The 57,495-nt window shown below is 72.6% G+C and carries 50 protein-coding genes (1 of these 50 only partly in view); 29 read left to right on the forward strand and 21 right to left on the reverse strand.

Translation table 11 applies throughout. The annotated features are described in order from the left end of the window. Window positions 1-459 (forward strand): hypothetical protein (locus tag ACN27G_RS00080; protein ID WP_421490722.1); only part of this gene is annotated, 459 nt, incomplete at its 5' end. 569 nt (window positions 460-1,028) lie between these two features. On the opposite strand, the gene ACN27G_RS00085 is transcribed toward ACN27G_RS00080, so the two are convergent. From ACN27G_RS00085 to ACN27G_RS00100, 4 genes are all read right to left on the reverse strand, one after another. Continuing rightward, window positions 1,029-1,208: a DUF6104 family protein gene (locus ACN27G_RS00085; RefSeq protein WP_421490723.1), complete on the reverse strand. Its 180-nt coding sequence runs from the start codon at window positions 1,206-1,208 to the stop codon at window positions 1,029-1,031. A gap of 74 nt (window positions 1,209-1,282) precedes the next feature. Further along, on the reverse strand, window positions 1,283-5,149 hold the full coding sequence (locus tag ACN27G_RS00090; protein WP_421497182.1) for a multifunctional oxoglutarate decarboxylase/oxoglutarate dehydrogenase thiamine pyrophosphate-binding subunit/dihydrolipoyllysine-residue succinyltransferase subunit: 3,867 nt from the start codon (window positions 5,147-5,149) through the stop codon (window positions 1,283-1,285). Window positions 5,150-5,448: 299 nt separating this feature from the next. After that, a complete protein-coding gene (locus ACN27G_RS00095) occupies window positions 5,449-6,279 on the reverse strand; it encodes an ABC transporter permease (protein WP_421490724.1) in 831 nt (276 codons plus the stop codon). After that, window positions 6,276-7,214 carry an ABC transporter ATP-binding protein gene (locus ACN27G_RS00100; protein WP_421490725.1) on the reverse strand — a complete coding sequence of 313 codons (939 nt, stop codon included), beginning with the start codon at window positions 7,212-7,214 and terminating at the stop codon, window positions 6,276-6,278. The genes ACN27G_RS00095 and ACN27G_RS00100 overlap by 4 nt, the downstream gene beginning before the upstream one ends. 311 nt (window positions 7,215-7,525) lie before the next feature. Between ACN27G_RS00100 and ACN27G_RS00105 the strand changes: the two genes are divergently transcribed. From ACN27G_RS00105 to ACN27G_RS00160, 12 genes are all read left to right on the forward strand, one after another. After that, window positions 7,526-8,341: a GNAT family N-acetyltransferase gene (locus tag ACN27G_RS00105; RefSeq protein WP_421490726.1), complete on the forward strand. Its 816-nt coding sequence runs from the start codon at window positions 7,526-7,528 to the stop codon at window positions 8,339-8,341. A gap of 140 nt (window positions 8,342-8,481) precedes the next feature. Beyond that, the gene (locus tag ACN27G_RS00110) at window positions 8,482-9,474 is read left to right on the forward strand and encodes a lysophospholipid acyltransferase family protein (protein WP_421497183.1); all 993 of its coding nucleotides are present in this window, start codon (window positions 8,482-8,484) and stop codon (window positions 9,472-9,474) included. 219 nt (window positions 9,475-9,693) lie between these two features. Then, window positions 9,694-10,482, forward strand: coding sequence for a PadR family transcriptional regulator (locus tag ACN27G_RS00115; protein WP_421490727.1), 789 nt, complete (start codon window positions 9,694-9,696; stop codon window positions 10,480-10,482). A gap of 85 nt (window positions 10,483-10,567) precedes the next feature. Beyond that, on the forward strand, window positions 10,568-11,272 hold the full coding sequence (locus ACN27G_RS00120) for a response regulator transcription factor (RefSeq protein WP_421490728.1): 705 nt from the start codon (window positions 10,568-10,570) through the stop codon (window positions 11,270-11,272). Next, window positions 11,269-12,930 carry an ATP-binding protein gene (locus ACN27G_RS00125; protein ID WP_421490729.1) on the forward strand — a complete coding sequence of 554 codons (1,662 nt, stop codon included), beginning with the start codon at window positions 11,269-11,271 and terminating at the stop codon, window positions 12,928-12,930. Before ACN27G_RS00120 ends, ACN27G_RS00125 begins: the two co-directional genes overlap by 4 nt. A gap of 67 nt (window positions 12,931-12,997) precedes the next feature. Next, complete coding sequence (locus tag ACN27G_RS00130) at window positions 12,998-14,695, forward strand: trypsin-like peptidase domain-containing protein (protein ID WP_421490730.1); 1,698 nt, start codon at window positions 12,998-13,000, stop codon at window positions 14,693-14,695. 267 nt (window positions 14,696-14,962) lie between these two features. Then, window positions 14,963-15,640 (forward strand): BON domain-containing protein, encoded by a 678-nt coding sequence (locus ACN27G_RS00135; protein ID WP_421490731.1) that lies wholly within the window; start codon window positions 14,963-14,965, stop codon window positions 15,638-15,640. 167 nt (window positions 15,641-15,807) lie between these two features. After that, window positions 15,808-16,923: a glycosyltransferase family 4 protein gene (locus ACN27G_RS00140; RefSeq protein ID WP_421490732.1), complete on the forward strand. Its 1,116-nt coding sequence runs from the start codon at window positions 15,808-15,810 to the stop codon at window positions 16,921-16,923. A gap of 154 nt (window positions 16,924-17,077) precedes the next feature. Further along, complete coding sequence (locus tag ACN27G_RS00145; RefSeq protein WP_421490733.1) at window positions 17,078-20,503, forward strand: cyclic nucleotide-binding protein; 3,426 nt, start codon at window positions 17,078-17,080, stop codon at window positions 20,501-20,503. 10 nt (window positions 20,504-20,513) lie between these two features. After that, on the forward strand, window positions 20,514-20,729 hold the full coding sequence (locus tag ACN27G_RS00150; RefSeq protein WP_331212251.1) for a hypothetical protein: 216 nt from the start codon (window positions 20,514-20,516) through the stop codon (window positions 20,727-20,729). Between the two features lie 83 nt (window positions 20,730-20,812). Beyond that, entirely contained in the window at window positions 20,813-21,820 is a 1,008-nt protein-coding gene (locus ACN27G_RS00155) for a hypothetical protein (RefSeq protein WP_421490734.1), read from the forward strand. Window positions 21,821-22,013: 193 nt separating this feature from the next. Next, complete coding sequence (locus ACN27G_RS00160; protein WP_421490735.1) at window positions 22,014-23,345, forward strand: ABC transporter ATP-binding protein; 1,332 nt, start codon at window positions 22,014-22,016, stop codon at window positions 23,343-23,345. Between the two features lie 59 nt (window positions 23,346-23,404). On the opposite strand, the gene ACN27G_RS00165 is transcribed toward ACN27G_RS00160, so the two are convergent. After that, window positions 23,405-25,033, reverse strand: a complete 1,629-nt coding sequence (locus tag ACN27G_RS00165) for a protein kinase domain-containing protein (protein ID WP_421490736.1) — start codon at window positions 25,031-25,033, stop codon at window positions 23,405-23,407. Window positions 25,034-25,342: 309 nt separating this feature from the next. On the opposite strand from ACN27G_RS00165, the gene ACN27G_RS00170 reads away from it, so the two are divergent. From ACN27G_RS00170 to ACN27G_RS00190, 5 genes are all read left to right on the forward strand, one after another. Further along, window positions 25,343-26,179 (forward strand): patatin-like phospholipase family protein, encoded by an 837-nt coding sequence (locus ACN27G_RS00170; RefSeq protein ID WP_421497184.1) that lies wholly within the window; start codon window positions 25,343-25,345, stop codon window positions 26,177-26,179. Then, entirely contained in the window at window positions 26,179-27,240 is a 1,062-nt protein-coding gene (locus ACN27G_RS00175; protein ID WP_421490737.1) for a 1-acyl-sn-glycerol-3-phosphate acyltransferase, read from the forward strand. Before ACN27G_RS00170 ends, ACN27G_RS00175 begins: the two co-directional genes overlap by 1 nt. Before the next feature lie 10 nt (window positions 27,241-27,250). Continuing rightward, complete coding sequence (gene cutA, locus ACN27G_RS00180; protein ID WP_421490738.1) at window positions 27,251-27,571, forward strand: divalent-cation tolerance protein CutA; 321 nt, start codon at window positions 27,251-27,253, stop codon at window positions 27,569-27,571. 97 nt (window positions 27,572-27,668) lie between these two features. Beyond that, window positions 27,669-31,469: an SCO7613 C-terminal domain-containing membrane protein gene (locus tag ACN27G_RS00185; protein WP_421490739.1), complete on the forward strand. Its 3,801-nt coding sequence runs from the start codon at window positions 27,669-27,671 to the stop codon at window positions 31,467-31,469. Between the two features lie 208 nt (window positions 31,470-31,677). Next, entirely contained in the window at window positions 31,678-32,730 is a 1,053-nt protein-coding gene (locus tag ACN27G_RS00190; RefSeq protein WP_421490740.1) for a fatty acid desaturase family protein, read from the forward strand. Between the two features lie 22 nt (window positions 32,731-32,752). Here the strand turns inward: ACN27G_RS00190 and ACN27G_RS00195 are convergent, their stop codons facing one another. Beyond that, window positions 32,753-32,983 (reverse strand): hypothetical protein, encoded by a 231-nt coding sequence (locus tag ACN27G_RS00195; protein WP_421490741.1) that lies wholly within the window; start codon window positions 32,981-32,983, stop codon window positions 32,753-32,755. Window positions 32,984-33,168: 185 nt separating this feature from the next. Between ACN27G_RS00195 and ACN27G_RS00200 the strand changes: the two genes are divergently transcribed. Both ACN27G_RS00200 and ACN27G_RS00205 read left to right on the forward strand, forming a co-directional pair. Then, the gene (locus ACN27G_RS00200) at window positions 33,169-33,462 is read left to right on the forward strand and encodes a 4a-hydroxytetrahydrobiopterin dehydratase (RefSeq protein ID WP_421490742.1); all 294 of its coding nucleotides are present in this window, start codon (window positions 33,169-33,171) and stop codon (window positions 33,460-33,462) included. Beyond that, window positions 33,459-34,613 carry an FHA domain-containing protein gene (locus ACN27G_RS00205; protein ID WP_421490743.1) on the forward strand — a complete coding sequence of 385 codons (1,155 nt, stop codon included), beginning with the start codon at window positions 33,459-33,461 and terminating at the stop codon, window positions 34,611-34,613. The genes ACN27G_RS00200 and ACN27G_RS00205 overlap by 4 nt, the downstream gene beginning before the upstream one ends. 54 nt (window positions 34,614-34,667) lie before the next feature. Here ACN27G_RS00205 and rocD read toward each other — a convergent pair whose 3' ends face one another. From rocD to ACN27G_RS00225, 4 genes are all read right to left on the reverse strand, one after another. Further along, on the reverse strand, window positions 34,668-35,879 hold the full coding sequence (gene rocD, locus ACN27G_RS00210) for an ornithine--oxo-acid transaminase (protein WP_421497185.1): 1,212 nt from the start codon (window positions 35,877-35,879) through the stop codon (window positions 34,668-34,670). Beyond that, window positions 35,879-36,742, reverse strand: coding sequence for a dimethylargininase (gene ddaH, locus ACN27G_RS00215; protein ID WP_421490744.1), 864 nt, complete (start codon window positions 36,740-36,742; stop codon window positions 35,879-35,881). The genes rocD and ddaH overlap by 1 nt, the downstream gene beginning before the upstream one ends. Window positions 36,743-37,112: 370 nt before the next feature. After that, on the reverse strand, window positions 37,113-37,850 hold the full coding sequence (locus ACN27G_RS00220; RefSeq protein WP_421490745.1) for a thrombospondin: 738 nt from the start codon (window positions 37,848-37,850) through the stop codon (window positions 37,113-37,115). A gap of 214 nt (window positions 37,851-38,064) precedes the next feature. Further along, a complete protein-coding gene (locus tag ACN27G_RS00225) occupies window positions 38,065-38,718 on the reverse strand; it encodes a TetR/AcrR family transcriptional regulator (protein WP_421490746.1) in 654 nt (217 codons plus the stop codon). A gap of 150 nt (window positions 38,719-38,868) precedes the next feature. Here ACN27G_RS00225 and ACN27G_RS00230 point away from each other — a divergent pair, with 150 nt between their 5' ends. Next, window positions 38,869-39,357: a cupin domain-containing protein gene (locus tag ACN27G_RS00230; protein ID WP_421490747.1), complete on the forward strand. Its 489-nt coding sequence runs from the start codon at window positions 38,869-38,871 to the stop codon at window positions 39,355-39,357. Between the two features lie 555 nt (window positions 39,358-39,912). On the opposite strand, the gene ACN27G_RS00235 is transcribed toward ACN27G_RS00230, so the two are convergent. Next, window positions 39,913-40,344 (reverse strand): hypothetical protein, encoded by a 432-nt coding sequence (locus tag ACN27G_RS00235; RefSeq protein WP_421490748.1) that lies wholly within the window; start codon window positions 40,342-40,344, stop codon window positions 39,913-39,915. Between the two features lie 165 nt (window positions 40,345-40,509). Here ACN27G_RS00235 and ACN27G_RS00240 point away from each other — a divergent pair, with 165 nt between their 5' ends. The 3 genes from ACN27G_RS00240 to ACN27G_RS00250 all read left to right on the forward strand — a co-directional run bounded on the left by ACN27G_RS00240 (window position 40,510) and on the right by ACN27G_RS00250 (window position 42,954). After that, window positions 40,510-41,397 carry a helix-turn-helix domain-containing protein gene (locus ACN27G_RS00240; RefSeq protein WP_421490749.1) on the forward strand — a complete coding sequence of 296 codons (888 nt, stop codon included), beginning with the start codon at window positions 40,510-40,512 and terminating at the stop codon, window positions 41,395-41,397. A 460-nt stretch (window positions 41,398-41,857) separates the two neighbouring features. Then, the gene (locus ACN27G_RS00245) at window positions 41,858-42,745 is read left to right on the forward strand and encodes a helix-turn-helix domain-containing protein (RefSeq protein ID WP_421490750.1); all 888 of its coding nucleotides are present in this window, start codon (window positions 41,858-41,860) and stop codon (window positions 42,743-42,745) included. Further along, window positions 42,745-42,954 (forward strand): DUF397 domain-containing protein, encoded by a 210-nt coding sequence (locus ACN27G_RS00250; protein WP_421497186.1) that lies wholly within the window; start codon window positions 42,745-42,747, stop codon window positions 42,952-42,954. The genes ACN27G_RS00245 and ACN27G_RS00250 overlap by 1 nt, the downstream gene beginning before the upstream one ends. Window positions 42,955-43,046: 92 nt before the next feature. Here ACN27G_RS00250 and ACN27G_RS00255 read toward each other — a convergent pair whose 3' ends face one another. Both ACN27G_RS00255 and ACN27G_RS00260 read right to left on the reverse strand, forming a co-directional pair. Then, window positions 43,047-43,703, reverse strand: a complete 657-nt coding sequence (locus ACN27G_RS00255) for a hypothetical protein (RefSeq protein WP_421490751.1) — start codon at window positions 43,701-43,703, stop codon at window positions 43,047-43,049. A 222-nt stretch (window positions 43,704-43,925) separates the two neighbouring features. Beyond that, window positions 43,926-44,864 carry an NADP-dependent oxidoreductase gene (locus tag ACN27G_RS00260; RefSeq protein WP_421490752.1) on the reverse strand — a complete coding sequence of 313 codons (939 nt, stop codon included), beginning with the start codon at window positions 44,862-44,864 and terminating at the stop codon, window positions 43,926-43,928. Between the two features lie 104 nt (window positions 44,865-44,968). On the opposite strand from ACN27G_RS00260, the gene ACN27G_RS00265 reads away from it, so the two are divergent. Next, the gene (locus tag ACN27G_RS00265; RefSeq protein ID WP_421490753.1) at window positions 44,969-46,102 is read left to right on the forward strand and encodes a cupin domain-containing protein; all 1,134 of its coding nucleotides are present in this window, start codon (window positions 44,969-44,971) and stop codon (window positions 46,100-46,102) included. 268 nt (window positions 46,103-46,370) lie between these two features. On the opposite strand, the gene ACN27G_RS00270 is transcribed toward ACN27G_RS00265, so the two are convergent. After that, on the reverse strand, window positions 46,371-46,772 hold the full coding sequence (locus ACN27G_RS00270) for a VOC family protein (RefSeq protein WP_421490754.1): 402 nt from the start codon (window positions 46,770-46,772) through the stop codon (window positions 46,371-46,373). Window positions 46,773-47,000: 228 nt separating this feature from the next. On the opposite strand from ACN27G_RS00270, the gene ACN27G_RS00275 reads away from it, so the two are divergent. Both ACN27G_RS00275 and ACN27G_RS00280 read left to right on the forward strand, forming a co-directional pair. Continuing rightward, window positions 47,001-48,695, forward strand: a complete 1,695-nt coding sequence (locus ACN27G_RS00275) for an ABC transporter transmembrane domain-containing protein (protein ID WP_421497187.1) — start codon at window positions 47,001-47,003, stop codon at window positions 48,693-48,695. Then, on the forward strand, window positions 48,692-50,422 hold the full coding sequence (locus ACN27G_RS00280; protein WP_421490755.1) for an ABC transporter ATP-binding protein: 1,731 nt from the start codon (window positions 48,692-48,694) through the stop codon (window positions 50,420-50,422). Before ACN27G_RS00275 ends, ACN27G_RS00280 begins: the two co-directional genes overlap by 4 nt. Before the next feature lie 169 nt (window positions 50,423-50,591). Here the strand turns inward: ACN27G_RS00280 and ACN27G_RS00285 are convergent, their stop codons facing one another. After that, on the reverse strand, window positions 50,592-51,920 hold the full coding sequence (locus tag ACN27G_RS00285; protein ID WP_421490756.1) for a TIR domain-containing protein: 1,329 nt from the start codon (window positions 51,918-51,920) through the stop codon (window positions 50,592-50,594). 282 nt (window positions 51,921-52,202) lie between these two features. Here ACN27G_RS00285 and ACN27G_RS00290 point away from each other — a divergent pair, with 282 nt between their 5' ends. Then, a complete protein-coding gene (locus ACN27G_RS00290; RefSeq protein ID WP_421490757.1) occupies window positions 52,203-52,613 on the forward strand; it encodes a VOC family protein in 411 nt (136 codons plus the stop codon). A gap of 42 nt (window positions 52,614-52,655) precedes the next feature. Further along, on the forward strand, window positions 52,656-53,480 hold the full coding sequence (locus ACN27G_RS00295; protein ID WP_421490758.1) for an Fpg/Nei family DNA glycosylase: 825 nt from the start codon (window positions 52,656-52,658) through the stop codon (window positions 53,478-53,480). A gap of 79 nt (window positions 53,481-53,559) precedes the next feature. On the opposite strand, the gene ACN27G_RS00300 is transcribed toward ACN27G_RS00295, so the two are convergent. The 6 genes from ACN27G_RS00300 to ACN27G_RS00325 all read right to left on the reverse strand — a co-directional run. Continuing rightward, the gene (locus ACN27G_RS00300) at window positions 53,560-54,252 is read right to left on the reverse strand and encodes an ABC transporter permease (RefSeq protein ID WP_421490759.1); all 693 of its coding nucleotides are present in this window, start codon (window positions 54,250-54,252) and stop codon (window positions 53,560-53,562) included. Beyond that, window positions 54,249-55,166, reverse strand: coding sequence for an ABC transporter ATP-binding protein (locus ACN27G_RS00305; RefSeq protein WP_421490760.1), 918 nt, complete (start codon window positions 55,164-55,166; stop codon window positions 54,249-54,251). Before ACN27G_RS00305 ends, ACN27G_RS00300 begins: the two co-directional genes overlap by 4 nt. Further along, window positions 55,163-55,522 carry a GntR family transcriptional regulator gene (locus ACN27G_RS00310; protein WP_421490761.1) on the reverse strand — a complete coding sequence of 120 codons (360 nt, stop codon included), beginning with the start codon at window positions 55,520-55,522 and terminating at the stop codon, window positions 55,163-55,165. Before ACN27G_RS00310 ends, ACN27G_RS00305 begins: the two co-directional genes overlap by 4 nt. A gap of 81 nt (window positions 55,523-55,603) precedes the next feature. Continuing rightward, entirely contained in the window at window positions 55,604-55,984 is a 381-nt protein-coding gene (locus ACN27G_RS00315; protein ID WP_421490762.1) for a hypothetical protein, read from the reverse strand. Window positions 55,985-56,224: 240 nt separating this feature from the next. Next, entirely contained in the window at window positions 56,225-56,818 is a 594-nt protein-coding gene (locus ACN27G_RS00320) for a DUF1707 SHOCT-like domain-containing protein (protein ID WP_421490763.1), read from the reverse strand. Between the two features lie 103 nt (window positions 56,819-56,921). Then, window positions 56,922-57,495, reverse strand: partial view of a class I SAM-dependent methyltransferase gene (locus ACN27G_RS00325; RefSeq protein ID WP_421490764.1) — the 3' portion only. Its footprint extends 251 nt past the window's final position; only the last 574 of its 825 coding nucleotides appear in the window; its start codon lies off the right edge, out of view; its stop codon occupies window positions 56,922-56,924.

A 57,495-nucleotide genomic window follows, 5' to 3' on the forward strand; every position in this document is an offset into this window, starting at 1 on the left:
GAAGCGTTCGCGTTGGCGCAGGTCAAGGATAGAAGCGCGTTGAACAGGTTGGACAATGCCGAGGCCCGCCTCTCTCGCGCAGCGGCCGACGAACCTGTGTGGCCGTGGATCTTCCGCTTCGATGAACGAAAGCTGGCCGGATTTCGAGCGCAGGTCGCCGGCAGCCTGGGGCGGGTGGGGGTCGCAGAGAACGCACTGCGGATCGCGATCGACCCATATCAGGCGCCGAAGCCCCGTGCGGTGATGGATCTGCTCCGTGCCGACGTGCTCGTTCAATCGGGCAACGTGGATGAGGCATGCCGGGTCGCTACTGAGGCGTTCGACGTGGGAAAGACCTACGGCTCGGAGCGCGTCACCCGCGCCGTAGCCACATTCCGGAACAAGCTTGGCAAACGGCCTGGTCAGGCAGTTGCCGCCCTTGACGAACGCTTGTACTCCACATACAGGGAGGAACCTTGACGCGAGTGGCCGTAAGCGGTCATAGAGGGCTGTCATCCGACGTTGCGGAGCTGGTGGCCGGTGGGATTGACAGGTTGCTGGCGCAGCTTGCCCCTGCCGGTTCACCACTTATCGGAATGTCCTGCCTGGCGGACGGTGCGGACCAGATCTTCGCTACTGCTGTTCTCGGCCGAGGCGGAAGCCTTGAGGTAGTGGTCCCCGCCGAAGAATACCGTGACAGTCTTCCCGAGGCTGCGCGGTCCGGGTACGACGAACTGTTCGGTCGCGCGGGTGTCGTACACAGTTGTGTGCATCGCGCATCAACGGCCGAAGCGCACATGGACGCGAGTCGACTGATGGTCGATCGTGCCGACCATCTCGTGGCGGTGTGGGACGGCGAACCGGCGCGTGCATACGGCGGAACAGCAGACGTTGTGCAATATGCGCGAGAAAGAGGCGTTCCCGTTTTCGTGGTCTGGCCTACCGGGGCGTACCGCGACTGACGTGGCCCGGCCGGTGCGCGGGCGCCGGGTCCTCGGTGCGGAGCGTGTGGAGCGAGAACAGGCCCGCCGTTGCCGCTCAGCCGGCCGTCAGAGGTCGTCCTCGTCGTCCAGCCGGGAGAGCCAGGTGGCGAAGCGCTCCACCGGCGTCTCGAACTCCGGATTCAGGTCGACGAAGTCGCGCAGCCGCGCACCCAGCCACTCCAGGGTGACCGTCTCGGTGCCCCGGCGTTCGACAAGCTCCTCGATGCCTCGGTCGGTGAAGTACACAGCTTCCTCTCCAATGAAAGGAAGGGCCCCTTCATATCGCTTTCTGTATATGAAGGGGCCCTTCCTAACGCCTCTCAGGGGCGGGGCAGGGACGCCTCGATCAGCGCCGTCTGCTCGCCGTCGTGCGTCTTCGCCGAGCCGACCGCCGGGGCCGCCGCCGCCGGCCGGGAGATCCGGCGCAGCCGTACGCCTTCCAGGTGCTCCAGCAGGTTGAGCGCGACGAACGACCAGGCGCCCTGGTTTGCCGGCTCCTCCTGGACCCAGGCGACGTCCTCGGCGTTCGGGTACTGCGCGAGGGCGGCCCGGACCTCCTCCACCGGCAGCGGGTAGAGCTGCTCCATCCGGAGGATCGCGGTGTCGGTGATGCCGCGATCCCCGCGCGCCTGGAGCAGGTCGTAGTAGACCTTGCCGGAGCAGAGCAGCACCCGCTTGACCGACTCGGGCGCCGCCCCGGCGTTGTCGACCAGCACCGGCTGGAAGGTGCCGGTGGTGAAGTCTTCCACGCTGGAGACGCAGAGCTTGTGCCGGAGCAGCGACTTCGGGGTGAAGACCACCAGCGGCTTGCGCTTCGGCGAGAGCGCCTGCCGGCGCAGCAGGTGGAAGTAGTTCGCCGGGGTGCTCGGGATGGCGATCCGCATGTTGTCCTCGGCGCAGAGCTGGAGGAACCGCTCCGGCCGGCCGGAGGTGTGGTCCGGCCCCTGGCCCTCGTGCCCGTGCGGCAGCAGCAGGGTCAGCGCCGACTGCTGGGCCCACTTCACCTCGCCGGAGGAGATGAACTCGTCGACCACCGTCTGCGCGCCGTTGGCGAAGTCGCCGAACTGCGCCTCCCAGAGCACCAGCGCCTCGGGGTTCTCCACCGAGTAGCCGTACTCGAAGCCCATCGCCGCGTACTCGCTGAGCAGCGAGTCGTGCACGAAGAACCGGGCCCGGTCGCCGCCCAGGGTGCTCAGCGGGGCGTGCTCGGCGCCGGTCCGGGAGTCGACGATGACGGCGTGCCGCTGCACGAAGGTGCCGCGCCGGGAGTCCTGGCCGGCGAGCCGGACGGTCACGCCGTCCTGGAGCAGCGCCCCGAAGGCGATGATCTCGCCGAAGCCCCAGTCGATGTTGCCGGACTCGGCCATCCTGGCCCGCCGGTCCAGCAACTGCTGGATCCGCCTGTGCGGGCTGAAGCCGTCGGGCAGGTCGGTGTGCGCCGTACCGACCGCGCGGAGCGCGTCGACGGAGGTGGCGGTCTCCACCTCCGGCTCCGGCTCGGGCTGCCGTCGGGGCCGGCTCGCGGGGCGGGCCGACGAGGCGGCGTCGCGGGTGGCCTTGAAGACCCGCTCCAACTGGGACTGGAAGTCGCGCAGCAGCTCCTCGGCGTCCTCCAGGGTGATGTCGCCGCGCCCGATCAGCTCCTCGGTGTAGAGCTTCCGGACCGACCGCTTGGAGTCGATGATCTTGTACATCAAAGGGTTGGACATGGCCGGGTCGTCGCCCTCGTTGTGCCCGCGCCGCCGGTAGCAGACCATGTCGATCACGACGTCCTTGTTGAACGCCTGGCGGTATTCGAAGGCGAGCCGGGCCACCCGGACCACGGCCTCCGGGTCGTCGCCGTTGACGTGGAAGATCGGTGCCTGGATCATCCGGGCCACGTCGGTGCTGTAGAGGCTCGACCGCGAGTATTCCGGTGCGGTGGTGAAGCCGACCTGGTTGTTCACCACCACGTGCACGGTGCCGCCGGTGCGGTAGCCGCGCAACTGCGACAGGTTGAGCGTCTCGGCGACCACGCCCTGGCCGGCGAAGGCGGCGTCGCCGTGCACCGCCACCGGCAGCACGGTGTAGCCCTCCAGCTTGAGGTCGATCCGGTCCTGCTTGGCCCGGACGATCCCCTCCAGCACCGGGTCGACCGCCTCCAGGTGGGACGGGTTGGCGGTCACCGACACCTTGATCGAGTGCTCGCCGTCCGGCGTGGTGAACTTGCCGGCCTGGCCGAGGTGGTACTTGACGTCGCCGGAGCCCTGCGTCGAGCGCGGGTCGAGGTGTCCCTCGAACTCGGAGAAGATCTTCTCGTACGGCTTGCCGACGATGTTGGCCAGCACGTTGAGCCGGCCCCGGTGGGCCATCCCGATCACGACCTCGTCCAGGTCGTTCTCGGCGGCCGACTCCAGCACCTCGCCGAGGAGCGGGATCAACGACTCGCCGCCCTCCAGCGAGAAGCGCTTCTGGCCGACGTACTTGGTCTGTAGGAAGGTCTCGAACGCCTCGGCCGCGTTGAGCCGGTTGAGCACGTGCTTCTGCTCGTCCGGCGCCGGCTTGGTGTATTTCCGCTCGATCCGCTCCTGGATCCAGCGCCGCTCCTCCGGGTCCTGGATGTGCATGTACTCGATGCCGACCCGGCGGCAGTAGGAGTCCCGGAGCACTCCGAGGACCTCGCGCAGCTTCATCTTCTGCTTGCCGGCGAAGCCGCCGACCGGGAAGGTCCGGTCCAGGTCCCAGAGCGTGAGCCCGTGCTGGAGTACGTCGAGGTCCGGGTGCTTCCGGATCTTGAACTCCAGCGGGTCGGTGTCCGCCATCAGGTGCCCACGGACCCGGTAGGCGTGGACGATCTCGATCACCCGGGCGGTCTTGTTGATCTGCCCCTCGGAGCTGACCGCCACGTCCCGCATCCAGCGCACCGGCTCGTAGGGGATCCGCAGCGAGGTGAAGATCTGGTCGTAGAAGCCGTGCCCGCCGAGGACCAGCTCATGGATGGTCTTGAGGAACTCACCCGACTGCGCGCCCTGGATGATCCGGTGGTCATACGTGCTGGTCAGCGTGATGATCTTGCTGACGGCCAGCTCGGCGAGGGTCTCCTCGGACATCCCCTGGTACGGCGCCGGATACTCCATCGCGCCGACCCCGATGATCGTGCCCTGCCCGACCATCAGCCTCGGCTGCGAGTGCACCGTGCCGATCCCGCCCGGGTTGGTCAGCGAGATCGTCGTGCCGCCGTAGTCCTCCATGGTCAACTCGTTGCGCCGGGCCCGCCGGACGATGTCCTCGTACGCCTGCCAGAACTGCCGGAAGTCCATCTGCTCGCCGGCCTTGATGGACGGCACCACCAGGGTGCGGGAGCCGTCCGGCTTGGCCAGGTCGATCGCGATGCCGAGGTTGACGTGCTCCGGCCTGACCAGCGCCGGCCTGCCGTCGACCTCGGCGAAGGAGTTGTTCATCTCCGGGTGCTCGGCGAGCGCCTTGATCAGGGCCCAGCCGATCAGGTGGGTGAAGCTGACCTTGCCGCCGCGCCCCCGGGCCAGGTGGTTGTTGATGACGATGCGGTTGTCCACCAGCAGCTTGGCCGGGATCGCGCGCACGCTGGTCGCGGTCGGCACCGCCAGCGAGGCGTCCATGTTCTGCACGATCCGGGCGGCGACGCCGCGCAGCGGGGTGGTCTGCGGGCCGGCGGCAGCCGCGCCGTCCGGTGCGGCGGCGGCCTTCGACGTACCCGTGCCCTTCGGTGCGCCCGTACCCTTCGTCGTCGCGCCGGCCTTCGGCGTCTCGGCGGTCTTCGTCGTCTCGGCGGCCTTCGACGCGTCGGCGCTCTTCGGCGTCGCGGCGGTGGTCTTCGCGGCGGTCGTGGTCTTCGGGCTCGCGCTCGGCTTGGCCCCGGCGGAAGCCCTGCCGTCCGGCTTCGGCCGGGTCGTGGCGGTGGCCTCCGGCGTCGGGGTGCCAGACCTGGCCGGCGTGGCGTCGGCCTTCGCCGGGCGGGCGGGCGCCGGCTGCTCGGCGGTCGCGGCGGAGCCACCGGCACCGGTCACCGTGCTGTCACCGGCACCGCCGCCGTCCGGGCCGGCCTGCCCGGCGTTCGGTCGGTAGTCGGCGAAGAAGTCGTGCCATGCTGGATCGACGCTGGCGGGGTCGGCGAGGTAACGCTGGTACATTTCCTCGACGATCCACTCGTTGGGGCCGAACCCCGCCAGTGGATTGTCCTGCGAAGTCTGCTGGGTCGACACGGCCGGTAATCGCCTCTTTCACGCGGGTCGTATGTCACGCGGTCTCCTGCCACCCGGGCCGGGGGGCTGCGTCGAAAGACGCGTCCAAGGCTACGCCGTGCGGTAACCGACAGCATTGTCGCATCGGACCCGTGTCGTGTTTCACAGGTTTTGCGAGTTGTCGGCTGATCGGTAACAAGGAACCCGGCCGGGCCGGTAACGAGGAACCCGACCGGGATCGATGACCCCGGCCGGGTTCCGGTGAACTGTCTAGCCCTGCCCGAGGGTCAGGAGACGTCGCGCTTCCGCATGATCAGCGTGCCGATGGTGCCGGTCACCACCGCGTAGGCGATCATGACGGCGGCACCCGCCCAGCGGGGCGGGCTGCCCGGCAGGTCGGTGCCGGTGGCCATCAACTGGGAGGCCAGCGACGGCACGATCAACTGAAGGTTGTTGATCCAGTCGCCGAACCGGTCGGCCAGGATCGACAGCACGATGATCGCCCCGATGTAGCCGGCGAGGTAGACCAGCAGCGCCGTGACGGTGGCGCCGATCTGGCTGCGGATCAACACCCCGAACCCGATGCCGAAGACGGCCCAGAGCAGGTAGGCGAGCCCGTTGAGCCCGATCGCCTGCCACACCGCGCCGACGCCGAGCTGGCTCGACACGTCCAGGCTGCCCAGGATGAGTGGGGTGAACACCAGGTTGAGACCGGTGGTGACGACCCAGAAGAGCAGCCCCAGGATGCCGGCGGCGACCAGCTTCGCCAGCACCACGGCGGTCCGGTGCGGCGTGGTCAGGAACGTCGTGGTGGCGGTCTGGTGCTGGAACTCGTTGGTGACCACGAGCACACCGAGCAGCATCACGATCAGCACGCCGAAGAACTGGCCGTTGGTGTAGAGATTCGCCGCCACGTTGACGTGCTCCCCGGCCGCCTGGAACTGCGGGTTCTGCGCGTCCGCCTCGGGCACGCCGACGCCGGCCGGATCGAGCAGGGCCTGGGACTGGAAATAGTTGATCAGCAGGGTCAGCCCCCAGAGGGGCAGCGTGATCAGGGCAAAGACCCACCAGGTGTTCGTGGTGCGGATCTTCAGCAGCTCGGAGCGGACCAGGTTCATCGGATCCCCGCCTTTCCGGCCGTCAGCTCCAGGAAGACGCCCTCCAGGTCCGGGCGCTCGGTGGTCAGCTCGTGCAGCTCGACCTTTGCCGCCAGCGCGGCCCGGCCCACCGTCGGGGCGTCCGCCCCCTCGACCAGCAGCAGGCCGTCGTCACTCCGGGTCACCGTGGCGCCGTTGCCGGTCAGCGCGGCGGCCAGCTCGTCGCCCTGCGGGGTCCGGACCCGGACCCGGCCCGTCTGGGCCATCGAGCCGACCACCTCGTCGATGCGGCCCTGCCGGACCAGCTTGCCGGCAGCGATGATCACCACGTCGTCGGCGAGCAACTGCATCTCGGAGAGCAGGTGGCTGGAGACCAGCACCGTACGCCCCTCGGCGGCGAGCGCCTTGAGGAAGCCGCGCATCCAGCGGATGCCCTCCGGGTCGAGCCCGTTCGCCGGCTCGTCCAGGATCAGCACCCGGGGATCACCGAGCATGGCGGCGGCGATGCCGAGCCGCTGCCTCATCCCCAGCGAGTAGCCCTTGAACTTCCGCTTGGCGGCCGGGGTGAGCCCGACCAGGGCGAGCGCCTCGTCGGCCCGCTGCTTCGGCAGCCCGGCGGCGGCACAGGTCACCCGCAGGTGGTTGACCCCGGTGCGGCCCTTGTGCGCACTCGACGCCTCCAGCACCGCCCCGACGTGCCGGATCGGTTGCGACAGGTCCGCGTACCGGGCGCCGCCGATGGTCGCGCTGCCCGCCGTCGGCGTGACAAGGTTGAGCAGCATCCGCAGCGTGGTCGTCTTGCCGGCACCGTTCGGGCCCAGGAAGCCGGTGACCCGGCCCGGCTCGACGCTGAACGACAGGTTGTCGACCGCGCGGACATTGCGATAGACCTTCGTAAGACCGGAGACCACTATCTGGCCGCTTCCGGCTGTTGGGCTCAGTCGCCCGTCGGACATGTCTCTCCCTCCGTGAGGCGTCGCCGTGCCGGCCACGCCGTCACCCAGCGTCGACAATCTGAGCCGCGCGGTCAATCGGGATCATTGCGTACCCGGTCCTCATCCCTGGGCAGGAGCCCGTCCTCCTCGAGCACGAGCCGCGCGGTGTGCGGAGGAGGGGCGAAATTTACCAGCTCGGACGCCCCCTGCGGGGGAGGTCGCGATTCTTGCCCGCCGGCCGGGCGCCGCGACCACATCCCGTTCACCGTTTCGACACGCCACCGGCCGTCAGCCGACACGTCCAGGGCAGGCCGGGGGCCTACACAGAGACCATGGCCGTTCTGCTCACCGCCCCGGCACAAACCGGGACCAGCGGATACACCCTGCTGATCGCCGAGGGCGCATCGCAGGTAGCCGCCGCACAACGACTCCGGCACGCCGTGTTCGTCGACGAGTTCGGCGCAAACCTCCGCTCGCCGACCCCCGGACTCGATGTCGACGATCTCGACAGGTACTGCGAGCACCTCATCGTCCGGGAGGACCGGTCCGGGGCGGTGGTCGGCACGTACCGGATGCTCCTGCCGGACCGGGCGGCCCGCGCCGGCCGGCGGTACGCCGAGGGCGAGTTCGACCTCTCCCCGCTCGCGCCGCTCCGCGACGAGGTGGTCGAGATCGGCCGATCCTGCGTCGACCCGGCGCACCGGTCCGGCGCCGTGATCAACCTGATGTGGGCCGGTATCGCGCGTTACCTGCAACTGCGCGGCCTCCGCTGGCTCGCCGGCTGCGCCTCGGTGCCGCTGCACGACGGTGGCGCGACCGCGCTCGGGGTCTGGGCGGAGGTGCGGCGGCGTCACCTCTCGCCGCCGCCGATGCGGGTCCGGCCGCACCGACCCTGGCTCGCCGAGCCGGCCGCCGCGGCCGCGCTGGCCTCCGCCGAGGCGGCCGCCGCCACCGGCGCGGCTCCGGCCGCCACCGGCGGCCGGGTGGCGATGCCGCCGCTGCTCCGCGGCTATCTGCGGCTGGGCGCCTGGGTCTGCGGAGAGCCGGCGTACGACCCCGAGTTCGACGTGGCCGACCTCTACGTCCTGCTCTCGATGGACCGGATGCCCGACCGGTACCGCCGGCACTTCCTCGGCCCGGACCGATGAGCACCCGGATCGCGCCGGCCCCGACCCGACCGGACCCGAGCGCCGCCCCGACACCCGACCGACCGCAGCCCGGCCCCGGTCCTGCCTCTGCCGTTCCGGTCTCTGCCGTTCCGGTCTCTGCCGTTCCGGCCACTTCCGCTCTGGCCTCCTCCGGGACCGCGCGCCAGCGCAGGTCGCTGTGGCGGCCGCAGTCCACCTGCGGGCCGGCCTGCCTGCCGGCGCCGGGGGAGACGCCGAGGGTCTCCGGAGCGCGCCAACTGGTCCGGCTGGTGGCGCTCGTCGGTGCCCTGCTCTTCGGCGCGCTGTTGCTGCCGGTGCTTCCGGTCCTGTCCCGGGCCGGCCGGCAGGTCGCCGGGCGGAGGTGGGCCCGCATGGTGTTGCGGGCCGGCGGCATCCGCCTCGACGTGCGGGGTCGGCCGCCGCAGCGACGGGCGCTGCTGGTGGCCAACCACGTCTCCTGGCTGGACGTCCTCGCCATCCTCGCCGTCACCCCGGCCCGGTTGCTGGCCAAGCACGAGGTGCGCCGCTGGCCGCTGATCGGGCCGCTGGCGGCGCTCGGCGGGACGGTCTTCATCGACCGGACCCGGCCGCGGACGCTGCCGGAGACGGTGGCACAGGTGGCGGAGGTGCTCCGGGTCGACGGCGTGGTCGCGGTCTTCCCGGAGGGTACGACCTGGTGCGGCCTGCCCCGGCGGGCGATCGGTTGCGGCGGGGCGGTCCCGTTCCGCCCGGCGCTCTTCCAGGCCGCGATCGACGCGGCGGCACCGGTGGTGCCGGTACGCCTCACCTACCGCCTCGCGCCGGTCGGGTCGGCCGGGGCGCTCGCCACCGGCTCCGGGGCGGCCGGGGCGGGGGCCGGGGACACCACGGCACCGGCCTTCCTGGCCGAGGAGAGCCTCTACACCTCGGTACGCCGGACGCTGGCGCTGCGCGGCCTGGTGGTGACCCTCACGGTCGTCGACGAGCCGTGGGCCGACGGCACCGTGGACCGGCGCCGACTCGCCGCGGCGGCACAATCGGCGGTACGCGGCACCGCCGTACCCGCCGGTGCTGCCGGGGGACCCGCAGTGCCCGCCGGTGCCGCCGTCGCCGAGCCTCCGGGGGATACGGTGCCGCTGGAACTGGCGGCCTGAGCCCCGAGGTCGCTGCCCGCCGAAGGTCGACGTCGCTCCCCACCGAAGGCCGACGTCGCTCCCCGCCGAGCTGGCGACCTGGCGCCGCTGCTCGCTCTGCGGACGCGTGGGCGTTCTTTTCGGCAACGCGATGTATCGCGTTATCGTGGTGGGACGCACGTCCGCCGTCCGTGCCCGCGCCCTGCCGGCCGGATCGGCCAGCAACCGGAGCGAGGCGATATGACGACCGTGTTCGGCCACGGCCGGCTCCGGCTCTATCTGCTGAAGCTGCTCGACGGTGGGCCTCGGCACGGCTACGAGCTGATCCGGCTGCTCGAGGAGCGCTTTCTCGGGCTGTACGCGCCGAGCGCCGGCACGATCTATCCCCGCCTCGCCCGCCTGGAGGCCGAGGGGCTTGTCACACACGACGCGGTCGGCGGCCGGAAGGTCTACCGGATCACCGAGGAGGGTCGGGCCGAGCTGCTGCGGCGGGCCGACGAGCTGGCCAGGCTGGAGTTTGAGATCCGCGCCTCGGTCTCGGACCTGACGCGGCTGGCGGGTGCGATCCGGTCCGAGGTACGCGGCTCGGTCCGCGATCTCAAGCAGGAGCTGCGGGCCGCCCTCCGACAGACCCGCCGGGGCGCCGGGGCGTGGGATCCGGGCGCGACGCGCCAGGACGCGCCGACGGGTGCCGGCGCGGAAACCGGAGCGGGACCAGGGGCCGGCACGGGAACGGGCGGCGGCGCGGCAACGGCTGCCGGTCCGGCAACAGGCGGCGGAGCGGGAAGAGGTGCCGGTGCGGCCGGAGACTGTCCGCCGGGACCGCACGCCGAGGAGTGGGCGGCCGGCGACCGGGCGAACCGGGCACAGGGGGACGATCCCGGCGACGAGTTCGACCGGGAGCTGCTGGCCTTCGTCGCCGAGGTACGCGCGCTGGCCCGCAGCGGCCACTTCACGGAGAACCAGCTGCGTACGGCGGCCCGGGTGCTCAACGGGGCCCTGGACGGGCTGCGCCGGCTGCTGCGCTGACCGCGGGAACGGCACGGTGCCGACTCTCAGAAAACTTTCAGGGGTTGCTCAGCCGAGCCGCAGCGGAAACACGGATGATGGCCAGATGGCAGCGACAACCCAGTGCGAGGCCCGGCTACTCGTCGTGGAGGACGACCCGAACATCCTCGAGCTGCTCTCCGCCAGTCTGAGGTTCGCCGGCTTCGACGTGGCCACCGCCACCAGCGGGAGCGCGGCGGTCAGCGCGGCGAAGGAGCGGCGCCCCGACCTGGTCGTCCTCGACGTCATGCTGCCCGACCTCGACGGTTTCGAAGTGATCCGGCTGCTCCGGGAGGGTGGCACCCGTACCCCGGTGGTCTTCCTCACCGCCCGGGACGCGACCGACGACAAGATCCGCGGGTTGACCCTCGGCGGCGACGACTACGTCACCAAGCCGTTCAGCCTGGAGGAGCTGACCGCCCGGATCCGGGCGGTGCTGCGGCGGACCGCGACCGGTGAGCACGCCCCGTCCCGGCTCACCTTCGCCGACCTGGAGCTGGACGAGGAGACCCACGAGGTGCACCGGGCCGGCAAGCGGGTGCAGCTCTCGCCGACCGAGTTCAAGCTGCTGCGCTACCTGATGCTCAACGCCAACCGGGTGCTCTCCAAGGCGCAGATCCTGGACCACGTCTGGAACTACGACTTCCGGGGCGACGACAACATCGTGGAGTCCTACATCTCCTACCTACGGCGCAAGGTCGACACCACCCAGCCCCGGCTGATCCACACCCTGCGTGGGGTCGGCTACGTGCTCCGCAAGCCGGCGGCGTGAATGCCGCTCTGCCGCTGAAGGGGCGGCTGCGGGCCACCCCGCTGCGGATCAAGCTGGTCGCCGCCGTCCTCGTCCTGGTCGCCGCCGCGCTGGTGGTGATCAGCGTGATGACGGCCTTCTTCCTGCGCAGTTACCTGGTCGGCCGGATCGACGACCAGCTCCAGGACTTCACCCGCCAGTCGAACGGAGAGCTGTTCGACCGGCTCCAGCGCGACCCGGAGACCGGGCGGCCGACGCTGCCCACCGACTATCTGGTGGTGCTGGTCAGCCAGCGGGACCGCAACTACATCCCGCTCTACGACGATCATGCGCTGGACGTGCCGAACCTGCCCGGCACGCTCAGCGACGCCGCCTGGTACAACCGGCACGCCGACCGGAAGATCTTCACCGTCGCGTCGAGCGACCGGCAGTACCGCTGGCGGATGATGATCGTGCGCGGTACGGACGGCAGCTTCCTCGCCGTCGGGCAGCACCTCACCGAGGTCGACCTGGCGGTCAAGGAGCTGATCTGGATCGACGTGCTGGTCGGCGGATCTGTGCTGATCACCCTCGCGGCGGCGGGGGCGGCGATCGTGCGTACCAGTCTGAGACCGCTGGTGGAGATCGAGCGGACCGCGGCGGCCATCGCCGGCGGCGACCTGTCCCGCCGGGTGCCCGATCCGGAGCCGGGCGAGATCGAGGCGAAGACCGAGCTCGGCCGGCTCTCCCGGACCCTGAACACCATGCTCAGCCAGATCGAGATGGCCTTCACCGCCCGGGCCGCCTCCGAGGCGGCGGCCCGGGCGGCCGAGTCGAACGCGCGCGGCGCGGAGGCGGCGGCCCGCAACGCCGCACTGGCCGCCCAGGCGTCGGAGTCGCGGTCCCGGCGCTCCGAGGAGCGGATGCGGCAGTTCATCGCCGACGCCTCGCACGAACTGCGTACCCCGCTGACCACCATCCGGGGTTTCGCCGAGCTGCACCGCCAGGGTGCCGCGGCCTCGCCCGAGGAGACGGCCCGGCTGCTCCGCCGGATCGAGGACGAGGCGGCCCGGATGGGGCTGCTCGTCGAGGACCTGCTGCTGCTGGCCAGGCTCGACCGGGAACGACCGCTCACCCTGGCCCCGGTCGAGTTGCCGGTGCTGGCCAGCGACGCGGTGCAGGCGGCCAAGGTGATCGCGCCGGAGCGGTCGATCAGCCTGGAGATCGAGCAGGGTGCCGGCTCGCTCGTGGTGTACGGCGACGACGCCCGGCTGCGCCAGGTGCTCGGCAACCTGATGACCAACGCCCTCACCCACACCCCGCCGGAGGCGGCGGTGACGCTGCGCCTGCGGGCCGAGCGGGACGCGCGGGCCGAGCGGGACGAGGCGGTCATCGAGGTCGCCGACACCGGCCCCGGGCTGAGCCCGGAGCAGGCCGAGCGGGTCTTCGAGCGGTTCTACCGGGCGGACGCCGCGCGGACCCGCCGGGCCGGCGGCGGGGTGAGCACCGGACTCGGGCTGGCCATCGTCAGCGCACTGGTGGCGGGGCATGACGGCAGCGTCGCGGTGGTTGACACCCCCGGCGGCGGGGCGACCTTCCAGGTGCGGCTGCCACGCGCACCGGAGGTCTCCGAGGAGCTGGAGATCGCCGACGGACCGGAAGTCTCCGGGCACCCGGAAACGCCGGATCAATCGACGTAGAGTAATTCTCAGGGAATCTCCAGGCGGGTTCAAGGTACGTCGCAGAGCGAGGGGGCAAGGTAAGGGCATGAGCGACTTCGAGACCGACCCGCAGCGGCGGCCGGCCAACGCCGACCGCGAGCACTCGCACCCCACCGCGGAGCTGCCGCGCGACGACCGCGGGCCGTCCGATTCCGGCGCGACCGGCGCCGACGCGGCCCCGACGGCCGCCCACCCCTCCCGCGCCGAGGCCGCCCCGACGGGCGGCTACTCCCCCGGCGCCGACGCGACCGCGTCGACCACCGGCCCGGCAGCCTCCAGCGGTGCCCCGTACGGCACCCCGCCCGCCTCCGGGCAGCCGTACGGCCCGACGCCGGCCTCGGGCCAGCCGTACGGCGCCAACCCGTACGCCGCAGCGCCGGCCTCGGGCCAGCCGTACGGCGCCAACCCGTACGCCGCGGCGCCCGCCTCCGGGCAGCCGTACAGCCTGCCGCCGGCCGGCCGCACCGGTGCTTCTCCGGTGGCGTCCGGCCCGACCGGCACCGGCCAGTGGCAGGCGCCGCCCGCCGGTCAGCACCCGCACTCGCCGTGGGCGGCACCCGGCCAGGGCGGCCACACCGGGCCGTACGCTCCGGCCTCCGGGGCACCGCCGCAGCCGCCGCACTCCGGCGGACCGGTGCCGCCGCCCTGGGCCACCCCCGGCACTCCCGGGCGTCCGTCCGGTCCCGGCCGCGTCGGCAGGGTCCTGGCGATCGGGGTGGCGGCGCTGGCCCTGATGGTCGGCTCCGGCCTGGCGGGTGGCGCCATCGCCACCGCGCTCGACGACGACGCTCCGGGGGTCACCAACCGCACCTACTCGGCGGCCCCCGTCATCAACCCGGCCGACCTGCCGAAGATCGCCGCCCAGGTCCAGGACAGCGTGGTCTCGATCAGCACCGGCAGTGCCGAGGGGTCGGGCGTGGTGATGAGCGCCGACGGTTTCGTGCTGACCAACAACCACGTGGTGGCCAGCGCCAACGGCGGCGAGGTCAAGGTCTTCTTCGCGGACGGCCGGAACGCGGCCGCCAAGGTCGTCGGCACCGATCCGAAGACCGACCTGGCCGTGGTGAAGGCCGAGGGGGTCGCCGACCTGACCACCGCGAAGTTCGGTGACAGCGACGCGATGCAGGTCGGCGACCAGGTTCTCGCGCTCGGCAGCCCGCTCGGCCTGCAGGGTTCGGTGACCGCCGGGATCATCAGCGCCCGGGACCGGACCATCCGGGCCGGTGGCGGGGGCGAGCAGAACCCGTTCGAGAACCCGCAGGAGGGTGCCACCTCGATCTCCGGCCTGCTGCAGACCGACGCCCCGATCAACCCGGGCAACTCCGGTGGTGCGCTGGTCAACACCAAGGCGGAGGTCATCGGCATCAACACCGCCATCCTGACCGCCGGCGGTGGCAACGGAAACATCGGCGTCGGTTTCGCGATCCCGAGCAACAAGGCCATGACGGTCGCCCAGGCGCTCCAGCGGGGTGAGGAGGTCAGCCACCCGTCGCTCGGGGTCCAGGTGACCCCGGCCGAGGACGGCGGGGCGCTGATCGCCGGGGTGGTGCCGGGCAGCCCGGCCGAGCAGGCCGGCCTCCAGCAGGGCGACGTGGTGACCCAGTTCGGCGACAAGAAGATCGCCGACGCCGATGATCTGGTCGGCGCCGTGCAGGCGGGCAAGGTCGGTGACCAGGTGCGGGTGACCTACTCCCGAAATGGAGTGGAAAAGACGGCAACCGTGACGCTCGCCGAAACGTCGTAAGGAGAGAACCCTCCGTACGCTTCGGGGTAGACCTTCCGTACGGGCGGAAGTAAGCCTCCTCCCCAGGGCGGCGGGCGACATGACCAAGGGGGTTGGTCAGGTCGCCCGCCGCTCCTCTCTTTCCTTCCGCACCGATCCGCTTCACCTGCTCCGGGTGAGCACGGCTCACCCGGGCGGGGGCGAGTATCGGGAGTGGTCCGGCCTCGACGGCGGACCGGTCCCCGGCGGGTCGGCCGGGGGCGGAGCGGGACCCGGGGAGGAACGGCGATGAGTACCGCGACGATGGCGCGCAGTGACGCCGATATTCAGGGCGACGTGCTGGCCGAACTGGCCTGGGACGCCCGATTGCGGGCCAGCGAGGTGGGCGTCTCGGTCACCAGCGGCATCGTGACCCTGACCGGGCAGGTGGACAGCTACGCCCGGAAATGGGCCGCGGAACGCGCCGCGCACCGCGTCCGCGGCAACCGCGCGGTCGCCAACGACATCGAGGTACGGCTCCCCGGGGCGGCCGAGCGTACCGACACCGACATCGCCACGGCGGCGAGCCGTGCCCTGGAGTGGGACGCCTTCGTCCCGGTCGACCGGATCGAGACGACCGCCGCCAACGGCTGGCTGACGCTCCGCGGCGAGGTGGAGTGGGGCTTCCAGAAGCGTGCCGCCGAGCGGGCGCTCCGCCGGCTGACCGGGGTACGCGGGGTCACCAACCTGATCACCGTCCAGCCGACCGGCGACCTCGGCGAGGAGGAGATCGAACGGGACATCCGGATCGCGCTCGCCCGGCGCGTCGACCTCGACGCGGGCACGATCGAGATCGATGTCGACGGCGGGACCGTCGTGCTCGCCGGCGAGGTACGGTCGTGGCTGGAGCGCGAGGAGGCGGATCGGATCGCCTGGGCCGCTCCCGGCGTCACCGACGTCGAGATCCGGCTCAGCATCGCGTGCTGACCCGTGCCCACAGCCTCGTCCGCGACGGTGTCCGCGGCAGCCGTGTCCGCGGCAGCCGTGTCCGCGGCAGCCGTGTCCGCAGTCGTGCCCGCGGCAGCCGTGTCCGCCGATTCCAGGTCTCACGGAACCAGCAGCCACCCGGCCGGCACCGGAGGGAGGACCCCTTCGTGAGCAGCAACTCGTCGGAACGCGCCACCCCGGAGCGCCGGCTCCGGATCGCCATGGTCGTCCCGCCGTGGTACGAGCTTCCACCGCCCGGCTACGGCGGACTGGAACAGGTCTGCTCGGCCCTGGTCGACGCGCTGGTCGCCAGGGGGCACGAGGTGACCCTCTTCGGCGCCGGGACCGGCACCGGGACCTCCGCGCACTTCGTCGGGACCGTCCCGGAGCTGCAGCACCACCGGCTGGGCCAGATCCTGCCGGAGCTGGCCCACCTGACCCGGGCCAACCGGATGATCTCCCCGGACTCGTTCGACGTGGTCCACGACCACACCACCGCCGGCCCGTACGGCGCCGCCGAGCGTCCGGTGCCGACCGTCACCACCGTGCACGGCAGGCCGACCGGCGAGCTGCGGGAGGTGCTCGGCGACGTCGACCCCACGGTGGGCCTGGTGGCCATCTCGCACACCCAGCGACGGCTGGCCCCCGAACTGCCCTGGATCGCCACCGTGCACAACGGAATCTCGACGGCCAACCTGGTGACCAAGTCGTCGCCGGGGATGGGCCCGGTGCTCTGGCTCGCCCGGTTCAGCGCGGACAAGGGACCGGATCTGGCGATCGAGGCGTGCCGGGCCGCCGGCCTGCCGCTGGTGCTGGCCGGCAAGTGCGACGAGCGCTCCGAACGCCGCTATCTGGAACAGGTCGTGGAGCCGATGCTCGGCCCGGACGTGACCGTGCTGCGCAACCCCGACCGGGACGCCACGGTGCGGCTGATGCTCGCGGCCCGCTGTCTCATCATGCCGATCCGCTGGGAGGAGCCGTTCGGCATGGTGATGGTCGAGGCGATGGCCACCGGCACCCCGGTGGTGGCGCTGCGCCGGGGGGCCGTGCCGGAACTCGTCCGGCCGGGCGAGACCGGGTTCATCTGCGACGAGCCGGCCGAGCTGGCCGCGGCCCTGCTCCAGACGTCCCGACTGGATCCGGCCGCCTGCGCCGCGCACGTCCGCCGCGACTTCTCCGCCGAACGGATGGCGCAGGAGTACGAGCGGGTCTACCTGGCCGTCGCCGGGGCGGACCTCGAACCGTCCGTCCGGCCGGCGTCGGCGCCCACCGTCGCCTGGTGACGCCGCCACCCCGCCCGCCGTCGGGCGCGGCCTCCGCTTGCTTTTCGGGTACGACGTCAGCCACGCTCCCTGTCGGGTAGTGGACGCGAGCGCGTCAGGGTGGGATTGACGCCTTACTCTGCGAGCCGCAGCAGGACGCGGGAGGCAGGGTTCGGTGGCCGTCGTCGAGAGTCGGGTGAGCGTCTGGGAGGCGCTGGCCGGCCGTGCCCCGGGCAGTCCGGTGGGACCGGCCGATCCGGGGCTGTGGAGTGCCGTCGTCGAGCGGCTGAACCCGGCCCGGGCCCGTCCGGTGCTGCGGCCCGGCATCGAGTGCGCCGAACTGGTCTCGGTACGCGACGTGCCGTACGTGATGCTCCGCTCGCCGGACTCCGGTGGTGGCGCCTGCTACCTGCGGCTCTCGCCCGAGGAGTGGCAGCTCGCCCAGCTGATGGACGGCTCCCGCACGGTGGCCCGGCTGGTCGCGGAGTTCGCCCGGATAGCCGGCCGGCTCGCCCCGGACCAGGTCACCCGGGTCGTCGCCGACCTGGCCGGCAACCGGATGCTGGCCGAGCTGCCGGTGGACGCGTTCCGGCCGCTGGACCGGGTGCAGCGCCGGCCCTGGCCGCTGCGGCTCGGCCGGGGCCTGCTCGCCGCGGCCAGGGGCCAGCGCACGGTGGTGGCCGATGTCGACCCGCTGGTCGACCTCGTCTACCGGGCCGGTGGCCGGCTGCTCTTCACCCGGGTCGCCGCCGGGCTGCTCGGTGTGGTGGCGGTCGCCGGGCTGCTGATCTTCGGCTGGACCTGGTGGGCCGGCAGCCAGTCCCTCTTCCTGACCGACGGCTCGTACGCGGCCGGCGCGGCGGTGCTGCTCGGGCTGAACATTCTCGCGCTCGCCTCGCACGAGTTCGGGCACGCGCTGGCGACGAAGCACGCCGGACGGCGGGTGCCGGCCGCCGGCTTCCTGGTCTACTTCGGCATCCCGTCGGTCTTCGTCGACACCACCGACGTCTGGATGGCCGGCCGCCGGGCCCGGATGCTCACCACGGCGGCGGGTCCGGCGGCCGGACTGGTCCTGGCCGGTCTCGCCCAGCTCGTCGGCGTACTGGTGCCGGAGGCGGCACCGTGGACGTTCAAGCTCGCCTTCGCCTGGTATCTGAACGCGCTGTTCAACCTCAACCCGTTCCTCGCGCTCGACGGCTACTACCTGCTGATGGACTGGTTGGAGATCCCCAACCTGCGCGCACGCGGGCTCTCGTACGTGCTGGCCCGGCTGCGCCGCCGGCCACCGCGCTGGGCGCAGCTCGACCGGGAGGGGCGGATCGTCGCCCTCTACGGCACCCTCGCCGTGCTCTGGGTGGTCATCGCGGTCAATGTCGGCTGGCGGATCTGGACCGACCGGGTCGCCGGGCTGGTGCTCGGGCTCTGGCGGTCCGGCTGGCCGGCCCGACTGCTGCTGGTCGCCGTGATCGCCGGCCTGGCCGCCCCGCTGGTCTACCTCGCCGCCGGCTGGCTCGCCCGGTCCGTACGCCGGGCCCGCGCCCGCTGGGCGGAGCGGCGGCACCGGCTCGACCTGCCCCGCCGGCTGGCCGCGCTGCGGAACTCGCCGCTGGGCCGGCTGCCCGGTGCGACCCTTGCCGAGCTGGCCGAGCGGTCCGCCTGGATACGCCCGCGCACCGGCACGCACCTGGTCTTCGCCGGTGCCGCCCAGTCGACCGTCTTCCTGGTGGTGGAGGGCGCGATGGAGGGCCGGCGGCCCGGTGACCCGGGCGGGCTGGTCCGGCAGCGGGTCGGGCCGGGCGGGGTGATCGGGCTGGCGAGCGCGCTCGGCGGGGCGCCGGCGGCGCTGGACTGGCACACCGCCGGGACCCTCCTGCTGGGACTGCCGGCCCCGTCGGTGGTCGCCGGGGTGGGACCGCTGCCCGGCCCGCCGCCCACCGACCGGGCCGTGGCCGAGGCGCTCTTCAGCGAGGCGCCGGCGCTGCGCGGGCTCAGCGCCGAGGACCGGCTGGGCCTGGTCTCCGGCGCCCGGGTCGCGGCGCTCGCCGCCGGGGAGCCGATCGTACTCACCGGCGCGAACGACGCGGTGGTGGTGGAATCCGGGGTGATCGAGCTGCCGGACGGCACCCAACTGCGCCGGGGCACCCTGATCGGCCCCGCCGGGGAGGGCGAGCCGGGCACGGTGGCCACCGCCCGTACCCCGGTCCGGGTCTGGGCGCTGCCGGCGGTCACCGGCCTTCCGCTGGCCCTCGGCCCGGCCGACCCGGCGCCGCCGCCGGTCGAGCGCGGTACGCCCGGCAGCGCACCCCGGGCCGGCGTCCACCCCGACGCGGGCTATCCACCGCTGGCGGCACCGCCCGGTCCGCCACCGGCCGGCGCGGACCCGGAGGTCGACCGCCGGTTCGAGCGGCGGCTGTGGTGGCTGGTCCTGCTCTTCCTGCTGCTGGCGCTCCTCACCACGGCGAGCAACCTGATCCCCGGCCCGGCCTGGGCGGAGATGCCCGACGACCATGCCCTGCTGCGCGCCGACTCCGGCCGGGTCGACGCGGTCGTGCACGGCCGGGCCGTGCGGCTGGCCGAGGGCGAGCGGATCTACGTCTCGCAGGGCGACCAGATCCGGGTCCCGGTACGCTCCCGTGCCCTGCTGACCTATCGGGGCGGCGCGACGAGCGTCTTCTGCGCCGGCTCCCGGGCCGTGCTCGGTCCACTCTGGAGCGACGGCACCCGGACCCTCACCCCGCACGGCCGGCTGACCCTGGACACCGGCCGGATGCTCGCCGACACCGAGAGCCCGAGCGACGCCTTCGCCCCCCTGGTGCTGCTGGTGGACCGGACCGGCGGCGGGATCAGCAACCGGGGAGCGGCCCGGTACGCGGCCTGGGTCCGGGGCATCGAGGTCGCCACCGGCGAGGTACGCGTCGCCGGGGTACGCCAGCCGGAGCACCGCCGCGAGCTGGGCTGCGGCGGCGGGACACCGCCGGGCGGCGGTGGATCCCCGACACCGGGCGACCCGGAGACGGGCACGCCCGGCCTGCCGTTCCCGACACCGTCACCGACCGCCGGCCCGTCGCCGACCTCGACACCCGGGACGCCGACGCCGCCCCCGACGACCGGCGGCGGTGCCGCCCCGACGCCGGACACCGGCACACCGCCGGGCGGCCGGCCGACCACCGCCGGCCCACCGGCGACCCCGCCCCGCACCACGCGTCCCACCACCGCCGCACCCACCACGCCGGCCAACCGGCCGCCGGTGATCAGGTGGCAGGACGAGCCGGGCGGGACCCTGAGTCAGGACCAGGACGGAAAGCAGTGCACGCAGGATCCCAGGACGGCCAGCGTGGCGGTCGTCGTCTCGGACGACCGGGACTCCGGCGGCGACCTGACGGTGCTGGTGCACTGGAGCGGTTTCGCCTCGGGCTCGGCCAGGATGTCGCCGGACGGTGCCTACTACGGCACCGTCGGCCCGGTGCCGTACCCCGGGCAGGGCAACCGGGGCGGCACGCTCGACGTCTGGGTCACGGCGATGGACAGCGACGGGGCGCAGAGCCGCCTGAGCGGCGGTCCGATCACCGTGGCACCCTGCCAACCGGCGACCATCGGGTAAGGAGTTCGTAGTGCTCTGTTGGTTCTGTCCCAAGGCGGCGCGGGGCGGGTGCCGCTTCTGCGGGCGCGGGGTCTGCGAGGACCACGCGCGGTTCGGCCCGTACCTGTTGCAGGTGCACCGGTCGGAGGCGCGCGGCCGGGCCGAAGGGCTGGTGGTCGAGGACGCCGTGCAGTGCGGCACCTGCCGGCCGCGTCCACAGCCGGTGCCCATGCCCGAGCTGGACTGACGGGAAGGGCACCGGTTCCGCCGCGCTTTCCTGCTGGCGGAGTAGGGATAACCTGGAGCGACCGGCGTGCTGAGGAGGCAACCGTGGGCGACTTCGACGACGTACTCGAACGGTTGGTGACCGACCCGGCGTTCGCCGCCGCGCTCGCTGCGGATCCGGTCGTCGCGCTCGCCGGCTACCGGCTCGACGCCGACGAACTGGCCGTGCTGCAGCTTCAGACCGGTGGCGACACCGGCGCCCAGCACGCGGTGGAGACCCGGGCCAACCAGTCGAGCGCCTTCGGCATGTTCGCCCCGCTCGCCGGGCTGGCCGGAGCGTTGCCGGGAGTCGCCGAGATCGCCACCACCGGGCTCGGTCCGTCCCCGTCCGGCGGCTCCAGCGCCGCCGCATACGGCGTGGTGCAGGGGTTCGGCGCGGCGGGCGAGCCCGGGGCGGCGGTCCCGCCGCTCGTCGAGGCGCCCGGTTGCGCCGCGCCGGTCGGGCCGGGGAGTTCCGCACCGGTGGGTGGGCTGGCCGGGCTCGGTGACGAGATCGGCCGGGAGATCGGGTCGGCCACCGATGCCGCACTCGCCCAACCCGCAGGTGGGTTGGCCGGCGCGCTGGCCGATCCGGACAACGACCTCGCCGCCGCGTTGGCCGGTGCCGAGTTCGGCTTCGGTGCGGCGCCCGGTCCCGGCACCGCACCGCAGTCCGGCTTCGGGCCTGCGGCCGAGGTCGGCTTCGGGTCGGCGGCGGAGACGGGCTTCGGAGCCGCCGGAGCGGACGACCCGCCCCCGCCCACCGGTGACGCCGTGCCGCCCGTACCGGACGGCTACCGGACCCGGGTCGACGTCGACGGCGACGGGACGTGGGACCGGCACACCCTGGCGGGCCGGGCCGACGGTGGGGTCGACATCCTGGTCGACCTCGACCGGGACGGGCGTACCGACTTCGTCGGGCACGACCTGGACGCCGACGGTCTGGTCGACATCAGCGAGTATGACAAGGACCACGACGGCTTCTTCGAGAAGCGGATGTACGACGACGACGGCGACGGCTGGATGGATCGGACGGTATACGTCGACCCGCCGCCCGCCGGCCCCGCGTCCTGACCCGCGCCGCTTCGCCGCCCCGCCGCTTCCTCGCGATGGCGGGAGCCGGGAGAGCGTCCTGGGCGACGCCCTGGCATCATGCCGTCCGGCGCACCGTTCCGGTCCGTCCGGCGCAGCCGATCCGGCCGTCCGGCGCAACCGGACTGGCGCGCGTACCGCTGACCCCGGACGATGGCGACAGGAGGTGGTCGCCGTGGTCAGCATCGCCACCGACCGGTTGACGAAGGTGTTCCCCGACGGCACCGTCGCGGTGGACGACGTGAGCATCGAGGTCGGCTCGGGCGAGTTCGTCGCCCTTCTCGGGCCGACCGGGTGCGGCAAGTCGACGATCCTGCGCCTGGTCGCCGGGCTGGAGGAGCCGACCAGCGGCCGGGTGCTGATCGACGGCGAGCCGGTGACCGGCGGCGCCGGTCCCGCCCGGCAACTGTCGATGGTCTTCCAGGACTACGCGCTCTATCCGCACCTGACCGTTGCCGAGAACATCCGCTTTCCGATGAGCCTCAACCAGGAGCCGCCGGCCAGAGCCGCCGCCCGGGTCACGGAGATCGCCGAGCAGCTCGGCATCTCCGATCTGCTCGACCGCAGGCCGAGCCAGCTCTCCGGCGGGCAGCGGCAGCGTGCGGCCATGGCCCGGGCGATGGCGGCGGAGTCCCGGGTCTTCCTGCTCGACGAGCCGCTTTCCAATGTGGACGCAGGGCTCCGGGCGGAGCTGCGTACCGAGGTGGTCGCGGTCGCCCGGCGGCTGGAGATGACCACCCTCTACGTGACGCACGACCAGGTCGAGGCGATGACCATGGCCGACCGGGTCGCCGTGTTGCGCCGGGGGAGGCTCCAGCAGGTCGGTTCGCCCGCCGAGGTCTACCGGGATCCGCGCACGCTCTTCGTCGCGGCCTTCCTCGGCACGCCCCGGGCGAACCTGTTACAGGCCGCCATCTACGCGCCCGACGGCGGCGTGCTGCTCGATCTCGGATCGCAACTGATCGAACTGCCGCCGGAGGACCCCCGGGTACGCCCGCTGCGCGAACGCCACACCGAGCGGGTCACCTGCGCGCTGCGGGCCGACGCGCTCCGGCCGGTGCCGGACCCGCCGCCCGGCTCGACACCGGTGCTGCGGGGCGTGGTCCGGCTGGTCGAGAACCTCGGCCACGAGGCGCTGGTGCACGTGACCACGGACACGGTGCCGACCTCGTCGTCACAGGCCAGGCTGGAACACCCCAGCACCGGTCAGCACCTCTCCGATGTGATCGCCGAAGACCTGCCGAGTGGCCACCCGGTCATCGACCGGCTGGCCCGGATGATCCCGCATTCCCGGCCGGAGCAGCCGCCGGCAACGGCCCGCACCGAGTACGGCTTCTATCCGGTCTACGACCCCGAGCTGGGTGACGAACCGCCTCCGGCCGGCGAGGTCGTGATCCGGGTCCCCATGCCGATGCTGCCTCGGGTCGGGGAGCCTGTCGCGCTCGCGGTCGACCTGGACCAACTCATGCTCTTCGACACCTCCGGCGACCGGATCCGGCTCGGCTGATCCCGGCTCGGCTGATCTGTCTCGGCTGGTCCGGTTCGGCTGCTCCGGGAGAGCCGGGGTCACATGGCACTGGCCAGGCGGACCAGGGCGGCGTCGAGCAGTTCGGCGTACTCGGGAGTGATCGAGCCCTCGTTCCGGCGGACCGTGACCTTGTCGCGCAGCAGCGCCACCTGACCGGCCAGGTCCGGCGCGGCGGCGGCGGAGTCGGCCCGGAGGTTGCGGAACTGGTTGCGCAGGTCCACCCCGGCGTGGTCCTGGATCGCGTTCGCCGCCACCCCGTCGTCGACGATCTGGTAGAGCTGGGTCATCACCTCGCTTACCGGCTGCGGTGGGATGTTCGGGTTGTCCAGCACTCCTGCCGGCGCCCCCGACCCGGCCGTGGCGTCCGGGCCGGCCGTCGTCGCCGGCCCGGAAGTGCCGGCTGGGGTCGGTGTCGCCGTCGCGTCCGCCCCGGCGGTGTTCGCCCCGGTCGTCGGCGCCGAATCCGAGCCGGGGCCGAGCACGGAGACGAGCACGACGGTGACGGTGAGTAAGACCAGTGCTGCGGCGGCGACCAGCAGGACCCGGCCCGGCCGTGGCGGTACGGTCGCCGGCCCGGCCGGAACGCGCGACGCTGGGGCGGACGCCCCGGGTTCCGCCGGTCTCCGTGCCGGGACGTCTGGTGCCGGGGCCGGTGCTGCCAGGGCCTGTGGTGTGCCGACGTGTGGTGTCGGGGGTGGTGGTGAGGTCGGGGGTGGTGGTGTCGACACCATGGTCGCCGCCGCCAGCGCCGGTGCGGCCGGCGACGGCAGCTCGGTGGTCACCGCCGACACCGCACCGGGCCGGGTGTGGCTCGGCACGGCCCGGCGCGGATCGGCGGCCAGCAGTTGGTGGCGGAGCAACTCGCCGACCTGCGCGGCCGTCGGCCGCTCGATCGGGTCGCGGGCCAGGCAGCGCAGGCAGACGTCCGCCACCGCGGGCGGCAGATCGGGTACGCCCTCCAGCGTCGGCTCCGTCCCGACCTGCATCGCCCGGGTCAGTTCCTCCCAGGTGTCGGCCGGGAAGGGCACCCGGCCGGTCAGGGTCTCGTAGAGCAGCACGCCCAGCGAGTAGGTGTCGGTCGCCGGCTGTGCCGGAAGCCCGTCCAGCCGTTCCGGCGCCACGTACGCCGGGGTGCCGAACGTCTCGCCGTCCTCGTCCTCGTCCGGGGCGCCGACCTGGGTGGCGATGCCGAAGTCGAGCACCTTGGCGCCGGTCGCGGTCATCATGATGTTGGCCGGGGTGATGTCCCGGTGCACGATGCCCAGCCGGTGGGCGGCGGCCAGGGCCTCGGCCACCTGGGCGCAGATCTCCACCGCGGTCTGCCACGGCAGCGGACCGGCGGTGAGTTCGGCCTTCAACTCCTCGCCGGTCAGCAGCTCCATCACCACGAAGGCGGTGATCCCGCCGTCCGGCCCCAGGGTCTCGCCGTAGTCGTGCACGGCGGTGACGTGTGGATGGACGAGTTGCGCGGCCGCCCGGGCCTCCTCACGGACCATCTCCCGGAACTTCGCGTCGGCGGCGAGTGACGCGGCGAGCACCTTCACCGCCACCACGCGGTCGAGCACCTCGTCACGGGCGCGCCAGATCACCGACATGCCGCCGGCACCGATCCGGTCGATGAGCCGATACCTGCGGGCGAGCAGGCCGCCCGCCTGCAACGCTGCCATTGTTGGTCGCACCTGCCTGGAAGAGTCGGGAGTCACATCAGGCTGTGTGGATGGGGTCGTATCAGGCTCCGTGACTGGCTACCTCCTGTCAACGACGGACCGGCAGACGGACACGTACGCGTCCTGATCACACGTACGCGTCCTGATCAGGAGATTGCCGCCGAAGGTGGGGCGGCAGACGGGCGGCTGTGCCGGGTCGGGTGAACGCACGTCTCCGCCGACGGCCCGTGCCGGCTGGCCACGCTCGTCGATCCCGGTGCCGGCCGACCCGCCGGGTCGGGGTGGGCGGCACGTGCCAGGATGAACGTCATGGTCGGCGGTCCGGTGGCGTTCGTGCTCGGCGGCGGCGGCGTGCTCGGCGCCGTCGAGGTGGGCATGCTGCGGGCGCTGTTCCGGGCCGGCATCCACCCCGATCTGGTGCTCGGCACCTCGATCGGAGCGGTGAACGGCGCACTCGTCGCCGCCGACCCCTCCGAGGCGGTCACCGACCGGCTGGTCCGGCTCTGGGCCTCACCCGAGGCGAGCGAGGTGTACGGCGACTCGATCGCCCGGCAACTGCGCCGCTTCGCCGCCCGGACCCACCTGCACTCGCCGCGTCCGCTGCGCCGGCTGCTGGAGACGGAGCTCGGCGAGCACACGACGTTCGCAGACCTCAAGGTGCCGTTCCGGTGCTGCGCGGCGAGCATCGAGCGCGCCGCCGAGCACTGGTTCCGCACCGGCCCGGTGGTGCCGGCCGTGCTCGCCTCGGCGTCCGTACCCGGCCTGCTGCCACCGGCCCGGATCGACGGCGAGCACTTCGTCGACGGCGGGATCGTCAACTCGATCCCGATCGGCGAGGCGGTGCACGCCGGCGCCAGGCAGATCTTCGTGCTCCAGGTCGGCCGGATCGAGCGGCCGTTGAGCCCGCCCCGCCGGCCGTGGGAGATTGCCCAGGTGGCCTTCGAGATCGCCCGGCGGCACCGGTTCGCCCGGGAGATGGCGGCGCTTCCCGACGGTGTGGAGGTGCACGTGCTGCCGACCGGTGGGCTCGGCCCACGCGACGACACCCCGTGGGCGTACCGGGACATGGCGGCGGTGGGCCGGCGGATCAGCCGGGCCTACACCGCGTCCCGGCGCTATCTCACCGAGCACCTGGACCGCACCTGATGCCGCTGCCACCGAGGTGGGTCCGGCGGGTCGTGCTCGCTCCCGGCACGGTGCTGCTCGCCGTCGTGGTGGTGACCACGCTGCCGGTGTGGCTGATCATCGCCGCGGCGGTCTCGCCGCTGGTGCCCGGCTACCTGCGCCCGCTCCGGGTGCTCTGGGTGGGGATCGTCTACCTGCTCTGGGACGCGGCCGCCCTGGTGGCACTCTTCGGGCTCTGGGTCGGCTCGGGCTTCGGCTGGCACAAGCGCTCTCCGGCCTTCCAGCGCGCCCACTACCTCCTGGCCGGATGGTTCCTCACGGCGCTGTTCTGGCAGGCGCGGTGGACACTGCGGCTGCGCATCGACGTCGTCGGCACCGACCCGGACACCGCACTGCCCGGCCGCCCCGAGCTGGTGCTCTCCCGGCACGCCGGCCCGGGTGACTCGTTCATCCTGATCCACGCGCTGGTCAACTGGTTCAAGCGGGAACCACGGATCGTGCTCAAGGACACCCTGCAGTGGGATCCGGCCGTCGACGTGATGCTCAACCGGCTGCCCAACCGGTTCATCGCGGCAAGTCGCCGCCGCGGGACCCGGATCGGACCGGACGGACCGACGGTCGAGCCCCGGGAGTCGGTGGTCGAGCAGATCGGTCACCTCGCGGTCAACCTCGACGAGAACGACGCCTTCGTGATCTTTCCGGAGGGCGGCAACTTCACACCGGGCCGGCGCCTCCGCGCCATCGACCTGCTCCGGGCGAAGGGCTTCCACGACATGGCGAAGCGGGCCGAGGGGATGCGGCACGTGCTGGCTCCGCAGCCCGGCGGCGTGCTCGCCGCGCTCGACGCGGCACCCGACGCCGGGGTCATCTTCGTCGCGCACACCGGGCTGGACCGGATGCTCACCATCGCCGACGTGTGGCGGGAACTGCCGATGGACAAGCGGATCGTGATGCGCTTCTGGTCGGTACCGCCGGAGGAGGTGCCGAAGGGTCGCGAGGAGCGGATCGACTGGCTCTTCGACTGGTGGGCGCGGATCGACGAGTGGGTGGATGCGCATCGTGGAGACGACGGTCGGGCGTAGGGTGCCCGGCGTGGACCAGATCTGCGTCGTGACGACGGTGGTGGATGCGCGGGCGGTCGCGGACGTGCTCGCCGCCGCCGCGGTCGCCGGCCGGCTGGCAGCCTGCGCGCAGGTCAGCGGGCCGGTGGACAGCACCTACTGGTGGGAGTCGCGGATGGAGACCACCCGGGAGTGGACGGTCGTCTTCAAGACCGCGCCGGACCGGGTCGAAGCCCTGATCGACCAGGTGCGGGCGGCCCACCCGTACGAGGTGCCGGAGGTGCTGGTGACCTGGGTGGAGGGCGGTAACCCCGACTATTCGGCCTGGTTGCACGAGCAGACCCGGCCCTGAGGGGCGGCGCGCCGGCCTTCGGCGACGGGCCCGGGTACCGACCGGGGTAGGTACGCGCACTCTGTGGACCGGCCCGGCGGGGCAGCAGCATGACACCGTGACCGCTTCCGCGAAGGCGTACCCCTGTCCGGTCTGCGGGGCCCGGGCCGACCTGTCGACCGGCTGTCCGGGCTGCGGCCGGGGACCGGATCCGGCTGCGGCCGAGGTGATCCGGCTCGACGCGGAGATCGCCGCGCTGGCCGGGCGGGTGGAACAGGCCCGGCAGGCGTACCTGGGTCTCGACGCCACGCTATGGCAGCTCCGCCGGCGCCGGGACGCGCTGGCCGGGCGGGTCCGGACGGCGGCCAGCGCCCGGCCCGCCGATGCCGGCTCGGGCGGCGGAGGGCCGGCCGCCCTCCCCTCCGGCACCGCCCCGCCGAATCTCCTCGGCGAGCGCATCCAACGCCCGCCGGAGGCGTCCACCCGCCCGGAGGCGTCCACCCACACGGTGCAGAACGTGCTCTTCGTCCTCGGTGGGCTGCTACTCGGTACGGCGGCGATCGTCTTCACGGTGGTGGCCTGGGCCGCCGTCGGGATCGCCGGCCGGGCGACGATCCTCGCCGCGCTGACCGGGCTGGCGCTGGCCGCGCCGTTGCTGGCCCAGCGGCGAGGGCTGGCTGCCACCGCCGAGACCTTCGCGGCGATCGGCCTGCTCCTGGTGGTGCTCGACGGGTACGCCGGATGGGCCGTCGACCTGTTCGGCGTGGCGGCCTGGCCCCCGAGCCGGTACGCGGCACTGGTGCTCGGGGTCGGCGCGGTGGTGGCGGGGGGTTACCACCGGCTGACCCGACTCGAGGCGCCATGGTTCGCCGGGCTGCTGCTGGCCCAGCCGGTGGTGCCGCTGCTGGCAGTCGACGCGGGGTTCGGCGCCGCCGGTTGGTCCCTGGCGCTCGCCGGGCTGGCCACGGGCAACCTCCTGATGACCCGGGGGCGGGGCGGCGACGGGCCGGCGGACCCGATCGAAGGGGTCCGCCGGTCCGTCGCCTGGGCCGGTTACGGGACCGCCACGGTGGCCGCGACGCTCTGCGGGATGCTGGCGGTGGTCAGCACGGACGGTCCGTTCGCCGCGCTCGCCGGCGTACCCCTGCTGGTGAGCGCCCTGCTGCCGGTCGCCGCGGCGCTCCGGCTGCGCAGCGCCGCCGCCGGGGCCGGCGCGACGGCGTTCGTCGTGCCGGTGCTGGCGGTGGCGCTGGTCCGGGCGGTCGCCGAGACGTCCTGGCCGCTGCTCGGCCCGGCGGCCGGGATCGTCGTGCTGCTCGCCGCCGCGGTCGCGGCCACCGCCCGGCTACTGCCCGCCGGGGTACGGGCCGGCCCCCGCGCCGGTGGTCTGGTCGTGGCCGCCGCCCTGGCGGTGCTGGCCGGGGTGATGGCGTTGATGGTCGCGGCGAGCGTGGCATGGCGCTCGCAACCGCTCTGGCACGCCGACCTGACCGCGCGGGACGCGCCGTTCGACTGGCAGCTTCCGCTGGCGCTGGTGCTGGCGGCCGTGGCGTTCGTGACGCTCGGGCGGCGGCGCGACCGGCCGCCGGTCCTGTTGACCGGTGCCGTGCTCACCGCGCTGGCGGTGCCGGCCGCGCTTCCGCTGCCCTGGTGGGGCGTTTCCGCGCTGGACGTGGTGCTCGCCGCCGCGCTCGGCGTGGCCGCCGCGTGGCCGGGTCGGGCGGTCCGTACGGCCGTGCCGGCGGGCACCGGTGCGGCGCTGCTGGCCGGGCACGCGATCCTCGCCGGCCTGGCCCGGCCGGCCGGTGCGGCAACCGTCTTCGGCACCCTGGTGCTGATCGGCGTGGCGGTGGCGCTGACCGCACTCCGGCCCGCCACTCCGGCACGAGGAACCGGCCCGGCGTCCGTTCCACCGCCTCCCGGGTCGGAGGCTCTTCGGCGGGTGGTCGGCGGTGCGGGGCTCGCCGTCGCGGTCCTGGCGACCCCGGTGACCGTCCTGATGGGCCTCTTCGCCGCCGGCGTGCCGCCGTGGTGGCAGGCGCGGGCCGTGCTGGCCACCGCCGTGCTGCTCACCGCCGGGCTGGTGCCGGTCCGCCGGGCGGTCCCGCATTACCTGCCGTACGCCGGTGCGGCGTTCTCGGCGGTCGCGCTCGCGGTCGGCATGGCCCCCGCGCTGCCCGGCGTCGGAGAACCGGCCGGCCCGTACGCCGCCGGGGCGCTGCTGCTCAGCCTCGGCGTATGGGTGGTCGGCCGGGGCGGGGGGCAGTCCCGGACGGCAACCGCCGACCGGCCAGCGATCAGCCGACCGGAGCCGCCCGCCGGACCGGGGCCTGTCACCGGTCCTGTCCCGGTCACCGGTCCTGTCCCGGTCACCGGTCCTGTCCCGGTCACCGGTCCTGTCCCGGTCACCGGTCCTGTCCCGGTCACCGGTCCTGTCCCGGTCACCGGTCCTGTCCCGGTCACCGGTCCTGCCCCGGCCACCGGTCCTGCCCCGGTTGCCGTACCGGCGCTGGTTTCCGGGGCGATCCTGCTGCTCCGGGCGAGCGTGGTGGCGGTACCGGCGCTGCTGGCCGTGCTCCTCGTGCCGTACCACTGGTTGGGCCGGATCTGGTCGGGGCCGCCGGCCGGGGTCGGGCTGTATCCGGCCGGGACCGGTGCCGGCCCGGACGGCTGGCTGCTGGACGGTCACGACGCCCTGACCCTGCTGCTGCTCACGATGGCGGCGGCGGTCGCCGGCCGGGCGTGGCGGGGGAGCGCCCGTTCCGCGGCCCTGGTCGCGGCGCCGCTCGCGATCGGCACCGCGCTGGTCGGGCTGGTCGCCGCGGGCGCCGGCTGGCCGGCCGTACCGGCGACGAGCCTGCTCGCCGGGGTGGCCGGCCCGCTCGCCCTGGCGGTGCGTCGCCGCGCCCGCCGGCAGGGTTCGCCGCTGCTCCGGCGGTGGCTGATGCTCCCGGGCGTCGCCTTCGGGGCTGCGGGGCTGGCCGGACTGCTGCCGACCAGGCCGAGCACGCTCGCCGGGCTGGCGCTGGTCGCGGCGGCCGGCCTGACCGCCGGCCTGCTCGGTCACCGGCCGGCCGCCCGGATCGGGGGGTGGCTGACCGGCGTCGCCGCCTCGGCGACCCTGGCCGGTGCGGCAGGTGCCGCCGCCGGACTGCCGCTGCGGATCATCGCACTGCCGGTGCTGGCCGTCGCGGCAGTGGCCCTCGCCGGCAGCACGACTCTCGCCGGCGGCAGGGCACGCACCAGCGATGATCGGTCGGTCGAGGCGGTCGCCGTCGAGATGGCCAGCCACGCCACGGCCCTGATCGCCCTGCTGCTGACGATCGGCGAGATCCGGTACGCGTCTGCGGTCTGCACGCTCTGGGGGGTGGCGCTCGGGCTGCGCGCCCTGCGTCCGGCCGAACCGGTGCGGCAGCGCTGGGCCCGCGCTGCCGCCGCGGCCGGGGCGGAACTCTTCGCCACCTGGCTGCTGCTCGCCTCGGCCCGGGTGGCGCTGGTCGAGGCGTACACGCTGCCGGCCGCGCTGCTCGGGTTGCTCGCCGGCTGGCTGGCGCTGCGGGCCCGGCCGGCGCTGAGCAGTTGGCTGGCGTACGGGCCAGGGCTGGGCGCCGCCCTGCTGCCGAGCCTCGTCTCGGTGCTCGTGGTGGGTGATCAGCCGTGGCGGCGGCTGCTGCTCGGCGCCGGCGCGTTGGCGGCGGTACTGGCCGGTGCCCGGTGGCGCCGCCAGGCGCCGGTGCTGCTCGGCGGTGCCGTCCTCGCCGTCCTGGCGCTGCGCGAGATGGTCGACGTCTGGGACCGGCTACCCCGGTGGATCTTCCTGGCCGCCGGTGGATTCGCCCTGATCGGCCTGGCCATGACGTACGAGCGGCGGCGCCGCGACCTGCACCGGCTTCGTGCCGCCGTCAACCGGATGACCTGACCGGTCGCGGGTGTCGACGGGAGCGGGGGCGCACCGCCGGCCAGCGAGCCCGGGAACGGCGGGCGAACACCCGGCCGAGCCGCCGGTGGTGGTACCACTACCCCCGATACGGGGGTTTCCAGGGTTACTGAGCGCAACGACCTTCCGGAGACTGGAGATCAGCGCTACCGCCGCCCGGCGTAGCGAAAACGACGTTGGGAGCGTGACGATGGCGGCACTCGCACCGCTGGCCGAACCGGATAGTCGCCGGGGAAGTGATTACTCACGGTTGTCTCGACGGGTCAGTGCGGCAGGGCTGTTGGAGCGCCGTACGGGTTGGTACGTGGCCCGGATCGCGCTGACCGTGGGCCTCTTCGCCGTCGGCTGGATCGCCTTCGCCGCCGTCGGTGACTCCTGGTGGCAGCTCGCGGTGGCGGTGTTCCTGGCCGGCGCCACCACCCAGGTCGCCTTCCTCGGCCACGACGCCGGACACCGGCAGATGTTCCGGAACCGGCGGGCCAGTGAGGTGGCCGGGCTGCTCGCCGGCAACCTGGCGATCGGACTCAGCTACGGCTGGTGGGTCGACAAGCACAACCGGCACCACGCCAACCCGAATCACGAGCACGACGATCCGGACGTCGGGGCTGGTGCCCTGGTCTGGACCTCCGAGCAGGCGCTCGCCACCCGGGGCTTCGGCCGTTGGCTGGCACGGCGGCAGGCGTACCTGTTCTTCCCGATGCTGCTGCTGGAGGGGCTGGCGCTGCACGTCGCCAGCGTGCGGGCGCTCACCGACGGTACGCCGATGCGGCACCGCCGGGCCGAGGCGATCCTGCTGGCACTGCACACGGCCGGCTACCTGGGCGCGCTCTTCACGGTGCTCTCACCGGGGCGGGCGCTGGCCTTCCTCGTCGTCCACCAGGGGCTGTGGGGGCTCTACATGGGCTGCTCGTTCGCGCCGAACCACAAGGGCATGCCGATGGTCGGCGACGGCGACGACCTCGACTTCCTGCGTAAACAGGTGTTGACCTCGCGGAACGTCCGGGGTGGGGCGCTGGTGGACTTCGCGCTGGGCGGCCTCAACTACCAGATCGAGCACCATCTGTTCCCGAGCATGCCCCGGGGCAACCTGGGCCGGGCCCAGCCGATCGTGGCCGAGTATTGCGCGGAGCAGGGCATCCCGTACGAGCAGACCGGTCTCTTCGACTCCTACCGGCAGGCGCTGCGGCACCTGCACGCGGTGGGCGCGCCACTGCGGAAGGGGCTGGTAACCGAGGGCCGGTGAACCGGGGCGGATGCCGGTCAGGTCAGATCTCGAAGCGGTCGGCCAGGGATCCCGGCAGTTCGACGACGTCGGAGGCGGGCGGACGCTCCGCCTCCACCACCGGGCCGAGCTGTTTCGGCGTCGACGTCTCCGTGCCGGGTGGCGCCACCCGGTCGGAGGATCCGGCGCCGATGCCGCAACCGGCGACCGGAAGACTCGTCGCGGCGACGAGGAACAGCACCGGAGCCGCAGACCGCCACGTTCGTATCCGCATCCTGATTCCTTCCGCTTGACGACTCCCACGGAAACCTGCCCCGGCGGGCCCCGATCGGGTCGAGGGCTCATCGTAGGGGGGTGTCGATGGAGACGGCGTCGACCCGGTCGGTCAGCAGCGGCGGTCGGTGCCCGGCGAATCGGGTTGCACACCACGGGAGGGAACCTCGGCGGTAAGGTCTGGCCATGGCAGAGGTGCTGGATGCGGAGGCGGTGCGGACCGAGCTGGCGGGGCTTGACGGCTGGACCGGCGACCCGGCCGGCATCGGTCGCACCGTCGAGCTGCCCGGGTTCCCCGACGCGATCGGTGTGGTGGACCGGGTGGCGGCGGTCGCCGAGGAACTCGACCACCATCCCGACATTGACATCCGGTGGCGCACGGTTACCTTCCGGTGCGCGACCCATTCGGTGGGTGGGGTCACCCGACGCGACGTCGAGCTGGCGCGGCGTATCGACGAGATAGTCCGGGGAGCGGCGTGAGATTCGAGATAAGCAAGGTCCTCGACGCGATCGAGGACCGGGTCAGCACCGATCCGTCGCTGGTACGGGCGGTGTTGGATCTGGCCGAGGTGGTCCGTTACCAGGATCTCGACGGCGGCCGGCCAGCCAGCACCATGCGGCTCGGCATGGTCATCGACGCGCTCGGCCGGCACCTGGAGGAGGACAGCGTCCCGGTCTACGCGGTGGTGCACCGCGCGCTGCTCAGCGACGCCGACCTCACCTCCAACGAGCGGATGGTGCTGCGGCGCTGGGCCGACAACGGCCTGGTCGAGGTGCTCAACAACCCCGGCGACCGGATGCTGGAGGTGGCCGACCTGCTCGGCCTGCCGGTGCTCAGCCGGGGCCGCTTCGACGGGATGGCCGGGCGCTTCCCCTGGGTGACCAGCCAGCCCGGCCGGCTCTTCGCCCCGCTGCCGGGAGCCGGAGGGCCGGTCCTGGCACAGCGGGTGAAGGGCACCGTGCCGCCGGCCGGCGGTCCGTCACCGACCGGTCGCAAGCTGCTGGCCCGCACCTGGCGGTGCAAGGAGCCCGGCTGCGTGCTCTTCGGCGGCGGTGGCGGCGGTGGCGGCGCCTTCGCCGACCTCGCCGAGATCGACCGCAAGCCGAGCGGCCAGCCGCCGCCGACGTTGCGGGCCGGCGCGCCGATGTGCCCCCGGCACGAGAAGCGGCTCAGCGACGCCGGGCCGAGGCCGAACGAGGAGGTGCTGTCGGTCCGGATCGGCGGCATGGTCCGGCGCCGGTTCGTGGTGACCGCCGAGCGTCCGGTGGTGGTCGGTCGGGCGCCGGAGGACTCCGCCGGGATCCGGCTCGGCCAGTGGCTCAACGACGAGGCGCGGCGCTGGATCAGCCGTAGCCACGTCCGGTTCGAGCTGCGCGGTGGCGATCTCGTCGCCCAGGACGTCAGCACCAACGGCTCCGGCGTACGGCCGGGCGGGTCGATGGACGAGGCCGAGCGGATCGCGCTGCCCCGCCAGCAGTCCCGGGTGATGCGCGGTGGCGACATCGTGGAGCTCTATCCCGGCGTACAGGTGGGGCGGTCGAGCGTCTGGACCTCCGGCGGGATGACGAACCCGACCTCCGTGATGGCCGAGGCGCCGACGATGGCGATCCGGCTGCCCAACCGGGGCTGACCGTCCGGCCGGCCCGCCACGCGGGCCGGCCGCTCCGGGTCGGTGAGATCCGGCTCAGTGCAGTACGGCGGCGAGCCGCTCCAGCACGTGGTCGATCTCGTGCTCCTCGACCACCAGCGGCGGCGCCAGCCGGATCGTCGAGCCGTGGGTGTCCTTGGCGAGGATGCCGCGCTCGGCCAGCCGCTCGCACGCCTGCCGCCCGGTCATCAACGCCGGGTCGATGTCGATGCCGGCCCAGAGCCCCCGGCCGCGTACCGCGATCAGCCCCTCGCCGAGGAGCCCGCGCAGGCCGGCGTGCAGCCGCGCGCCCAGCTCCGCCGAGCGGCGCTGGAAGTCGCCGGGGGCGAGCAGCCGGACCACCTCGGTGCCGACGGCGCAGGCCAGCGGGTTGCCGCCGAACGTCGAGCCGTGCGTGCCCGGCTGGAGCACGCCGAGCACGTCGGCGTCGGCCACCACCGCCGAGACCGGCACGATGCCGCCGCCGAGCGCCTTGCCCAGGACGTACATGTCTGGGACGACGTCCTCGTTGTCGCAGGCGAACGTCTCGCCGGTCCGGCCCAGCCCGGACTGGATCTCGTCGGCGACGAAGAGCACGTTCCGTTCGGTGCAGAGCCGGCGCACCCCGGGCAGGTAGCCCGGCGGCGGCACCACGACGCCCTGCTCGCCCTGGATCGGCTCCAGCAGCACGGCGACGGTGGTCTCGTCGACCGCCTCGGCGAGCGCGGCCAGGTCGCCGTAGGGGACGACCCGGAACCCCGGGGTGTACGGCCCGAAGTCGTCCCGGGCCTCCGGGTCGGTGGAGAAGCTGACGATGGTGGTGGTACGGCCGTGGAAGTTCCCCTCCGCCACCACGATCGTGGCCTGCCCGGCCGGTACGCCCTTGACCCGGTAACCCCACTTCCGGGAGACCTTGACCGCGGTCTCCACCGCCTCGGCGCCGCTGTTCATCGGCAGCACCAGCTCCTTGCCGGCCAACTGCGCCAGCTCCCGGCAGAAGTCGGCGAACTGGTCGTGCAGGAAGGCCCGGCTGGTCAGGGTGAGCCGGTCGAGCTGGGCGTGGGCGGCGGCGACCAGCGCCGGGTGCCGGTGCCCGAAGTTCAGCGCCGAGTAGCCGGCCAGGCAGTCAAGGTAGCGCCGCCCGTCGACGTCGGTGACCCATGCGCCCTCCGCCGAGGAGATCACCACCGGCAGCGGGTGGTAGTTGTGTGCCGTCCAGCGCTCCGCCTCGCGTACCGCCTCGGGGGTGCGCAGCACGTCGTCCACGATCACTTGGTCGCCTCTCGTTCCCGCAGCACCAGGGTGCAGCACTTCGGTCCGCCGCCAGCCTTGCGCAGCTCGGACAAATCAATGCCAATTGTGTCGTACCCGCGCTCGCGCAGCGCGGCCGACAGTCCGGTGGCCTGGACCGGAAGGATGACATGCCGACCGTCGCTGACCGCGTTCAGCCCGAGCACCTCGGCGTCGGCCAGGCTAGCCAGCACCGCGTCCGGGAAGAGCCGGCGCAGCACCGCCCGGCTGCCGGCCGAGAACGCCTCCGGCAGGTACGCCACGGTGGTGTCGTCCAGCACGCAGAGCGCGGTGTCCAGGTGATAGAAGCGCGGGTCGACCAGTTGCAGTGTGATCACCGGCCGCCCGAAGACCTCCTGGAGGTGGGCGTGTGCCGCGTGCGAGGCCCGGAACCCGGTGCCGGCCAGCAGCAGCCCGTTGGCCGGCAGGGCGTCACCCTCGCCCTCGTTGACGTGCTTGGCCTCGTGCACCTCGAAGCCGGCCCGGTCCAGCCAGGCAGCGTACGCGGGTGCCTCGTCGGCGCGCTCCGGGTCGCGGAACTGCACCGCGAGCGCCCGCCCGTCGTGCACGGTGGCGCCGTTGGCCGCGAAGACCATGTCGGGCAGGCCGGGCAGCGGCTCGATCTCCTCGACCGTGTGGCCGAGGTCCAGGTAGGTCCGCCGCAGCGTCTCCCACTGGCGTACCGCGAGTGCGGTGTCGATCGGCGCGGCCGGGTCCATCCACGGGTTGATCGCGTACTCGACGGCGAAGTAGGTCGGCCGGCACATCAGGTAGCGCCGGGTCCGCGGCGGTCCTGCCTGGGTACGCCCGCCGGTGGTGGTGGCGGTGGCGTCCAACGTCATGGTCCTGCTCCCGGGGATCGGGCGCGCCCGGCCTCGGTACGGCTCACGGGCTGGCGCCGAACCCCACGCTATGCGGGGCCGGCCGGCGGTAACCACGGCTGACGGTTGCTTACGGCGGCTGATCGTTGCGTCTGCGCCGGGACACGGCGGCGAACCGTTGCGTGAGTGCCGGCAGCCCTTCCGGCCAGGTGAGTCCGGTCGAGGAGGTGACCCGCGCGGCGGCCGGGTGAAAGGGGTGCGACGCGGGCCCCGGACGCGATTCGGGGGCGGCAACGTCGCCGCCCCCGAAAACGTTCGCTCGGGTGGTGAACCACCACCGGCGGGCGGGGCCGGAGCGGTGCATCACCGCTCCGCGCGGGTCAATACCCGATCAGAACCGGTCGACAAACTGTGAATCAAGCCACTCGCGGAACCGGACCACGACGTCTCCGTCGGTGGTCGGCCACTCGAACTGGCCGGTCATCGCCAGCACGGCGACGACGACGGCACCGACCCCGAGAACGATCCCGATCAACGCGTCGGTCTTGCCGGCGACGTGCCGGCGGGCGGTCGCGGAGACACCGCTGACGCCCAGCAGCAGGGCGATGACACCGAGCGCGATGCCGTATCCGGCGAGGGCGCCGGCCAGCACGAAGGCGGCGGCGGCCACCCCGAAGACCAGGCTGAGCGTGGCGAGCATGCTGGCCCGGGGACGCGGACCGCGGTCGACCACCACCCGCTCGGTGCTCTCGGGCGTACGCTCGCCGAGCCCTCGCTCGGGATCGGCGCTCCGGTCGTCCGTCGCGCGGGTGTCGGTGGTCGTCGCCGCGTCCGGCCGAGCCGGACGGGTCTCGGTCTCCGGGACGGTGGCGGTGGTCCCGGTGTCCCGGTCGGGGACCGTGGTGCGGGCCTGCGGCGTCGTCTGCGTCGTCGTGCTGTCCGCCCGGTCGGTGTCGGCGACCGGGGCGACGGTGCCGGTGGCCGCGTCGTCCCGGGCGTCGACGCGGCCGTCGCGGTTCGTGTCCCGGACATCCCGGTTCTCGTCTCCGGCACCGGGGTTGTCGTCTCGGGCGTCGACGCGACCGTCGCGGTTCGTGTCCCGCGCGGGCGCCGGCTCCGAGTGGCGCATCAGTGATGGGATCCTGACCACAACACACCTCCTGATCCATGCGTGGAGCCTCGACGTTGGCGCCTACGCAGCATTTGATCGGTGTACCCCGATGCCCGTTCCGTGACACATGCCGGACGGACGGGCACCGGGGGTGGGACAGGTTCGATGGGGTAGCGGCTGTTCGATGGGGTAGCAGCTTCAGTGGTGGAGCGGCTTCAGTGGTGGAGCGGCTTCAGCGGGGGAGCAGCGCGCGGCGCATGGTGGCGGCCAGCCAGTCGGTGAAGTCCCGTTCGGACCAGCCGCATTCGAGCACCAGGGCGGCGTAGTGCGCCGGATCGTTGCAGAGCCAGAGGACGTCGATCGCGCGGTCCGGATCGAGGTCGGGGGTGAGCGGTCCGAGGGCACGGGCGTGCGTGAGGACCATCGTGGCCCCGGCCCGCCGGTTGCGCAGCAGTGTCCGCCACAGCTCGGCCATCTCGGGCGCGTCGTCGGCGGCCCGCCGTACGGTCTCGAAGAGCCGGGCGGCCCGGCCACCGATCAGCACGCACACCTCGGCGTAGGCGTCGAAGACCGCCGCCGGGGTGGTGGCGTCCCAGACGGGCCGGAACCAGGGCCGGTCGGCGACGGCGACCGGCTCGTCGTCGCCGGCGAGCGCCTGGTCGAGGACCTCACGCAGCAGGGCCGGCTTGGAGCCGAAGACGGCGAAGACGGTCGGCCGGGAGACCCCGGCGGCCTCCGCGATGCCGGCGAGCGAGGTTGTGGCGTACCCGCGTGCGACGAACATCTCGCCGGCCGCCGCGACGATCGCCTGCCGGGTACGCCGGGCCGCCTCGGCGCGGACCGGGGACTGGTAGCGCCGCCTGGGTCTGGGGTTGACACCGCTCATGACTTCGTCATACTAGCTGCATATTCACTAGACTGCGAGTATGACCAATTCGATCCGGGCGCGCGAGCCCGACACCTGCGCGGCGGCGTGCCGTCGCGGACGGCGTGCCGGTCGCCGGCTGCGGGCGACGAGACAGGGGAGGCGGCAGCGATGACCCAGGCAGGCATCCGTCCATTCATCCGTCGGGAGGCCGAGGGCGAGGCCCTGTGGTTTCTCGGCAGCCTGGTCACGGTCAAGGCGGACAGTGCGGAGACCGGCGACCGGGTCACCGTCGTGGAGTTCGTCAACCCGCCCGGCTTCGCGCCGCCGCTGCACCGGCACCTGGCCGAGGACGAAATGTTCTACGTGCTCTCCGGCACCGTCGAGTTCCGCTGCGACGGCGAGGTGTTCCCGGCCGGCCCCGGCGATTTCGTCCTGCTGCCGGCGGGCCTGGCGCACACCTTCCTGGTCGGCCCCGACGAGCCGCTGCGTACCCTCCAGATCACCGCACCGTCCGGCTTCGAGCGGTTCGCCGCCGACGTCGGCGAGCCGGCCCGGGAGCGACGTCTGCCGGACCCAGGGCCGGTCGACCCCGCCGCCCTCGGACACGCCGCCGCCCGGCACGGCATCGAGTTGCTCGGCCCACCCCCGAGGCACTGACGCCGAACGGGCGGCGTTTCCATCGAATCGTCCGGCCGAGGCGTCCCGTCGCCGGGACTATCCGGCGCCTGCGCGGTTCAGGCCCGTTCCCGCCCGAACCGGCCGGCGTACCCGCACTCTCGGGGCGATAAACGCGACCTGCCGAAACTTTCGGTGCGGGAAGTGCAAGGAAGGGGCCCTTCTTATCCAGAAAAGATAAGAAGGGCCCCTTCCTTGCACTTCGGCTCTATCGTGCGACGACAGGAGCGCGGTTCGGCATCCGCGTGGGGCGCCGGCTGAGGTCCGGCCCCCGGTTCGAGGTGGCGGGCGCGCGTTTCGGTTCCCTCGGTCGAGGGCGGACCGGTCGTAGGCCGGCGAGTTGTACGTAGATCTCTCGGCGCTCGACGGCCTCGCCGACTTCGTCCAACGTGTAGCCGGTGAGCCAGCACCAACCGTGATAGGTGGGTTTTTCGCTCACCCGGGTCACCCGGAACAGCAGCGCCCGCCGACCGCCGAACTGTACGCTCGCCGCCGCCCCGACGTAGACCACCATTCCGGGACGGGGTGGCTCGAACATCAGGGGACCGGGATGAGAAAGCCCGGCCCGTTCGGATCGAGTCGCACCCAGCAGTTGGCGGGATCGCCGCAGACTGGGCACCGTCCGAACCGGTCGGGACTGTGTGAGTCTGCTAACAGATAGCTGTTGACCAGGATGTCCGCCGACGTGTACGGCGGGGGCTCGGCGGCGCGATCGGTCCAGGCGATGAAACGATTGTGTAACCAACCGGCCGGAACATGCCGCAGATCCTCGGCGGCGTTGACGAGATGGTGGGCGAGGTAGTACCTGAGGGAGACGATGCTGCCGGCGAACTCCGCACGGAGCTGCCGTCTTCGGGCGGCGCACGGCCAGTCGTCTCCACACTCCGTGCAGGTCCACAGGGGAGCGGCCGGGTCGTGGTCCCGCATTTCCGTTCCCCCAGCTTCGGTCGTCAGAGGTTCGGCTGCCATGCGATCGATGCTTTACTACAGCGCGGAACAATGCAATATTACGTGTTGGCTGAACGATTTCCCTCTGACGATCTGTAATTACCGGAATCACGGAGAGTATACAACGGACGTTACATGCCGAGTGAAATGTTCGCTCGATAGGTAATGCCGGAGAGGGGGACTGTAGTGCAGGCAGGGGTGGACTCCACCGTTCCTCGCAGGGAGCTCGGACGGCATCTACGCCAGCTCCGTGAGGAGGCGCGGCTCACCATCAAGGTGGTGTCGGAGGCGCTGGAGTGGTCGATGCCGAAGATCTGGCGCATCGAGAGCGGGGCGACCAGTATGCGCTCACTGGACGTCGAGGCGATGTGCCGGATATACGGTGCGTCACCAGAAATGACCGAGGCCCTGACCGGGCTCGCCAAGGAAACCCGGGGACGCGGCTGGTGGCACTCCTACGGTGCCGCCATCCCCCAGTGGTTCGAGTTGTACGCCGGACTGGAGGCCGCCGCCAGTCGTCTTCGAATGTACGAGCCCCAGTTCGTTCCGGGGTTGCTGCAAACCCCGGCCTACGCCACGGAGTTCGTGCGGATCGGCAGTCCCGAACTCGGCCCGGCCGAACGCGAGCGGATGGTCGAGGTCGAGCTCGGACGGCAGGCGGTCCTCAGTCGGCAGCGGGGTCCGCTTCCGCAGCTCGACGTGATCCTCGACGAGGCGGTGTTGCGTCGCGCCGCCGGTAGCGGGTCGATGATGAGTGAACAGTTGCGACACCTGGTGACCGTCGGCGAACAACCGAATATCTCGGTACGGGTGCTGCCGTTCTCCATCGGGCTCCACCGGGCCGAACACGCCAATGGCGGGTTCGCCATCCTGGAGTTCCCGACCGACGGCCTCGGGCGTAGGAGCGAACCGCCGATCGTCTACAGCGGTGGGTTGACCGGAGCCATCTACCTCGAGCAGCCGCACGAGGTGGACAGTCACGCCGCGGTCTGGTCCGACATAGAGGCGGTCAGCCTCACCGAGGACCTGTCCCGGAAGTTCATCACGTCGATCGCCGAAGAGTACGGCGGGTGACGATCTGAGATCGCCGCCGGGCCACGAGGGGCATCTGTCGGCGGGAAAGAAGGAGAGCAGTGCCAACCTGCGGTACGTCGCCGGTGTGGGGAGACAGCGGCGGCGGACCGTACGGGAGTGAGGGACACGGGGACGGGGCGGCGCGGGTTCGTGCCCGAGCGGGGCGGCCGCGGCCCCGGTGGGCCCCGGCCACCCCGGCGCCCACGATATGGCACAGCCTTCAAGATTCATGGCAACCTGTGGTTCGCGGTAACCATAACTGCCCGAGAATCTTGGGACCGCCAGGGCGCCGACGACGCCGGCGGTCCGGGCGGCCGGTAACGCCATACCACCTCTGGTCGAACGACCTTCCGATTTATCATCTGCAATTGCGACGGACCGATCGCTCGATGATTATCGCGTTCGCATCACAGATCGACTGGAAGATTTCGTCGACGGTAATTCCGGAAAGGAGATGTTGGTGCGGGCAGAGGTCGACTCCACCGTTCCGCGACGGCAGCTCGGGCGGCATCTGCGCCTGCTCCGCCAGGAAGCCCAGCTCACCATCAAGGTCGTCTCCCAGACGTTGCGCTGGTCGACTCCGAAGATCTGGCGCATCGAGAGCGGGGCGACCAGCATGCGGTCGCCGGACGTCGAGGCGATGTGCCGGATCTACGGGGCGACAGCGGAGATGACCGAGGCCCTGACCGGGCTGGCCAAGGAGACCAAGGCGCGCGGCTGGTGGCACTGTTACGGCGACGCCATCCCGGAGTGGTTCGAGCTCTACGTCGGCCTCGAAGCCGCCGCCTCCCACCTGCGGATGTACGAGCCGCACTTCGTCCCGGGGCTGCTCCAGACCGCGGCGTACGCGGCTGAGGTGTTCCGGGTCGGTAGCCCTGAGCTGGGGCCTGTCGAGCGCGATCGAGCGGTCGAGGTCCGGCTCGGACGGCAGGCGATACTGCGCCGGCGACATCCGGCGCCACCGCGGCTGGACGTGGTCCTCGACGAGGCGGTGCTGCGCCGCACTGCCGGCACCGGATTGATAATGGGAGCGCAGTTGCGGCACCTGGTAGACGCCAGCGAACACGCGAATGTCTCGGTGCGGGTGCTGCCGTTCTCGGGCGGAATCTACCGGGCCGAGCGTGCCAATGGTGGCTTTGCGGTCCTGGAGTTTCCCGATGACGGACTCGGCCGCCGGACCGAGCCGCCGATCGTCTACGGCGAAGGACTGACCGGCGCCCTGTACCTGGAGAAGCCGCACGAGGTGGAAGCGCATCTGGCCGTCTGGGGAGATATTGAGGAAGTTAGCTTGACCGAGGCACAATCACGAAAGCTGATCGCGTCGATCGCGGAGGAGTTTCCGACATGATGATCGATCTGTCCCGGGCGGACTGGCGTACGAGCGGCCGAAGCGGAGGTGGCAACTGCGTGGAGGTGGCGCGCAATCTGGTGGGGGCCGTCGGGGTGCGGGACAGCAAGGACGCGGACGGCCCCGTGCTGGCGTTCCCGCCGCACGCCTGGGAAGAGTTCGTGCGCGCGGCGAAGGCGTCCCGCTCCCGAGGTGACGCCGGGGCGTGACCCGCGGGGGTGACCTGGACGCCAGAGGCGTTATCGGGGGCGGTTGACGCCTCTGGCGTCCAGGTGAACGCCGCGGTGCGGGCGGTAGCGGGCTACCCGGTGGCGTGGGTGGCGGGCAGGGCGATCCAGGTGGCTCGGGCGCGGGCCAGTTCGGCGCCGTCGGGGGCGTACAGGGTGGTGTGCACCAGGGCCTTGCGGCCCTCGGCGGCGGCGAGGGCGCCGCGGAGCACGCAGCGTTCGCCGGGGGCGGGGAGCCGGTCCAGGCGTACGGCGATCCGGCCCAGCACGTACGGGCGGTCGGCGCCGATCACCGCCCAGCCGCCGGGACAGTCCAGGGCGGCCCAGACGGTGGCGGGCGAGACGTCCGGCGGGACGCTCCACGGGGCGGCGGTGCTGCCGTCGGCGAGCCGGCCGGGAAAGATGCCCAACCCGTCGCTCCGGTCGGGGCCGCAGACGTAGCAGGTCGGGAACGGGTGGGCGATGAAGCCCGCGTACGCCTTGGCGGCCTCGACCGCCTCCGCGTACCCGATCGGTGGGACCGCGGTCTCGACCTCGGCACCCGGGGTGACCTCGGCCACGACGCTGCCGTCCCCGGTGCGGACCTGGCAGTCGAGCAGCGACAGCGGGGTGTCCAGCGGCGGCGGCATCCGGAGCGTCACCTCGGAGGTTCCGCCGTGTGCGAAGAGGCCGGCGGAGTAGCCGCCGTTGCCGGAACCGGGCGGCCCGTTGAACCGGGCGGGGATGAGCATCGGTCCGCCTTTCGGGAGGTGGGGCCCGGGTCGCGGACCGGCTGGCAGGACCACCACCGTACGCCGGGCGCCCCCGGAGGCGCCCGGACCATCGTGCCGGAACGTGGATGATGCTCCGTGACATGGGGGAACTCGTTACTCTGGGGCGGCGATGACTGCGCAGGTTCACAGGTACGAAACAGAGCTAACCCGCGTCATGTTATTGCGGAAAACTGTCCACATTTATCCTGCGGCATGCGCGGGGATCAGGAGGGTCTTCCCCCGAAGCCGGCCGGCCTCCGCATCCTTGTGCAGCAGGGCCAACTCGGCCAGCGGCCTGGTGCCGGCGACATCCACCCGCACGATGCCGGCATCCACCAGCCCGACCAGTTCACCGAGCTGGCCGGGATCGTTGCGGACCACGAACTGCGCCGCCCGGATCGCCCCGTCGGCCGGCACCCCGACCGGGACGGTGGCGGAGACCAGGACGCCGCCCGGCCGGACCAGTGGCACCAGGGCCGCCGCCTCACGCGCTCCGATCGGCACGAGGTTGAGCAACGCGTCGACCGGCCCGTCCAGCGCATCCGCCAGCGGCGTCGCCGTGTAGTCGACGATCAGGTCCGCGCCGAGCTGGCGTACCGGGGCGGCACTGCGCGGGCTGGCGGTCGCGATGACGTACGCCCCGGCGTGCCGGGCGAGCTGCACGGCGAACCCGCCGACGCCGCCACCGGCCCCGTTGACCAGTACCCGCGCGCCGGGGGCGAGCCCGGCGTGTTCGTACACCGCCTGCCAGGCGGTGAGCCCGGCGACCGGCAGGGCGGCGGCGTGTGCGAGGGGGATCGTGCGGGGCGCCGGCACGACGGTGCCGGCCGCCGCCACGACGTACTCGGCGGCGGTGCCGCCGGTGTCGACCCGACCGACGACCCCGTCCCCGACGGCCGGGGTCCGCACACCGGCGCCGACCTCGATGACCGTGCCGGCCACGTCCCACCCCAGGGTGTACGGCAACTCCAGCGCGAAGACGGGTCGCAGCAGCCCTCGGCGCAGGCCGATCTCCGACGGGTTGAACGAGGCGGCGGCCACCTCGATCAGTACCTCCCCGGCACCGGGAACCGGGCGGGGCACCTCGTCGTAGCGGATCACCGACGGCTCGCCGTACTCGTGAATTCGTGCGGCTCTCATGATCAGCAACCTATGGTGCCGGGGTGAGACGGCCTATGTTCTCCGGTCCTCGTTTCATACGCCTCCGTCTCGGTGAGTGCCCTCCGCGCGGATATCGTGGCCCGGTGGACGTGCTCAGCGACGTGATCGCGGTGATGCGGACCGGGCGGCCGAGATCGGCCCGACTGGCCTGGCAGGCGCCGTGGGCCCAGCACTTCGGCCCGGTGCCCGGAGCCGCCGGCTTCCAGGTGATCCTGCGCGGGCCCTGCTGGCTGATCCGCCCGGAGACCGAGCCGGTGCCGCTCGGCGCCGGTGACGTGCTCTTCCTGCCGCACGGGCGCGGACACACCCTCGCCGACAGCCCGTCGACCCGGCCGACCGGGCCCGGCTGCGATCCGACCGACCCTCGGTCCCGCGCCCGGTACGCCGCCCCTCCCGCCGTCGTCTCTCCCGCCGTCGATGGCGCCGTCGGCCGTGTCACCGACCGTGCCGCTGCTTTCGTCGACGTTCCCGCCGTCGACGTTCCCGCCGTCGACGTTCCCGCCGTCGACGTTCCCGCCGTCGACGTTCCCGCCGTCGACGTTCCCGCCGTCGACGTTCCCGCCGTCGACGGCGGAGTGCCGGCGGCGGAGGCGGGGGCCGGCGTGACGGTGACGCTCTGCGGAGCATACGAACTCGACCCGGCCGGCACCCATCCGCTGCTGGCGGCCCTGCCAGATCTGATCCACCTTCCCGCGCACCTCGGGCGGTACCCCGAACTGCGGTCCACCGTGGACCTGCTCGCCGCCGAACTCGCGTCCCCGCGCCTCGGCACCGACGCCATCGTGCCCGCACTGCTCGACACGCTGCTGCTCTACACGCTGCGGGCCTGGTACGACCGGGCGCCGCGGTCCGGCGACGGTCCCGGCTGGGCGGCAGCGCTACGCGACCCGGTCACCGGTGCGGCACTGCGGGCGATCCACCGCGACCCGGCGCACCCCTGGACCGTCGCGGCCCTGGCCGCCGAGGCCGGACTCTCCCGGGCGCCGTTCGCGCGCCGGTTCACCGCGCTGCTCGGTCAGCCGCCGCTGGCCTATCTGACCTGGTGGCGGATGACCACCGCCGCCCGGCTGCTCCGGGAGTCCGACACGCCCCTGACCACCATCGCGGGGCGGGTCGGCTACACCTCGGAGTTCGCCTTCGGTGCCGCGTTCAAGCGCCGGTACGGCATCGCGCCCGGCCGCTACCGGCGGACCAGGTCCGGGCAGGGGGGAGAGTGAAAGCGGTCTCAGCAGACAGGTACCCGGCACGGAGATCCGCCCCTACCGGCCCGGTGACCGGGATGCCGTGCACGACATCTGCATCCGTACGCCGACGCGGGGCAGGACGCCTCCGGCTCGTACGCCGATCCGGGCATCCTGCCGCAGATCTTCGCCCACCCGTACGCCGAACTGGAGCCGAGGCTCGCCTTCGTGCTCCACGACGCGTGTGCCGGTGAGTGCCGGTGAGTGACGGAGGGCGGCGGCGCGGTCTGTCGGCCGCGGCCGGTCAGTCCGGCGGGGCGTCGACGTGCTGGACGAGCTGGACCGGGTTGCCGTCCGGGTCGGCGACCCAGGCGATCAGCAGCCGGCCGAGCCACTCGTGTGGCGGGGCCAGTGCCGGGGCGCCGGCCGCGGTGAGTTCCGCGTAGGCGGCGCCGGTGTCGTCGGTCCAGAGCACCACGGCGGCCCGCTGGCCCTCGGGCACCGGGTCGAGGCCGTGGTCGTCGCGGGTGGAGGCGACCGAGGCGACGCCGATCCTGTAGTCGTCGAGCGCGAGGTCGACATGAATCGGGTCACCCTCGGCGGGCACCCGGAAGGTTTCCACGAACCCGAGTCCGAGATAGAAGGTCACCGCCCGGCTGACGTTTCCGCTGAACAGAATGACCTGTGGAGTCCGGAACACCGCCATGTCGGGACGCTACCAACGACGCACCCGGGCCGCCCGTTGCCTCCGCACCCTCCCTGAAATGGGTGGGTGCGTCATGGCCGGCGTCGGTAGCCTGACTCCGTGTCCCCGCAGCTCCCGCACCCTGACCCGGGTGTACCGGATACGCGGGGGCCGATCCGCTACATCTGGTGGCTGGTGCGCAGCCAACCGCTGCGCGTGCTGCGGGGCAGTCTGGTCGGCACGGCCTGGATGGTCGCGCTCTCGCTGCGGCCGTACCTCGTCTCCCGGGCGGTCGACGACGGGCTGCGCACCGGCGACACCGGGGCGCTGCTGCTCTGGACGGCTGCGATCGTCGTCGCCGGGCTGGGGCTGGCCCAGCTCGGCATCATGCGGCACCGCACCATGACCTTCATCCGGGAGGACGCGAGCGCACGCTCCGCAGGCGTACTGCTGCGGCAGCTCTCCCGGATCGGCGCCGTACTGCCGCGCAAGCTCGCCGCCGGCGAGGTCGCCACCGTCGGCGGCTCCGACATCGTCAACACCTCGGGGGTGCTGACGATGACCGGCCCGGGGGTCGGCGCGATCGTCGCGTACGGGGTCGTCGCGGTCGTGCTCTGGTCGATCTCGCCGCTCCTCGCGCTCTGTGTGCTGCTCGGCGTGCCGGCGGTGACCGTCATCGTCGGCCCGCTGCTGCGCCGGCTGGACCGGGTCGAGTCCGCCTACCGGCACCGGCAGGGCCAGCTCACCACCCGGGCCGGGGACATCGTCGCCGGGTTGCGGGTGCTCGCCGGGGTCGGCGGGCGGGACCTCTTCGCCCACCGGTACGCGGCCCGCTCCCAGGAACTGCTGGCCGAGGGCTACCGGGTCGGTGCGGTCCGGAGCTGGATCGACGCGCTGACGGTGGCGATCCCGGCGGGATTCCTCGCCGCCGTGGTCTGGCTGGCCGCCCGGATGGCGGTCAGCGGCGAGATCACCGTCGGTCAGCTCGTCGCCGTCTACGGGTACGTCGCGGTCCTGATCGTGCCGGTCTGGTTCATGCTGGAGGCGAGCTACCAGCTCATCCGGGGCCGGGTCGCGGCCCGCCGGATCATCGCCCTGCTGAAGCTGACTCCGGACGACGTGCTGGGCTCGGGCGACGTGCTCACTGCGGGCGACGTGCTCACTGCGGGCGACAGGCGGACTCCGGACGACGTATCCGGCGGCGGGGACCGACCGGCCCCGGCCGGCCTCGCCGACCTGCACGACCCGGAGAGCGGGCTCACCGTCCCCGGCGGCCGGCTGACCGCGGTCGCCGCCGCCGATCCCGCCGACGCGGTCGCCCTGGCCGACCGCCTCGGCCGGTACGTCGCCAGCCGGGCGAGCTGGGGCGGGGTGCCGCTGACCGCGATCGCGCTGCCCGAGCTGCGCTCCCGGATCCTCGTCGCCGACCACGACTCCTACCTCTTCGCCGGGACCCTGCGGGAGATCCTGCACGGTGCCGGGTGGCGGGACGAGACCGAGATCCTGGCCGGGCTGCGGGTCGCCTCGGCCGACGACGTCGTCGAGGCGCTGCCCGACGGCCTCGACACGGCGATCGACACCCGGGCCCGCCGTCTCTCCGGCGGCCAGCGGCAGCGGGTACGCCTGGCCCGGGCGCTGCTCGCCGAGCCCGAGGTGCTGATCCTGATCGACCCGACCTCGGCGGTGGACGCGCACACCGAGGCGCGGATCGCGCAACGGCTCCGGGCGGCCCGGGCCGGGCGGACCACCCTGCTGCTCGCGACCTCGCCGCTGCTGCTCGCCGCCGCCGACCGGGTGGCGCACCTGCGCGACGGCCGGATCGTCACCACGGGCAGCCACGTCGAGCTGCTCGAAGCCGACCCGGACTACCGGGCACTGGTCTCCCGGGACGGCGAACCGGTCGCTGCCGGCGGCCCCGCCGACGGTGAGGGAGTGCTGCGGTGACCGGGCTGCCGGTGGCGGACCTGGCCGTCGTACGCCGGGCCGCACTGGACCTGATCGCCCGGGACCGCCGGACGGTCGCCGCCATCCTGGCGCTGCACGTCGCCGCCACCGCCACCGGACTCGCCGCGCCGTGGCTGGTGGGGGTCATCGTCGACCGGGTGGTGGCCGGTGCCGGGGCCGGCACGATCGACGGGCTGGCGATGGCGATCGCCGGCTGTGTGCTGGGGCAGGCGCTGCTCGCCCGGTACGCCCAGTACGCCGGCCACCGGTTCGGGGAGCGCGCGGTGGCCCGGCTGCGCGAGGAGTTCGTCCGGCGGACCCTGGCCCTGCCGGTCTCCGTGGTCGAACGGGCCGGCACCGGAGACCTCGCCACCCGCAGCGCGGTCGACGTCGGCACGGTCGGCATCACGGTCCGCCAGGTGGTGCCGGTGGTGGTGATCGCCACGGCGCAACTGACCCTGCTCTTCGGGGCGATCTTCCTGCTGCATCCGCTGCTCGGCGCGGCGGCGCTGGCCGGGCTCCCCTCGATCCTCCTGGTGACCCGCTGGTATCTGCGCCGGGCCTCGCCGGCCTATCTCGCCGAGGGTGCCGCCACGGCGGAGCTGACCGACACGCTGACCACCACCGCCGAGGGGGCCCGGACGGTGGAGGCGCTCCGGCTCGCCGGCGGACGCGTCGCGCACGGCCGGGAGCGGATCGGGCGGGTCTGGGCGACCCGGCGGCGTACCCTCGGGTTGCGATCGGTCTTCTTTCCCGTGGTGGAGTCGAGCTACGCGCTGCCGATCGCGGCGGTGCTGCTCGTCGGCGGCCTCGGTCTCGACAGTGGACTGGTGACCATCGGTGAGGTGGTCGCCGCCGCGCTCTACCTGCAACAGGCGATCGGTCCGCTGGACCAGGTCCTGATGTGGCTGGAGCAGGCGCAGCGCGGCCTCGCCTCGTTCGCCCGGGTGCTCGGGGTCGGCCAGGTGCCGCCGGAACCCCGGAGCGGGGCGTCCGCGCCGGCCGGGCGGCAGCTCGCGGTCTGCGGGGCGCGCTTCGGCTACGCCGACGGCCGGGACGTGCTGCACGACATCGACCTGACGGTCCGGCCCGGCGAACGGCTGGCGATCGTCGGCCCGTCGGGGGCCGGCAAGTCGACCCTGGCCCGGCTGCTGGCCGGGATCGACCGCCCCCGGACCGGCGAGGTGACCGTCGGCGGCTGTCCGGTCACCGACCTCGACCCGGCGGAACGGCGGCGCCGGATCGCCCTGGTCACCCAGGAGCACCACGTCTTCCTCGGTTCGCTGCGGGACAACCTCGCCTTCGCCGCCCCGGAGGCCACGGACGCGCAGATGCGCTCCGCGCTGGTCGCGGTCGGCGCCGACTGGTACGCCGAGCTGCCCGACGGGCTCGACACCGCGCTCGGCGACGGGGCGCGGGAGCTGAGTGCCGCCGACGCGCAGCAGCTCGCGCTGGCCCGGCTCGTCCTGGCCGACCCGCACACGCTGATCCTCGACGAGGCGACGGCCGCGCTGGACCCGAGCACGGCCCGGCGTACCGAGCGGGCGTTGGCCGCGGTGCTCACCGGGCGTACGGTGATCGCGATCGCGCACCGGCTGAACACGGCACACGACGCGGACCGGGTGGCGGTGATGGAGGATGGCCGGATCACCGAGTTGGGCAGTCACGACGAGCTGATCCGGGCCGGCGGCGCCTACGCCGCGCTCTGGCGCTCCTGGCACGGCTGATCAGGCGTTGGACGGCGTGGGCGGTCCGGACCGCTCAACTGCCGGCCGCAGCTCGGCTTGCCCACGAGCCCTCGCTGAGGCCGAGGAGTTCCAGCGCCTCCTCTGTGGACAGCGGCCGGGCCTCCGGACCTTGACGTCAAGTTGACTTGACGGGTCCGCCGTTGCCGGACTACGAGTGGCTCGGGGATGCCCGGGTGGCGGTCCGGGAGCCCAGACGCTTCTCCAGGTAGTCCTTGACCACCTCCACGTCCTCCTCGGCGTAGGCCGAGAAGTAGAGGCGCCGGAGCGTACGGGCGAGGTTCCGGTTCTCCGAGTCCGAGAGGTAACCGACCAGGCCGTCCACCATCGGCCCGACCACCTCCACCGGCTCGGCGCCGGCGGAGCCCGTGCCGAGCAGCGGGAAGATGATGCTCTCCAGTGAGCCCCTGCCCTCCGCCGCGAGCCGCTCCTGCTCCGCGCGCTGGTCGGAGCCGGGCGGCGAGAAGACGCCGGCCGATCCGTTCAGCGTGGAGATCGCGGCCAGCGCGGCCCGCATCGACGACTCGATCTGGTGTGGCTGCTTGAACGGGACCACCCGGTTTTCCGCCTCCACCGCCTGCACCGCGGCGACGTGCAGGATCACCCGGGCCTTGTTCACCCTGGCCAACTCGCTGTCCGGGCCACCGGCGCTGGTCGGAAAGACCTCGCCGGCCTGTACCGGGCGTCCCCGATCCCGCAGCTGCCAGTCGAGTTCCCGCTGGATGGTGTCCCGATAGGTGCCGTTGCGCAGCGACGCCCCGCGATGCCGGAGCACCGAGGAGACCGTCTGGCTCTCGAAGAATCGGGCCATCTGCATGTAGTTGTTCTCGGAATTGACAAGTACGTCGATGTTCCGCACCTTCGCCATGTCACCGCTGGCCAGGTGCAGGGTGAGGCTCCTGGGCGCACCGGGGATCTCGAAGGAGGCCACACTCTGCCGGTCGGCCGCCTTCCGGACCTGCGGTCGCTGCCGCTTCAGCAGATCTCGCAACACGGTCCGCTGCTGGTGCCGGGTTGTCACGGCAGCCTGGCGCAGCGAGGGCTCGAGTTCGGCGAGGAGCGCGCGGCCCTGCGGCAACCGGATGTTCCTCGTCGTCACCCACTGGAGGTCGTCTATCGCCAGTTCCCTCGTCTCCGCCCGCATCTGGTCGTCGCTGAGGTCGAATCCGACGGGGACGACGGCGATCCCGAGCGCGTTCGCCAGGGCGATCTCGCGGCGTACCCACTCGGACTCGGAGGTGCCGGGGCCGATCAGGACGACGAGGACGTCCGTCCTGAGCAACTGCTGGTAGATCTCCGTTTCCCACTTCATGCCGGCGGCGAGTTTCGCGTTGTCGACCCACACCTCGAAGTCGCCGTGCTCCGAAAGCAGGTGATGGAGGATATCGGCCTCGACATTCTTCTGCCCGACCCGCTGCCCGGCCACCTCTTGCCAGAGAAGCTTCTTGTAGCAGACGAACACCTTGATCGGACCGGCCATCGGACCTCCACGCTACGAGTGGATGGCATGGTACTACCGGGCCGGTAATCGGCCTCCGTCAACCATCCATGATCGTAACGTTCCTGGCCGACCGGTCGGCGGCCCCACCGGATCGGATCCGCGAGGGCGTTATCCGTACCGCGACCGGAACCCGATTCGCGGGTTGTCTCGTTAGTTCTCGGCGACGACCTTTACCACGACCACCCCGACAGTTACCGCTACCACCCGACGCCCTCCGGAAGCGGACGGCGCACACGGATGAATGGATCAAGAGGAGCCACGGTGCCCACTCGACTCAACCCGTATCTCAGCTTCGACGGCAACGCCCGACAGGCGATGGAGTTCTACCGGCGCGTGTTCGGGGGTGAGTTGGCGCTCAACACGTTCGGTGAGTTCGGCACCGAGGGGGAGCAGGCGGACAAGATCATGCACGCCCAGCTCGAAACCGACAGCGGCCTCACCCTGATGGGCTCCGACGTGCCGCCCGAGATGGAGTACACCCCCGGCACCGCCATGACGGTCAGCCTGAGCGGGGACGACGTTGACGAACTGCGCGGCTACTGGAACGCACTTTCCGACGGCGGCATCGTGTCGGTGCCGCTGGAGCGGCAGATGTGGGGCGACGAGTTCGGCGCCTGCGTCGACCGGTTCGGAACCCCCTGGATGGTCAACATCTCGCAGCCCGCCGGCTGACGGCCGGGAGCACGGGGCCGCCGCGACCTATGCTTGACGACCATGCCCGAGGGTCACACCGTGCACCGGCTGGCCGCCCGGCACCGGGAGCTGTTCGGCGGCGAGAAGGTGCAGGCCAGCAGCCCGCAGGGGCGGTTCGCCGAGGGGGCCGCGCTGCTCTCCGGCGCCGTACTCGCGCGGACCGAGGCGTACGGCAAGCACCTGCTGCACCACTACGAGGGTGGGCAGGTGCTGCACGTACACCTGGGGCTCTACGGGAAGTTCGCGGACGGGGACGGTGAGCCGCCGGCGCCGGTCGGCCAGGTCCGGTTGCGGCTCTGCACCGACCTGCACTGGCTCGACCTGCGCGGCCCGACCGCCTGCGAGCTGCTGTCGCCGCCCGAGGTCGACGCGCTGCGGGCCCGGCTCGGGGCCGACCCGCTGCGCACCGACGCCGACCCGGACGCGGCGTACGCCCGGATCCGGCGCAGCCCCACCCCGCTCTTCGCGCTCCTGCTCGACCAGTCGATCGTCGCCGGCACCGGTCTGATCTTCGTGACCGAGGCATTGTTCCGGGCCGGTCTCCCGCCCACCACCCCCGGTCGGGAGCTCGCCCCGGAGGGCTGGCGCCGGATCTGGGCGGACCTGGTGGAGTTGATGGGCGTCGCCGTCGGGACGGGGCGGATCGACACCGTGCACCCCCACCACCTGCCCGAGGCGATGGGCCGGCCGCCCCGGCTCGACAGGCACGGCGGCGAGGTGTACGTCTACCGCCGCGCCGCCCTGCCGTGCCACGTCTGCGGCACCGAGATCCTCCGGGCCGACATGGTCGGCCGCAATGTCTACTGGTGCCCCCGCTGCCAGCCGGCGCCCGGCCGTAGGCGCTGAGCAAGGAGTTAGGAAGGAGTTAGGAAGGGCCCCCGCTACAACAGAAAGCGATAAGCGGGGGCCCTTCCTTTCGCGCCTGTCAGGGCGTGACCCGCCGCAGCGTCACGTACCCCGCCCCGCCGAAGAGCGCCGTGAAGAGCGTCGGCCACCCGACGAACCAGGCCACCTGCGGCTGGTCGACCAGCCAGCGTCCGATGGCGGGCCAGAGTTCCTGCCAGGTGAGGAGTACGGCGAGCCCGGCCAGCACCAGCAGGGTGGCGGTGGTCAGCAGCCACATCCCGGTGAGCCCGAACCGCTTGTAGAAGACCGCGACGAAGATGCCGAGGAAGCCGAGCAGGACGAACGGCATCGTGTAGAACGCGATCCGGAGCAGCGGGTGCAGGTCGTCGACGAAGTTCAGGCCGAAGAACTGCAGGTGGATGCCCCAGCCACCGGTGGCCTTCTCGGCGAGTTGGCAGAGGAAGAGCAGGATGCCGAAGACGACGGACTGCACGACCAGCAGCAGGGCGGAGGCCAGGAAGAAGGTCCGTCGGATCACGCTCAGCGCCATGCTGAAGGGCAGGAGCTGCGTGATCCAGTTGATGCTGGTGACGAAGACGACGATGTAGATCGAGACGAGTGCGCCGGTGGTGTAGTTGCCCTCCGTGTCGCCGATGGTCCAGAAGACGGCGTAGTTGACGGCGAAGACCATCGCCAGCAGCAGCCAGGGCCAGCCCACGGTGTTCTGCCAGCCGACGAGCTGCACCCGGGTGACGATCAGCACGCGGTTCATCGGGGGGTCTCCTTCCGGGAGGCGGAGGGCGCGTCGCCGGACCTGGCCCGTGCGGTGGTGAGCCGTACGACGATCTCCTGGAGCGAGACGGGCTCCAGGTCGAGTCCGAGCGTCTTCGCGCGGGCGTGGTCGGCGGGGCCGAAGGTGCCGCGCAGGGTCACCCGGGTGTAGCGGCCGAGGGTTTCGCGGTGCAGTTCCTCGGTGTCGGCGGCGAACTCGCCGACCGGGTCGGCCGGCCCGGCGACGGTGACCACCTGGCCGCGCAGCGCCTCGGCGGTGGTGTCCAGCAGCATCCGGCCCTGGTCGAGCAGGAGCACGTTTTCGAGCAACTCGCCGACCTCGTCGATGAGGTGGGTGGAGAGCACGATGGTGCGGGGATGCTCGGCGTAGTCGGTGAGCAGGTGGTCGTAGAAGAGGTGCCGGGCGACGGCGTCGAGACCGAGGTACGGCTCGTCGAAGAGGGTCAGTGGGGCCCGGGAGGCGAGCCCGATGATGATGCCGAGCATGGAGTGCATGCCTCGGGAGAGCTTGCGGACGTGCCGGTTCAGCGGCAGCCGGAAGTCCGCGAGCAGGGTCTGCGCGAAGTCCTCGTCCCAGCCGGGGAAGAGCAGCCGGGCGGAGGTCAGGGCGTGCCGCACCTTGAAGTACTGCGGATAGGTCTGGCTCTCCTTGATGAAGCAGACCCGGGACATCGCGGTCTCGTTCTCGTACGGCGGCTTCCCGAAGACGGTCAGCTCACCCGAGCTGGGGAGAAGCTGACCGGTCATGATCTGCATCAGCGTGGTCTTGCCGGCCCCGTTCCGGCCGAGCAGGCCGTGAATCTTGTCCTGCTCCAGGGCGAAGCCGATGTCGTCCAGGGCGGTGACGTCCCGGAACCGCTTGGCGAGGTGTGCGGCGGTCACCACCGTACTCATCGCTCCTCCTCCCACCGGTCGATCATGTGCTTGAGCTCGTCGACGTCGATGCCGAGTTTGTTCGCCTCGGCGAGCAGCGGTTGCAGGTACTGCCGGGCGAACTCCTCGCGGCGGCGGTCCCGCAGTTTCGCGCGGGCGCCGGTGGCGACGAACATGCCGATACCTCGCTTCTTGTAGAGAATCCCGTCGTCGACCAGGTGGTTGACGCCCTTGCCCGCGGTCGCCGGATTGATCCGGTGGAACGCCGCCAGCTCGTTGGTGGAGGGCACCTGCCCCTCCTCGACGAGCGTGCCGTCGATGATCGAGTTTTCGATCATCTCGGCGATCTGGAGGAAGATCGGCCGCCCGTCGTCCATCAGCCGGACCCGTCCGCCGACCGCCGCGCCCGGGGCACCGGGTCGACCGTGTCGCGCTTCATGGGTTCATTACTCATGTAGCTAACCATCCAACCAGTGCTGCCCGATGTCAAGGCCCGGCCGACGGTGATCGTCGTCGAGTACCTGGTCCTCCGGCGGTTCTTCGGCACCGACCTGGCCACCCCGGCAGGGCCGGGATCGGCCGTCGAGGTGGCGCCGCCCCGGTACGCCCTCGGCGTACTCGCGGCGACGCTCGGTGGATTCATCGCGGCCGAGCCGCTGCACGTACACCCGGGTTGGGTCGCCGGTGCCGGCGCGCTGCTGCTGGCCGTACCGCTGATCCTCCGCACCCCGCCGGCCGACCGGCTGCGGGCCACCGCCCGGATCGCGACCGAGGCGCAGCCGCTCTGCTGCCTCTTCGTCATCGCGCTCGGGGTCGTGGTGCTCGCGGTACGCCGGCACGGCCTCGCCGGCCGGCCCCAACCTCTACTATGTCGGTTCGCTGGCCGCGCTGCTCTGGCGGCGGATCCTGCACCTGCGCCGCGAGCCACCGGAGACCGGCACCTTCCTGCGGCGCGGCGCGCTCACCACGCCCGCCGGCATCGTCGCCGGGGTGGTCGCGCTCTGGGCCACGCTGCACCTGACCCGGATGGCATAGCCGGCCGGCCGGGTCGGTGGTTCGGCGTCAGCGGCGGTGCGGCGTCAGCGGCGGTGCGGTGGGCGCACGGTGACCGAGCCGAAGACGACCCGGGAGCGGACCTCCAGCACCGGCGCGCCGGGCGGGGCGGTGCCGCGGAGCTTGGACTCCTTGCTGCCGAAGATCGCCGTGCCGGTGAGCCGCACCTCCACGCCCTCCGGTACGAAGATCGTCACCGATCCGAAGATCGCGGTCGCGTCGATCGAGATCACCGGCTGCGAGAGCTGGGCGTCCTGCAACTCGATGTGGCAGTCGCCGAAGACCGACTGCGCCTCCAGCCGGGCCGGCACCGGCCAGCGCCCCTTGCGGGACTCGTTGCCGAAGATGGCGACCAGGCGCTCCGGTGCCGGCTCCAGCTCGGTCGCACCGGACCGGCGCGCCGGCAGCGGGGCGGGGGCCGGGTCGGTCGGCAGGTCGTCGGTGAGCCGGGCCAGCTCGCCGCGGGTCGTGGCGGCGTACGCGGCGGTCGCCCGGTCGGCGTACTCGTCGAGGGTCAGCCGGCCCTCGGCCGCCGCCGTGCCGAGCAGCTCGACGACCTGCTCACGCTCGCGGTCGGAGACCCGGAGCCGGTCCGCGTCGTCCGAGGGTACGAGTTCCATGGCGACACAGCCTAGCGGCCCGTGCCCACACCGGTGGTCTCACCGGAACGGTACGAGTGGCGATGGTCGCGCCGCTCAGTTCGTCGGTCTCCGTCTTCCGTTCTCAGGGCTGGATGCCCGTGCGGGTCGCGGTGAGGCCCCAGGTGGCGTACGGCAGCGTGACGCTGCCTCCGAGCTGGTCGGCCGCCGCGCCCACGGCCGCCAGCACCTCCGCCACCCGGTCCGGCGGCAGGCTGGTGAGGCCGCCCGAGGTCGGCAGCAGGGCCAGGAGCTCGTCACGGGTGTACGAGCGTTCCCAGTCGTACCGCCACAGTGCGGGTTCGCCGAACCCGCCCGCCTCGCGGATTCCGTCTGCGGCCCTGGCGTACAGCGCCCGGTACGAGTCCAGGATGGAGCTCCCCGGCCGGCCGTCGAGGTTGATCGGTGAGTCGGGGGCCACGCGCCGGAACGCCGTGGCGAGGGCCTCCGCCACGGTGGGCGGCAGCTGGTACACGTGCCCAAATGCTGCCAGGACACCGCCCGGCCGCAGGATCCGTGCCGCTTTCGCCGCCCCCGCGACCGGGTCGACCCAGTGCCAGGCCGTGCCGGAGACGACCGCGTCGAAGATGCGGCCGGCCGGGTCCCACGCCTCGAAGGTCGCCACCTCGACCTCAAGGCCGGTTCTCCGGGCGAAGTCG

This window comes from Plantactinospora sp. WMMB334 (assembly GCF_049179095.1).
Lineage (GTDB): Bacteria > Actinomycetota > Actinomycetes > Mycobacteriales > Micromonosporaceae > Plantactinospora.

Bases quoted from the DNA above. Each gene is read 5' to 3' on its own strand.
- ACN27G_RS00095 (WP_421490724.1), bottom strand. From the start codon at position 6,279: ATGAACCTGGTCCGCTCCGAGCTGCTGAAGATCCGCACCACGAACACC.
- ACN27G_RS00100 (WP_421490725.1), bottom strand. From the start codon at position 7,214: ATGTCCGACGGGCGACTGAGCCCAACAGCCGGAAGCGGCCAGATAGTG.
- ACN27G_RS00105 (WP_421490726.1), top strand. From the start codon at position 7,526: ATGGCCGTTCTGCTCACCGCCCCGGCACAAACCGGGACCAGCGGATAC.
- ACN27G_RS00115 (WP_421490727.1), top strand. From the start codon at position 9,694: ATGACGACCGTGTTCGGCCACGGCCGGCTCCGGCTCTATCTGCTGAAG.
- ACN27G_RS00120 (WP_421490728.1), top strand. From the start codon at position 10,568: ATGGCAGCGACAACCCAGTGCGAGGCCCGGCTACTCGTCGTGGAGGAC.
- ACN27G_RS00130 (WP_421490730.1), top strand. From the start codon at position 12,998: ATGAGCGACTTCGAGACCGACCCGCAGCGGCGGCCGGCCAACGCCGAC.
- ACN27G_RS00135 (WP_421490731.1), top strand. From the start codon at position 14,963: ATGAGTACCGCGACGATGGCGCGCAGTGACGCCGATATTCAGGGCGAC.
- ACN27G_RS00165 (WP_421490736.1), bottom strand. From the start codon at position 25,033: ATGGCAGCGTTGCAGGCGGGCGGCCTGCTCGCCCGCAGGTATCGGCTC.
- ACN27G_RS00170 (WP_421497184.1), top strand. From the start codon at position 25,343: ATGGTCGGCGGTCCGGTGGCGTTCGTGCTCGGCGGCGGCGGCGTGCTC.
- ACN27G_RS00175 (WP_421490737.1), top strand. From the start codon at position 26,179: ATGCCGCTGCCACCGAGGTGGGTCCGGCGGGTCGTGCTCGCTCCCGGC.
- ACN27G_RS00190 (WP_421490740.1), top strand. From the start codon at position 31,678: ATGGCGGCACTCGCACCGCTGGCCGAACCGGATAGTCGCCGGGGAAGT.
- ACN27G_RS00195 (WP_421490741.1), bottom strand. From the start codon at position 32,983: ATGCGGATACGAACGTGGCGGTCTGCGGCTCCGGTGCTGTTCCTCGTC.
- ACN27G_RS00200 (WP_421490742.1), top strand. From the start codon at position 33,169: ATGGCAGAGGTGCTGGATGCGGAGGCGGTGCGGACCGAGCTGGCGGGG.
- ddaH (WP_421490744.1), bottom strand. From the start codon at position 36,742: ATGACGTTGGACGCCACCGCCACCACCACCGGCGGGCGTACCCAGGCA.
- ACN27G_RS00220 (WP_421490745.1), bottom strand. From the start codon at position 37,850: ATGCGCCACTCGGAGCCGGCGCCCGCGCGGGACACGAACCGCGACGGT.
- ACN27G_RS00225 (WP_421490746.1), bottom strand. From the start codon at position 38,718: ATGAGCGGTGTCAACCCCAGACCCAGGCGGCGCTACCAGTCCCCGGTC.
- ACN27G_RS00230 (WP_421490747.1), top strand. From the start codon at position 38,869: ATGACCCAGGCAGGCATCCGTCCATTCATCCGTCGGGAGGCCGAGGGC.
- ACN27G_RS00235 (WP_421490748.1), bottom strand. From the start codon at position 40,344: ATGGCAGCCGAACCTCTGACGACCGAAGCTGGGGGAACGGAAATGCGG.
- ACN27G_RS00250 (WP_421497186.1), top strand. From the start codon at position 42,745: ATGATCGATCTGTCCCGGGCGGACTGGCGTACGAGCGGCCGAAGCGGA.
- ACN27G_RS00255 (WP_421490751.1), bottom strand. From the start codon at position 43,703: ATGCTCATCCCCGCCCGGTTCAACGGGCCGCCCGGTTCCGGCAACGGC.
- ACN27G_RS00260 (WP_421490752.1), bottom strand. From the start codon at position 44,864: ATGAGAGCCGCACGAATTCACGAGTACGGCGAGCCGTCGGTGATCCGC.
- ACN27G_RS00270 (WP_421490754.1), bottom strand. From the start codon at position 46,772: ATGGCGGTGTTCCGGACTCCACAGGTCATTCTGTTCAGCGGAAACGTC.
- ACN27G_RS00275 (WP_421497187.1), top strand. From the start codon at position 47,001: ATGGTCGCGCTCTCGCTGCGGCCGTACCTCGTCTCCCGGGCGGTCGAC.
- ACN27G_RS00285 (WP_421490756.1), bottom strand. From the start codon at position 51,920: ATGGCCGGTCCGATCAAGGTGTTCGTCTGCTACAAGAAGCTTCTCTGG.
- ACN27G_RS00295 (WP_421490758.1), top strand. From the start codon at position 52,656: ATGCCCGAGGGTCACACCGTGCACCGGCTGGCCGCCCGGCACCGGGAG.
- ACN27G_RS00300 (WP_421490759.1), bottom strand. From the start codon at position 54,252: ATGAACCGCGTGCTGATCGTCACCCGGGTGCAGCTCGTCGGCTGGCAG.
- ACN27G_RS00305 (WP_421490760.1), bottom strand. From the start codon at position 55,166: ATGAGTACGGTGGTGACCGCCGCACACCTCGCCAAGCGGTTCCGGGAC.
- ACN27G_RS00310 (WP_421490761.1), bottom strand. From the start codon at position 55,522: ATGGACGACGGGCGGCCGATCTTCCTCCAGATCGCCGAGATGATCGAA.
- ACN27G_RS00320 (WP_421490763.1), bottom strand. From the start codon at position 56,818: ATGGAACTCGTACCCTCGGACGACGCGGACCGGCTCCGGGTCTCCGAC.